The sequence below is a fragment of the Bacillus sp. FSL K6-6540 genome (genome assembly GCF_038007545.1).
Map to the genome: position 1 here is coordinate 1709388 of NZ_JBBOXH010000001.1, position 57671 is coordinate 1767058.

A 57671-nucleotide genomic window follows, 5' to 3' on the forward strand; every position below is an offset into this window, starting at 1 on the left:
AACATTTTGGTATCCAATCCCGATTTGAAAGGAGCTTCACTGACAACCATTCCACATGCAATGAGCCGAAAAGCAGTATATTTGATTGGTATCGACAATTTGGCCGTTCCTCCGAAAGCTCAAGCAATGGCTATTTATAATGGTTTGAAAGTACGCGGGATCCATTACGTGGATGTAGGAAAAAGAAATCCCCGGAGGGGTAGAACCAGAGGAAATGATCCCCTGGAAACCCTGATCGTGGGGGATCATTTGGAGGCGATAGATTGGTTAATCTCTAAATCCGGCATGCGGGGAAATCGATCAGATCTCGCACGAAAAAGAGAAAGCGTGTGGTGATGAGATGGTGCGAAGAAAGCAGAGACGAGGTAAGATTCCCGCTTCAAAATCTTTTAGGAGAGCAATGAGACCCATAAATAAAAGAGCAAGGACCAATAGAAAACGGAGCGGTCATAAATTGGAGGCTCTTATATTCAAGAATCGTCGGATTTCAAATGGAGTGGTCGACAATTGGAAAGAGAGAGCTTATGCTGCCGGTTATCAGCAAGCGGCCCATGAAGTTCCAACAACAGCGGATATAGACCCTCATATCAAAGTGAACGAGAGCTGGAACCGCTGGTACCATTCAGTCAAACCGCTGCCATGGACCGTTTATCACGCGGCGGCATCAAAATTTGTGGAAGGACACAGCAAGCATACTGGAGTATATCTTGGAAATGCAGTACTTCTGCCAACGGATAAAAGAGTAGCGGCGATCGTCCTGGTGATGAACGAGAAAGATACGATTATAAAATTGCTGGAGCAGCTTCATCGGCTGCCGCTTCATGAAATCATATTTGTGGTGAACGGATCAACCGATGAAAGCTTTGAAATGATCCGAAACCAATCGAGAGCCATTATTGTGCACTATAAACAGGCTTTGGGACACGATGTTGGCAGAGCGGTCGGGGCGAAGTTAGCCGATTCTGACATTCTGCTGTTCCTTGATGGAGATGTTCCAATATTAGCAGAGCATCTCGTACCTTTCATTGATGCCATTGAACAGGGTAGTGATATTGCCTTAAATAATATTTCTCCATGGATCGGGATGTTTTCCGAAAGAGATTACGTAACAACGGTTAAGGAGTTTATTAATCGATCCATGGGCAGGGCGGATCTCGAAGCCAATTCGCTTACAGCGGTACCTCACGCGATGAGGAAGGAAGCTGCCCAGATCATCGGATACGCCAATTTATCTGTCCCACCGAAAGCGCAAGTCATCGCCCTTGAAAAGGGTTTAAAAATAAACGCACCGGCCAGTGTAGACGTTATTACAAAAAATCGGCTCCGAGCTCGAAATGTCGGACAACAAAACGCGGTTTCCGACTTGATCATTGGAGACCACATCGAAGCTCTCAAGACGGTATTCGACTTAAAGGGGCCGCGGCTATCTTTTATGGATCAGATTAGACAAAGGCAGCTAACCAAGGTTTAGAAGGTGGTAGCTATGAATAAAACAAGCATCATTATTCCGACTTTCAATGGCAGGGATCTGCTAAAGGATTGCATTTATTCGATTAAACGCCATACGAATGAGCCTTATGAGATCATCGTTGTTGATAATGGTTCCTCCGACGGTACCGTTGATATCTGCCGTCAGGAGGGGATTACCTTCATTTCATTGGCAAATAACATTGGCTTTCCAGCCGCATGCAACAAGGGTTTGAAAATTGCAACCGGCGATACGCTGCTTCTGCTGAATAATGACGTCATCGTCACCCGCAACTGGTTGCAGAATATGTTGAATTGCTTGAACAGCGAAACCAATATCGGGATCGTCGGGCCGCTTACCAATTATGCGAGCGGGAAACAACAGATCGATATGCCATATACCAGCTTAGAGGAGATGTCGAACCAGCTGAATGAGCCGGATGCCAGTAAGTGGCTTCAAGTGGATCGAATCGTGGGCTTATGTTTCCTGTTTAAACGGGAATTGATGGATCGGATCGGACTGCTGGACGAACGTTATTCACCAGGTCATTTTGAAGACGATGACTATTGTTATCGGGCCAGGAATGCGGGATATACGTTCAGGATTGCGGGCGATGTTTTCGTTTTTCATCATGGGAGTGCCAGCTTTGCCAAGCAGGACATGAGTCAAGTGAAGCATCTTATCGATACTAACAAACAAAAATTCATGGATAAATGGGGCGTCGATCCAACGATCTATGTATAATCATCTATTTTGCGAAAGGAAGGATTATATGAAGGGCGTCATTCTGGCAGGAGGTACGGGTACCCGGCTTTATCCACTGACCAAAGTCATAAACAAACATCTGCTGCCTGTCGGGAAAGTTCCGATGATATGTCACGGAATCGAGAAATTCAAAAAAGCGGGCATTGAGGAAATTCTCATTGTGATCGGCAAGCAATCGGCTGGCCTGTATACAGACCTGATCGGCAGCGGAAAAGAATGGGGAGTAAGCGTCACATTTAAAATCCAGGAAGAAGCCGGGGGGATTGCCCAAGCATTATACCTTGCCGAACCGTTCATAACACCTGGCGAAAAGTTCGTTGTGCTTCTTGGCGATAATCTGTTTGAGGATCATCTATCAACTTTTGTGCAAGCTTATGAAAAACAGGCCGCTGGAGCGCGCGTACTTCTGAAGAAAGTCCTTGATCCGAAGAGATACGGTGTTCCGGTCTTGGAGAAAGACAACATTGTCATGATCGAGGAGAAGCCGGAGGATCCTAAATCCGATTATTGCGTAACCGGTATTTATATGTATGATTCGACGGTGTTTGAAACGATCCGAACCATTAAACCATCCGCACGAGGCGAACTGGAAATTACCGACGTGAACAATGTGTATGCATCGAAGGGGCAGCTTACCTATGACATATTAGACGGATGGTGGACGGACGCGGGAACCTTCCAGTCCTTATACCAAGCCAGTGGCCGATTGTGGTGAACCTTATATGAATGAGCATTTGCTGCTTCAGGGGGGAGAGCAATCCGCCCAGTTGGAAGGATACAGAAAAGGTTATTCAGTGGGACGGAGAGAGGGATACAGGCTCGGTTTTTCCGATGCGGTAATAAGGTCCTTACCCAAGGAAGAGGAGCAGGTCCGCGATCTCCGTATTCTTTATGTCACTGCAGGCATTGGCGTTCCGTATCCTGCGCTGGATCAGGCGGTGACTGACGCGTTAAAGGGACTGGTTCGAAGTCTCTCGGTCGCGAGCCCTTCCGAAGATATCGTCCTTTTGGCTAAGAAATTCCAGCCGGACCTAGTACTTGCTTTAAACGGGGTTGTTTTGGAAGCCGATACGCTCAAAGCGCTTCGGGATAAAGGATTTAAAACGGCCATTTGGTTTACGGATGACCCGTACTATACGGACTGGACGGTTTCGATCGCTCCCCGTTACGATTATATCTTTACGCTTGAATCCAACTGCGTTTCTTTTTATCGCGATTTAGGTTGTCAACATGTATATCACTTGCCTTTTGGAGTCAACCCGAACGTATTTTATCCGAAGCATGTGCCAACCTCAAATCAGACCGATATTTGTTTTATCGGAACGGCCTATTGGAACAGAGTGGAGTTAATGGATCATCTGGCCCCGATACTGAAAAATAAAAAAGTCGTCATTTCCGGATGGTGGTGGGATCGGATGAAACATTACGCCCAGCTGTCCGACAAGATTAAGCTCGGCGATTGGATGACGCCGGAGGACACGGCAACGTACTACAATGGAGCCAAGATTGTGATCAACCATCACCGTTCATCCGATGACGATACGATCAACGCCAACAGCAGGAAAGTAAAGGCGCTTTCCGTCAATCCCCGCACGTTTGAAATATCCGGCTGCGGCACGCTTCAGTTATCGGATATCCGCCATGATATGGATCAGTTATATTCCCCTGGAACGGAAATAGAAACCTATGGCTCTTATGCTGAACTGATGGATAAAATCGACTATTACTTGCGTCATGAGGAAGAGAGACAACGAATTGCGTTAAAAGGCTTGATGAGAACAAGAAAGGATCATACCTATCATAAACGATTGAGTTCGATGCTTCGTATCATATTCCCTTGAGTCAAGCCAAAATGGATTGTTATACCCGTTTCCTAATGAGTTCCAAAGAATATATTGTGCGTAAGACGGGGTGATCATCATACGGCAGCACTTAGAGAAAAGAAGACGCAGGCTGGTAAAGAGGCGACATAAGCGAAAAGTTATTCTTCAGCGAACAAAAGGCCAAACGCAAAGCGACTGCACCCAGAAATTGCTGGAGCAAGCGGCAGCTTCGTTCAATGAAGGCTTCGATGCAGGCTACGACCAGGCAATGATGAGGTCGCAGCACTCGGCACCTGAAACGATGAGGGTTAAACCAAACTCGGTAGAGGAGTACGCGAAGGGATTATACGATGGAGGAGAGGGAATTGTGGATTCGATTCTTCCGGAGCTGGAGATTCTTCCTGAAATTTCGGTTCGCCAGATTATCGAAGCTGGAATGGAGCAAATGAGTTCTCAATATTATCGTCTTCTAAGCGCGGCGGAGGTTGCAAGGAAGCTTAATGAAGCTTTGGATTCAAGCTCCCCGTTGTCCGTTATCCGCTTAGGGGATGGGGAACTGCTTACGCTAGCGCAGGACATGGTTTTGAACGAGGAAGAAGTGCGGAAAGAAGGACATTTTTTAAGTTATGCCGGTGTTTGTTTACCTGATCTAAAAGCAAGAGATATGTTGGCAGCCTCCGTGAGAAAGGCAGATATCGTTGGCATTCCCAAACTCAGATTGCCAAACTTTCAACCTCTGGGCTTTTCTGTTTTTAGAGCTCATGGCATTGATTACCGAAAGCTGCAACTAACGTTATCGACGGTCAACTATGCATTGCATTTGGAAGGTTTACTGGGAGGGATCCTTGCAGGACGTCGAGTTCTCGTTGTGGGCAATTCCGCCCCCGGTCTTTCACGGGTGCTGTCAGGCCGCGGAATCGAGGTGGCGGGCACGGTCGCTCCCGTGGAAGGAATCCACGATATTCCCAGAATCATGGATGAAATTCGAGGGCACCCATTCGACATCGCGCTGGTGGGCGCCGGCATTCCGGCTGTTATCATTACTGAGCGAATTGCCTCCGAGCTCGGAAAGGTCGCTGTTGATTTCGGGCATCTGGCCGATTCCTTAGCAAGCGGGGAAGCAACATTATGAACCACATCAACCATCATAAAACGGACGGTTACAACGACGGATTTAACAAAGGTTTCCATTCCGGCTACAAGGATGGATACAGCCGGGGGCGGCATATCGGAATATCCCAATTCAGGAATGTTTTTGAGGGTACAAGTATCATTATACCGACCTATAATCAGCTTCCTTATTTAAAAGAATGTATAGAAAGTATTGCTCAATACACCGACACCCCGTATGAACTCATTATTATTGATAACGCATCCGATGACGGTACTGCGGAATTCCTCAAATCTTCCCAAGGGCTCCGCTTTCGAATCAATGAAGAAAATTTAGGCTTTGCAGGGGCTGTAAATCAGGGACTGATGATGGCAAAAGGAACAACCTTGATGATCTTAAACAATGATTCCGTTGTGACAGCCAACTGGCTCTCGAATTTGCTCGTCTGTCTGCACAGCGATCCGCAGTTCGGGATTGTAGGTCCGGTGACAAACTATATCAGCGGGGAGCAACTTATTCATGTCAGCTACCAGGATATCGCCGAGATGCAGCAATTCTCCAAGTCATACAATCACTCTAATGCGCACAGCTGGACCGTTACAGAACGCTTGACAGGTTTCTGCATGTTGATCCGGCGTGAAGATTTTTACCGATTGGGTTTTTTTGACGAGGGCTTTGAGATCGGCAACTGTGAAGATGACGATTATGGGCTGCGTGCCCGTCTTCTTGGAATGCAGCTCATTATTGCCAAGGATACGTTTATTCACCATTATGGCAGCGTCAGTATGAAGACGTTAAATTCCAGATTCGAACAAGTGTATGCGAATAATCTTACTTTCTACTCCAGCAAGTGGGAAGATCCTCATGAGATGTTGTCCCTGAAGTGGCAGCGGAGCTTGAACCGGGACATGAAGCTGCGGACCGTTGATATGTATCCGACGTGTGTCTTCGTTACAGGGGCAGACTCGGTAATCTATTGGATTGAGAACGGAATCAGGCATCCGATTCACGGAGCCGTCGGAATTCAGGCTGTTCGGGTTTCACAGGTTGATCTGCGCTGTTGGCCGCTTGGGGATCGCATGGCTGCGGAGGAAGCCGTTGGGCGTATGAGGGCTGTATATTTCCCATCCACGGAATCTTGGGAGCAAGAAGGCAAACTGATCAAGCATAAGAACGGCAGCGTTTATCAGTACAAGGGGAATCGGCTGCAGCGATTCCTGAATCGGCTCGTCTTAGCGGCTTGGCACCTTGATTTTTACGAGCCGCTGCTAGTGAACGAGCACGAAATCCAGCAATATGGGGAGGAGATTCCAATCATTTCTCCTCCGGTAATTAAGGCGGATAACATTTAATTAAAGAGCAAAGGGTGAGACGAATGAGAGCAAGGAAAAAAAATGGCGGTGCTGCGTTGAAGAGAAAAGGAATCCGTGGAAGAGGCTTAAGAGGGAAGGGGGCGAATCGAGTTTTTGGGGGAAAGAGAAGAAAAGGTCCAGGAAGAATAGCTCCGCGACAAACGGCTGCCGAATACAATCAATCCTATGATGCGGGGTTTGATAAAGCGTACAACGAAGGATTTAACGTTGGTTATGCGGAGGGTATGGAGGCCGGTCATCAAGAAGCTTATAAAGGAGAAGGATAAGATGGCTTTAAGAAAAAAAATAAGGCCTCGAAAGCGAGCTGGAAAACGAAAACACCATCCTGTTCGTCTTAGCGCATATCAAAAGGGCAGTTTAGACGGTTTCCAGCGGGGAAAAGAGGAAGGGCTCGCTCAAGGGCGCGCCGATGCCCACAAAAGGTCCCAAACCGCTGTTGCCGTCATCGAGACGGCTCTGCCCAAGATGGACGTTCTGGTTATCGCGGCAGGCATGATACCGTCGCTTGAAATCGGCGTTATCCAGCCCCTCCGAACGCTGAATAAACAAGAGAACCTGCAATTCGACGTCAAACTGGAAACCGACGTGACCCACGAAATGATTGCGGCCGCGAATATGATTGTATTCGTTCGCAATGTGGAACCGGCGGCCTATGCATTACTAGAGCTGGCCCATCAGCTGAATAAAAGGACGGTCTATGTTATTGACGATAATTTCCTGGAGATTCAGCCAACAACTCCGGTGGGCGAATATTACAACGATCCGATCCGTCGAGAGACGTTTATTAAGTTTTTGAAAAACACGCAAATCATTAAAGTCGATGCACCTGATCTCGGCACCTATATTCATGAGCGGTACAATAGACACGTGATTTACTTCCCTGCCAGCATCGATTTCGAGTGGCTGGACCAGAACGTGAAGGCGGATAAGGATCAGGGGCAAGTGGTCATCGGTTATGCAGGAGGGGACAAAGAGGAAGATTTCGTGCCCGTCATTTCAGCGTTGAACAAAATTTTGGATTATTATGGGGGATTCGTGAGATTAGAATTTTACGGCTACCTTCCGCCTTCGCTGGCTGATCATCCAAGCGTCAAATATGAAGGCGGGGGAATGGAATACAAGGAGTTTTTGAAAAAGCTAAATCAAAGCAACTGGAACATCGGGATTGCGCCGCTTGCGAACAATTCATTTAACAAGGGAAAAACGAATACCAAATTCCGTGAATACGGTGCCTGCGGCATTCCGGGCATATACTCGAAGTCTCCTGTTTATACGCACTGGGTCGAGCAGGGCGAAACCGGCTACCTGGTTGAGCATACCGAGCAGCATTGGTATGAGGGAATCAAGGCCATGATTGAAGATCCGACGATGCGGCAGAGAATCAAGGAGAATGCGCATAGGTCAGCCCGTCAGCATTTTTCACTTCAGACATGCATCGATAATTGGAAGAAATTCATATTCAAAACGTAAAAATCGGGGGAGAGAGCGGGAACATGGGGAAAAGAGGGAAAAGAGGGGATATAAACGTACTCATCGTCGGATCGGAAAAAATCGCTTCCTATAAAATCGGCATTGAGCAGCCGCTCCGCCATTTGGAGAAGATGGGAGTCTGCGACTTTGACGTCAGATCCGATGATGAGATGGACAGATCAAGGCTGGCTGAAGCGGATATCGTCCTCTTCTTCCGAACGGTTCAGCCCGAAGCTTATAAGTATCTGGAGATGGCCCGGGAGATGGGAAAAAGAACGGTGTACGTGATCGACGACCATTTTATCGCGATGTCTCCGGGTTCGGATATGGGACGATATTATCATGATTCTTCACGAAGAAAGACGTATGTTAAATTTCTGAAAAACGCCCAAAGCGTAAAGGTTGCTTCCAGTTTTTTTGCCAAACATCTTGAAACGCATTTTAGTCCCCAAAAAATAGTTTATTTTCCGGGAAGCGTTGATTTCTCCGTTATTTCCGGTTTGAAAAAGAACCGTAAAGAAGAAGGGAAAGTCGTAATCGGGTATGAAGGCGGAAAAAAACAAGTGGCTTTTGAACCCGTTATCGGGGCATTGCACAAAATCATTGGGAAGTACGGGGATAAACTCAGAATCGAGTTCTGCGGGTATGTTCCCGATGAACTGAGGGAGAAGCCGCAGGTGTTTACGGAATCCTACGATGAGAACTATAAAAACTTTCTGAAGCGCCTTTACCGGTCCAACTGGGATATCGGGTTAGCGCCGTTGGAGCGAACGCTGCTGCATGATTGCAAAAGCAACAATAAATTTCGCGAATATTCCGCTTGCAGAATTCCGGGCATATATTCTTCTTCTCCGGCTTACGAGGAATGGGTTGCCGGGAAGGAAAACGGCCTGATTGTTTCGGGTGAGAGCGATGATTGGTACGAAGCCATGGTCCAACTGATCGAACAGCCGGAACTACGGCAGAGCATCGCGGAACATGCCGAACAAGTAGCATGGGCGAATTTTTCAGTGGAAGCTTGCGCCGAACGATGGCGTTCACAAATTCTAATGTCGGAATGACGAGGGATTATGAAAGGAGAGGTTCACTTGGACCATAAGCTGATACCCGTTCTTCAACCGAGTATAGGTCAAGAGGAGATCGACGCTGTGGCAGATGTTTTACGGTCGGGATGGCTTGGACTTGGCCCCAAAACGGAACAGTTCGAGCAGGAATTTGCCAAGTATGTCGGCAGCCGTTTCGCGGTTGCGCTCAATTCTGGTACGGCCGCGCTCCATCTGGCCATGGACATTTTGGGTATTGGGCCGGGTGACGAGGTCATCGTGCCTTCCATCACGTTCATATCCACTGTCCATGCGGTTAGCTATGTGGGAGCAACGCCGGTTTTTGCGGATATTGAACCCGATACGATGAACATATCGCCGGAAGATATCAAGCGGAAGATAACAGATAAAACCAAGGCAATTATCGTCGTTCACATGGGCGGGCATCCCTGCGATATGGATACCATCCATGCGTTGGCGCATGCCAATGGAATCAAGGTGGTAGAAGATGCTGCGCATGCATGCGGCGCGGAATATAAAGGCAAAAAGATCGGCTCCATCAGCGATATTACCTGCTTCAGCTTTCATGCCGTCAAAAATTTGACGAGTGGTGAAGGCGGCGCAATTACCTGCAATACCGAGTGGATGAACCGTAAGCTGCGTGAGAAGAGGTGGGTAGGCATTTCCCGCGATACGTGGATACGGTCGTCACATGAGAAGGTGTATGCATGGCAGTATTTCGTTGATGACGTAGGATACAAATATCATATGAACGACATGCAGGCTGCCATCGGGCTCGTTCAGTTAAATAAGCTGAGCCAATTGAACGGAAGACGAAAAGAAATAGCGGCTCGTTACCAATCCGAACTGAAGGATTTGGAATGGCTGGAACATCCTCGTGAACAGTCGTATGCTCAAAGCTCCTGGCATTTGTTCCAGGTTAAATTCAGCAAGGAAAGCCAGAGGGACCGTATGATTGGACACTTGCAGGAACACAATATCGCGACGGGCGTCCATTATTATCCGTGCCATCTGCATCCGAGCTACCTGCATCTAAAAGCAATCGTGCCGCTCTCCTCAGAGATCTGGAAAAGAATTCTGACCCTTCCTATTCATCCGAACATTACGGAGGAGGACTTGGATCGGATCATAACCCGTATAAGGGAGTTTAAGCCATGAGAAAACTGTTGGTTCTAGGTGCGGGAATCTCCCAGCTCCCATTAATTGAAACAGCGAAAAGAATGGGATTATACGTTATTGTTGTGAGCCGCCAAGGAAACTATCCCGGGTTTGCCAAGGCAGACAAGGTTTACTACGAGGATACGACCCATATGGATAAGATTGTCGAAATCGCCCGGCATGAAGGAATTCATGGAATCTGTACAACGGGTACGGACGTGGCCGTCAAGTCGATCGGCAGAGTCGTGGATGAATTGGGAGTAAGCGGATTGAGTTATGAATCCGCTCTTCTCTCCTCAAATAAATGGAAGATGAAACAGGCTTTTATGAAACATGGCGTACGAACGGCACGATTTCTGAAAGTCCAAACCTTGCAGGAAGCTTACAGCGCTTTCGAAGTATTGTCGCCGCCGCTTATCTTTAAGGCAGTGGACGGGGGAGCAAGCAAGGGCATTGTGAAGGTTGCCGATATGGCCCATGTGGAATACGCATTTGAAACCGTGCGCAAGGATACGAAACTGGATTTTTTCATCGTTGAAGAGTTTATTGAAGGAACCGAGTTTGGCGCACAGGCATTCGTCTACGATAACCAAATTCAATTCATCATGCCGCACGGGGATTTCGTCTTTTATGGGGATACCGGTGTTCCCATCGGTCATTATGTCCCATATGAATTGCCCGAAGAAGTGCAGCAAGATCTGTTTTCCCAATTGAAACAAAGTATCGAAGCGCTGGAATTAAATCATTGCGCAATCAATGCGGATTTTATTTTGAAAGACGGGCATGTGTATGTTCTTGAAATCGGAGGCAGAGCAGGAGCTACATGCTTGCCCGAACTGGTGTCCACCTTCTATGGATTCGATTACTATGAGCAGATCATCAAGGCTGCTCTCCGCATGAATCCGTCATTTCCCACTCAGAATTCACAGCCTTGTGCTTGTGAACTACTGATCTCCGACAAAGATGGGGATATAACGGGACTTGAGAACGGAAATGATCAGCATGAGAATATTATTCAAATATCATTTGATTATCATATAGGTGAAAAAGTAAATAAATTCAGGGTTGGCACTGACCGAATCGGCCAGATCATCGTGAAAGGGGACCGTTTGGAAGAAGTGCTGAGCCTGCTGGAAGAAGTTAAAGAGAAGATAAGAATCGATTTAGGTTAGATCTTATATATATCATTGCGAAATCTCGATCTGCAGCGGCGATCGGGATTTTTGCATCGGGGAGCGTTATTGCCTATATCCTAATTAGGGATTAGACATATAAATAATCGAGAGAGCGGCAACCGATGTTTTCGGTAAAGCTCTCTCAAATCCATGTACCGGAGGCAACAGATGAAAATCACGGATACAAAGCTCCAAGGCGTGAAACGGATTGAACCGACCGTTCACCAAGACCATCGGGGATTTTTTATGGAAAGTTTCAATGATCGAGTTCTTAAAGGATGCGGCATTAACGACCATTTTATTCAGGACAATCACTCGATGTCACGTGAGGCGGGTGTTATTAGAGGGCTGCATTACCAACTGTCTCCCGAGGGACAGACGAAATTGATCCGCGTTGTGAGCGGGGCGATCTATGATGTGGTCGTTGATATTCGGTCGGGCTCCCCTACCTATGGACAATGGCAAGGTTTTATCTTATCCGCAGCCAATTACCTTCAACTTCTCGTTCCCAAAGGATTTGCCCATGGTTTTTGTACCCTTGTCCACGATACGGAGGTCATATACAAGGTCGATGCCTACTATTCGCCAGAGCATGATCGGGGAATAGCCTGGAACGATCCGGATCTCAATATCGATTGGCCTGTGAACAAACCTGTTCTCTCGGACAAAGATTCAAAGCATCCTCGATTGGCTTTGGCAGAAAATAACTATATATACGAGGGGTGAGATCGCATGAAGATCGTTGTCACAGGCGGTGCGGGATTTATAGGCAGTAACTTTATACGATATATGCTGTCTCAACATCCGAATGACGAATTTATTAATGTGGATAAACTAACGTATGCCGGCAATTCAGGAAATCTGAGCGAAGTGCGGACGAATCCCAAATATCGTTTTGTGAAAGCGGATATCAGAGACCGGGCAGCTTTAGAACCCCTCTTTAAGGAGGGGGTTGATGCGGTCGTTAATTTTGCGGCTGAATCCCATGTCGACCGCAGCATTTTGCAGCCTGAATTGTTTGTCTTGACGAATGTGGCAGGAACTCAGACGCTCCTCGATCTGTCGAGGCAATATGGAGTCGGCAAGTTTGTCCAGGTTTCTACAGACGAGGTCTATGGCTCGCTGGGAGCCACCGGCCTATTTACCGAAGAATCACAGCTTCAACCCAACAGTCCGTATTCTGCAAGCAAAGCAGGCGCCGATTTGATGGTTCGAGCTTATTATGAGACGTTTGGATTACCGATCAATATCACGCGCTGTTCAAATAATTACGGCCCATATCAGTATCCTGAAAAGCTAATACCGCTTATCATTTACAATGCTTTGCATAACAAGCCCCTTCCGGTATACGGCGACGGTTTGAACGTTCGCGATTGGTTGTACGTGGAAGATCATTGTCGAGCTGTTGACCTGGTTTTGCGCCAGGGCGTCGACGGCGAAATATATAATATTGGAGGACATAATGAACGAAATAATTTGCAGGTTATTCGAACGATCCTGTCTGAACTGAACAAACCCGAAACCTTGATTCAGCATATCCAAGATCGTCCCGGACATGACCGCCGTTATGCGATAAATGCAGATAAGATAAAGAAGGAACTCGGTTGGGCTCCACAATATCATTACGAAAGCGGCATTCGTGAGACGATTCGATGGTATCAGGAGAACATGGCTTGGGTGGAACAAGTTCTTGAAAAGTCAGCAGACAGCGGTCATTAAGAAGGACTTCTTTAATTGAATGATTAGTTAATGAAATGATCGCCGATGATTCCATCGGCGTTTTTTGTGCATAAATGGCCTGTAGCGCATTTTTCTCCATGTTAAAACCTTTCAGCATACCACTTCTGCCGCAAGGTCATCCTATACGATGTTAACACACTCATTATAGAGATGGAGGATGAATCATGATTAAATCCAAGGCCCTCAACCTGACCGTCTCCGCGGCATTACTGCTTAGTATGGCTGCAGTAGCAGGATGCGGTAACGCCAATGACGGTAACACGACACGTACGAACAATGTGGACGGTGGCCGTGTCGGTGTGAATTCCGTACGTAACAACCAGAACGTCGGCAGTACGCAGCAGCATGACTTGTCCAACCTGAAATACAGCAAGGCGCTGTCGAAAAAAGTTTCGGATATCAGCGGCGTAGGATCGGCGCATGTATTCGTAACGAACCGCAACGCCTATGTTTCGCTGTCCAGGGACGGCATGAACACCAACAACATCAATGGTCGCGTGACAGGCATGAGCACTGGGGCAAATCGTTCCGCTGACGGCTTGATGAATGGCACGAACGGCACGATGAACGGCACGATGAATGGCACAAATACAACGAATGTCAGAAACCGTACCTTCGGCACTTCGGGCACGGGCAGCGTCGGTCTTCTCCGTGGTATGGCCAATGACACCAGACGAGCGGTAGACAATACGACAGGTCTCGGCCGCAATGCCGATAACCGCGGCTTCGGGGTGAACGGAACGACAACCAATGGCGGCTTTGGCGGAAGCAATTATAATACGTTAAACGGCACGCGCACGAACGGTCTTATGGGAACTAACGGTACGCGTACCAATACCCTTACCGGAACGAACGGCGCAACCAACGACACGTACATGGGAACCGGCATCAATGGCGTTCCTTATGGGACCTACAATAATAATATGGGCATCATGAGCAACAATCGTGAAGAAGTGCCTCAGCACCTTCGTCAGGAAATTACGAGCAAAATTCGCAAGACCGCTCCGCATATCAGTCAAGTTTATGTTTCCTCCGATGAGGAATTTTATCAGCATGCCAATCGATTTGGAACGGACGGGAATGCCGCGAACACGGTAGGAACGCTTTCGCGTGATTTCGGCTCTTGGATCAACCGCGTTTTCCCGTTGAACCTTGGCGGCCGAAACGGCATGAACGATACACGCGGCAACTTGATGAAGAACGATACGGACGACGGTTGGTTTGGCGGCAATCGAAACAGCCGGTAAAACCCTTATACCAAAAGGAGCTGCCCATTAGGATGGAAGTCATCCTAACTAAGGCAGCTCCTTTGCTTATTTGTAATGCGTGTTAAGGTAGCGGATTAATGCTTGCGTTGTCCTTGAATCCAAACGCCTTGAAGCTCCAGGTCGCTGGAGAGCACCAGGACGTCGGCAAGTTTGCCGGACTCAAGGGAACCGGTGCGATCATCGATGCCGATTTTTCTGGCGGGATTGAGGCTGCCGACACGGGAGGCCTGCTCAATGCTCAAACCGACCTCTCGGACCAGCAGCTGGAATCCTTTGATCATCGTCAGCGTGCTGCCAGCCAGGCTATCCCTGTTGCTCTTGAGCGTGGCGATGCCGTTCTCGACAACGACCGGCAAATCGCCAAGCGTATATTCGCCGTCAGCCATTCCGGTAGCGGACATGGCATCGGTGATCAGAATCAGGTTGCCGTCCTGTTTCATGCGGGCCAGAATCCGAATGGCAGCCGGGTGAACATGGATGCCGTCGGCGATGATTTCGCAGCTTAGGCGATCATCGCCCAGCATCGCACCCACCACGCCAGGCTTGCGGTGATGCAGTCCTGTCATCGCATTAAACGTATGCACGCCATGGCTCAGTCCTGCCTCAACGGCGGCCTCCACTTCCTCGTAGGTAGCATCCGTATGACCCAGTGCGGCCACGATCCCGTGGCTGCTGAGCCAGGAGATAGCCTTCAGCGCTCCTTCGCGCTCCGGTGCCAGGGTCACCTGGCGGATCAGATCCGGGTATGTGGACACCCATTCTTCCAGCCAGTCGATATTGGCATGGACGATATGCTCCGGATTTTGTGCGCCTGGCCATTTCGGACTGATGAAAGGACCTTCCAGATGTGCGCCTACCAGTTTGGTATAAGGCATGCCTTGGCTGCGGTAGTCGTTAACTTCCCGAAGCACATGGTCGATGGCTGCCTTCGGCGCCGTCATCGTGGTGGCGAGCATGGACGTGGTTCCCTGGGAGCTGTGGAATGACGTGATTTTATCCAGGACATCCTTACTTGCATCCATGAAATCTTCGCCGTTGCCGCCGTGCACGTGGATATCAATAAATCCGGGAATAATGTAGCCGTCGGGTTGGTTGATCACTTCCGCTGCAGCCTGTTTAAGCTCGGCGGGGAGCCCGGAAACATCGCCGGCGTAAGCAATGTCCTTACCTTGGATCGCCAGCACGCCGTCTGCACAGAAGCCGTCTGGCGTCAAGACTTGACCGTACAACAATTGGACCGAATCTTTGCGTTCGCTGCTCATACCAGCAGTCTCCCTGCGCCTTGATCCAGAAGGACGACCACGTTCGGATGACATTGAAGCAGCGATGCCGGACACTCTGTGGTAATCGGCCCCGTCAATGCGCGGTGTACGATTTCCGCTTTATCCTCTCCTCGAACGAGCAGAAGAATTTGGCGGGCCTTCATGATGGTGGCAACGCCCATGGTAATCGCGTGCGTCGGGACATCGTCCAGGGTTGGGAAGAATCTTGCATTCGCGTTGCGTGTTTTTTCTTGCAGCTCAACCACATGGGTACCGCCGCTTAAGGATTCGCCAGGCTCGTTGAAACCGATATGTCCGTTATGTCCAAGGCCGAGGAGCTGAAGATCAACCGGGCCGTATTCTTCGAGCATTTTGTCGTAATTCAGGCATTCTGCTTCCGGATCGGCAGCATTGCCGTTCGGCACATGGGTGCGATCCATCTGGATGTCGACATGATTGAAGAACTTCTCATTCATGAAAGTGCGGTAGCTCTCGGGATGATTCTCCGGAAGGCCTACATATTCGTCCAGATTATATGTCGTGGTTTGGGCGAAGCTGACCAGCCCCTGACGGTTCATTTCAATCAGCTTGGCATAGAGCCCAACCGGCGTGCTTCCCGTAGCCAATCCAAGCGTGGCGCGCGGATTGGTGTGCAGCAGGCTGGAAATCAGGTTAGCGCCTGTTTGCACGAATTGTTCTTCGTCGCGGAATGTGTAAATATTCATTGGTTATTGTCCTCCTCGGCTTTTGCGATAATTTTGAACATTAAGATATGATTGCTCCAGTCGGGGGACATACGTGGAGAAGTCCCGGCTGGCCATTCCCATGAATAGGATGTCTATAATGTGAAGCTGAGCGATACGCGAAGCCATATCACCCCGGCGCATTCCTTCCTCGAGCGACGATGAATACAGCGTAATATCCGCGAGGGCGGAGATCGCGCTGCTCCGGTAAGAGGTGATGCTGATCGTGAAGGCGCCGGCGTCTTTGGCACAGGCCAATGCATCGATGGTCTCCGGCGTTTCGCCGGAGTAAGAAACGGCAACGGCCACATCGCTTGAGGTCAGTGTGGAGGCTGACGTGATCTGCATATGGGAATCCGCAAAAGCGGTGCAGTTTTTTCCGATCCGGATCAGCTTCTGGTAAAAGTCCTGCGCCACGATGGAAGAGGTCGCCACGCCGTACAGATCAATGCGTTTCGCGCGGCACAGGGCATCCACGGCACGCTCCAGCTGACCGAGATCAAGCAACTCCGTCGTATCCCGGATGGAAGTCAGATGATTGGATTCGATCGCCTCGACGATCCCGGCCAGCGGGTTGCCCGCCACGATGTCCTGATAGCGCGTGTTTCCCGTGCGCGAGGCCATTTCGGCATGAGCGATCTCGGCCGCAAGCTTGAGCTTAAAATCAGGATACCCCTTACACTGAAAATTCTTACAAAAACGGGTTACGGTGGCAGCGCTGACCTCGCACTGATCGGCAAGATCCTTAATGCCCATATGCACAATCTCGGATGGAGCTGTCAAAATGAATTCCGCAAGCCGTCGTTCCTGACGGGGCAGACCTTCCTTTTCGACAGAAATAATATGCAAGATTGGTGTCATCACAAGCCTCCTTCAAGGTTCCCGGTGAGCTTATTGCCTGGGCATAACGAATGGGATTCCGTTCTGAAAATTATTTTTAAAAATATGAAAAATTGAAGAAAATAATTTTTACACCCCCATCATAGACCAACAAGCGGTGGGAAGCAAGGATAAAAATCGCTGATACGGGCCAAACGCCCAATTTATTCGCCTCTTTCGCACCTTCCCCCCTGATCTGACATAAGATGAGTTGACTGTATCCCTTAACCTTGTTAGACCACACATACCCGGGCAAGGAGGGGTGACACCATTGAAGGGGACCGACCATAACAGCAAGTTCTTGTTAACCCACCGTGAACGCGAAGTGTTTGAATTGCTTGTGCAGGACAAAACGACTCGCGATATCGCCGGGCAGTTGTTTATTAGCGAAAAGACGGTGCGTAACCACATCTCCAATGTCATGCAGAAATTAAACGTCAAGGGCCGTTCGCAAGCTGTCGTTGAGTTGATAAAACTCGGTGAGTTGAAGATCTGACACCATGCCGGTTGCATGAACGAAAGCACAGCGAAAGCCTTCCTTCCCGTTAGCTCGGGAGTGAGAAGGCTTTTTTGTGTTTCGGCTCCAAGAATCCGGTTATCGAGGGTGACGGATAATGAGCAGGAACCTCTATTAACAATGAAGATATGGTAAAATGTTGGCAGTTGGTGTTGGAGGCAGTGACGATCGTTTGGGTCGAGCTTGGAATGCAAACCTGCATTTCGTTTTGTAGCTGTTTTGTACAAATAGCCTGCACATGTCGGAGGTGGAATAAACATGGGATGGATGATCGGGATTACGGCCGGAACCGTTCTGGTTCTCTTGGTATTGATAGGGTTTGGACGCAAGCGAAGCAGCGGAAGAAAGGGCAATGTCATCCAGCTGAAATCCAAAACGCGATCGAGCAGCGGGCAGCGTGGACAAGCCTGCAGCAAGTGCCGCCGCAAGCGACCGCTGACCTTTTATGCGGATGATTCCGGTGCCGTAAGAGGGCTGTGCACCGATTGCAAAAAGGAGCTGGGTCGTCATCAGGAATTGTATCCCGTATAGCGGAAGTTTCAGCGGTATATAAGAGGAAGTGCGAGGGAAAAATAACCTGCCCGCACTTCCTCTTTTTATAGTAATAAAGTACATATGGCTTCCGCCCCAGCAGATGAGCGAGGACTCCCTAACTTCTTCAAGATTGTGTATAGTGAATTACAGTTCCAAGCGAAAGGGAGGGTAAGAACGTGAACAGGTTTGGCAGGCTGAATACGCTGCGGAATCAAATCTTCCTCGGGTTTATGCTGGTGATGATCATCGTGTTGGCATTAGTCGGGGTTTTTGTATATGACCAGGTTTCCGCCCTTCTGCGCAACAGTGCCGAGAAGCATATCCAGCAGACGGCCGTGCAGGCCACGGGCAAGCTGGATGCGCTGCTTAAGCAGGTGGATACGCTGACAGCCCAAGTGTCCACGAACGCAACGGTGCAGCGTTATCTCGCGCAGGAGACCGCAGGTCATCCGATTACGTTCGGAGAACGGCAGTCCCTGCAGCAGGAGGTTCGCAAGTATGAGGCATACGCTACGGGCATCCGGTCGCTTGAATTGTATACAACGGATTATCGGCGGCTGTTCCCGCTCGACGAAGGCAGTTTGACCAGCCGGGTCGGGGTCGATTGGATTATAGCGGCTGACAAGGGCATGGGGAAGCTGGTATGGTTCGGCCAAGATCCCCGGGATCCGGACGTGGTGGTAGCGGTACGCCGAATCCGGCTGATCGACCATTCTTTTGCGCATGGCGGGTACCTGCTCGTGAAGCTGGAGAAGGACTATTTTGCGCTGACGGATTCCGCTGACGGCATGGGCAGCGATTCGCGCGAAACGATGGGGCTGTTTGATCAGGCAGGCCATGTAATCTCGTCGGATTTTGCGACGGCGGTGGATTCGACGGCGGTTCTGCACCGCGAAGGAGAGACCGTTACGGTCGGTAACGAGGACTATATCGCCGTACAAAGGCAGTCTGCGGCAACGGGCTGGAATCTGGTCATCCTGACGCCCGTCGACTATACGACCGAAGGGATATCCGTGCTGCGGACCGCGATTATCGTATCCGGAGGCGTCGGTGCGCTGCTGTTTCTGATCTTGAGTTTTATTCTGACGACGATGATCATCCGGCCGATTCTGAATTTGATCAAGGCCATGCGCGGCGTGAGGCTGGGAACGCTGAAGCCCATTGCCGTCACCTCGAAGACGATGGAGATTAATGAGCTTAACAATTCGTACAACCAGATGGTGGACTCCTTGAACGAATTAATCGAGGTCGTGTATCAGAAGGAGATCATTCAGAGCCGCACGGAGCTTAAAGCTCTGCAGGCGCAGATCAATCCGCACTTTCTTTTTAACACCTTGGAAGCGTTTTACTGGGCGCTCGACGATCAAGGCGAAGAAGAACTGGCCCAGATCGTGGTCGCCATGTCGGGATTATTCCGCTACGTCATCAATCGCAAAGACGAGGATGAATGGGTATCGGTGCGGGACGAGCTGGATCATGCCGAACGTTATTTGATGATTATGAAAATGCGGATGCTCGACCGGTTATCCTGGAGAATCGAGGCGGACGAAGCCAGCAAGAACGTGCCGATTCCGAAGCTGCTGATCCAGCCGATCGTGGAAAATGCGATCCTGCACGGCGTCGAGCAGCGACTGGGGCCAGGCACCGTCATTGTGCGCGCGCAAGCCTCCGATCAACCGGGTTACACGGTTGTTTCGATTGCCGACGACGGGCCCGGGATGGACGAGGAGACCGTAGCCTCGTTATATTCCTCCATGGAAAAAGGGTATGCGGAATCCGCTAAAAAAAGCGGTGTCGGCATAGCCAATGTCGAGCAGAGAATCCGGCTGTATTACGCTTCCGAGCAGGCCGGCCTGCGCATTCACAGCGTGGTCGGTCAGGGGACGACCATTTCATTTCAAATACCGAACGATTTCCCGGCTATCGACGGGGAGGGGGAAAAGCATGAAAACGATACTGATCGTGGATGATGAACCAAGAACAAGGGAAGGGGTAAGAAAGACCCTGGAGGCGTGGTCGTCCGGCCGATGCAACATCGTGACGGCTACAAGCGGCGTAGAGGCGCTGGAGTGGCTGCAGGAGCAGGTGGCGCATCTGGTGGTAACGGATATCCGCATGCCGGAAATCGGGGGGCTGGAGCTGATTGAGCGATTGCATGAACTGGAGCATCCGCCAGTCATTATCGTCATATCCGGCTACTCGGAGTTCGACTATGCCCGCAAAGCGCTGCAATACGGGGTCGTGGATTATCTGCTGAAGCCGCTGGATAAGCGGAAGCTGGTAACCGCGGTTGAATCGGCGCTGGAACGGCGGGAAAAGATCGATCGGATTGAGCGGATGGAGAAACTGGTCGACCCCAAGCTGCTGGAGGCGGCGCAGCAGGATAAGGGATACAGCGTCCAAGTGCAGGAAGCGCTGAAGTACGTGGATCAGCATCTTCAGGAACCGGTATCGCTGAAGGAAGTGGCGGAGGTGCTTCATCTGAATTCCAGTTATTTCAGCGTGCTGTTCAAAGAGCAGACCGGGCTCACGTTCAGCGAGTATCTGACGCGCCGCAGGGTGCAGCGGGCCAAGGAACTGTTGGCGGGGACGCCGCTGCCGATCTCGGAAATTGCGGAGAAGGTCGGATACCAGACGGCAAAATATTTCGTGAAAGTGTTCCGGGACCTTGAGGAAGTAAGCCCAAGTCAATATCGCCACAGCGTTTCCGATAACGGAGAGGAAATCTAATAAAAGTGGAATTAGTCCCAATCATTATGACCTTATACAATCTTCCCCTCACTGATAAAATTTGATTAAAGCGGTTTCATAACGCGAACAGCATACTAGAAAAGGGGTTGTAAACGTGTTCAATAAAAAATGGACGGTTCTGCTTTTGACATTATGTCTCGCTCTGGTTGCTGCCGGCTGTGGATCGAACAGCAGCAGCACGGGAGAATCGGGCAACGCTGGCACTGGCAGCGAAGGCGATAAAGTTACGGTAAACTTCATGCACTTGTGGCCGGCGGGCGTCTCCGCGGGACAGAACAAAATCGTGAATCAGATCATCGAAGAATATCAAAAAGAGAATCCGAACGTGACGATCAAACAAGAAGTTTTGGATAATGAGCAGTACAAAAACAAACTGAAGGTGCTTTCCGCATCGAACGAGCTTCCTGACGTAGGAGTGACCTGGGCAGCCGGATTCCTGAAGCCGTACGTGGAAGGCAACCTGTTTGCACCGGTCGACGATGTGCTGGACGGCCAGCTGGGCGACAAGTTCGTGGCGGGCACGACCGAGGCTTATGCGATTGACGGCAAAACGTATGCGCTTCCACTGGAGTTCAATATCGCTCCGGTTTATTACAACAAAGCGATATTCGAACAACACAACCTGGAGATTCCGCAAACCTACGAAGAATTCAAGACTGTCGTGAAAACGCTGTCCGATAACGGAATTGCTCCGATCGCGCTCGGCAACAAGGATCGCTGGACCGGTTCGCTCTGGTACATGTACCTGGCAGACCGGATCGGCGGACAAGAAAAGCTGGCCGGTGCAATCAGCGGCTCGGGCTCCTTTAAGGACGAATCGCTCGTCAAGGCAGCCGCCGAAGTTCAATCGCTGGTTGATGGCAACGCGTTTGTCAAAGGCTTCAACGGCTTGTCCAATGAGGAAGCGAAGTCGGAATTCCTGAACGGCAAAGCGGCCATGTACATGATGGGTACCTGGGAACTCCCGAACTTTACGACAAATGAAGAGATTCCGCAAGAATTCCGCGACAGCGTCGGATTCTTCAAATTCCCGACCGTCGAAGGCGGCAAGGGCGATATTAACAGTTGGGTAGGCGGACCGGGCGTAGGCTTGTTTATCGGCGAAAACTCGAAGGTGAAGGAAGAGTCCAAGAAATTCGTGGAGTATTTCGTGACCAAGTGGGGCGAGCAGTCGGTAACGGGCGCGGGCGTCATCCCGGCAACCAAAGTGGATACCTCGACGCTTGAGCTTCCACAGTTGTACATCGATCTGTTCGATGAAATGAACAAAGCTAGCAGCATTACCTTGTTCGCGGATGTTCAAATGCAGGCGAATGCCGCCGAAACGCATCTGAACATGATCCAGGCGCTCTTCGGCAAAGCCGTCACACCGGAGAAATTCTCCGAAGAGCATGACGCAGCGATTTCCAAAGGGAACTAAGACTCTGTAGGACAACAAAGAAACGGGACCCTGGTTTATCCGGCAGCGATGCCGGATAAACCTTTCCTCAAGACCATAGGAAGAAAGGAGTCGGACACTTTGGATAAAGTGATGTCCAACAAAAAAATCATCGCGCTGTATGTTCTGCCTGCACTGCTTGTAATTATGGCTGTCGTGTATATTCCGATCATGCTCACCGCCTATTACGGACTGAACGAATGGAACGGAATCGGTGCGATGACCTTTATCGGGCTCGATAATTATCAGGCTCTGCTCTCGGACGGCAAGTTCTGGGACAGTGCATGGCACTCCCTGCTGTTAGCCGTATTCTCGGCTGCAAGCCTGATGATTTACCTGGCCGTGGCGATGGTGCTGGCCTCCAAGATCAAAGGCGCCAACCTGTTCCGCAAAATCTATCTCATTCCGATGCTGCTGTCCTCAGTTGCCATCGCGCAGCTCTGGCTGCGCATCTATCACCCGACGAACGGGATCGTGAACAGCTTCCTGGAGTCCATCGGGATCACGAACCCGCCCGCATGGCTAGCCGAACCGTCGCTTGTATTATTTGCTTTATTTATTCCGATTCTGTGGCAGTATGCCGGTTTTTATATCCTGATCTATTATGCAGCCTTGAAGAATATCCCGGCTTCGCTGGTTGAAGCAGCTAAAATCGATGGGGCAACCTCTTTTCAAATCGCGTTCCGAATCAAGCTTCCGCTCATCATGGAAGTGATCAAGGTAACGATCGTGCTGGCGGTGGTAGGTTCCTTGAAATACTTTGACCTCATCTTCGTCATGACGGACGGGGGGCCTAACGGCGCAAGTGAAGTTATGGCGTCCTACATGTATCATACGGCTTTCCGCGCTTATGATTTCGGTTACGGCAGCGCGATCGGGTTCTTCCTGCTTGTGATCTGTCTGATCGTAACGTGGGTCATACGGAAATTAACGGCATCGAAAGAAACGATCCAATATTCATAAGGAGGGATGCTTCATGATATCCGGAGCCACAGGACAGCTCCAAGAAGGACGCGCCCGGTCCGGAAACGGAGCGGGGGGCAAGATTGGATACGCGCTGTTGTACATCGTGCTGATCGGCGTAGCCGTATTCCAGCTGTTCCCGCTCGTATGGCTGTTGCTGTTCTCTTTGAAAAACAATCAGGAAGTATTCGATCTTCCGCCTCTGTCCCTTCCGATGAATCCGCGCTGGGAGAATTACGAGAAGGTATGGAGCGCCGGCAACATCAGCGTTTATTTTCTGAACAGCGTGTGGATCACCGTTGTCGCGACAGCGCTTACGGTCATTCTGGGAAGTCTCGTCACCTTCGCGATCACGAGAATGAAATGGAAGGGCAGCTCTTTCGTGCTCGGATTGTTTATGGTGGCCATGATGATTCCGGTTCACTCCACCTTGATCCCGCTGTTCAGCATTTTTAACAAGGTCGGTTTGACCGATCATCCGGTTTCTTTGATATTGTCGTACGTGGCTTTCAATATGCCGATCACGATCATGATTCTGCTCGGATTCTATTACACGCTGCCGAAGGAAGTGGAAGAGGCGGCGGTCATGGACGGCTGTTCGGTTCACCGGGTCTTCTTCAGGATCGTGCTTCCGATGACGGGCTCGGTGCTGGCGACGACAGCCATCATTAACATGATTTATAACTGGAACGAATTTATCTTCGTGAACACGTTCATCAGCTCGGATATGTTCAAGACGCTGACCGTCGGCGTCCAGAACTTTATCGGTCAGTACACGACCGATTGGGGCGCTATCGGCGCAACCCTGATGATCAGCATTTTGCCGATCCTGCTGATGTTCCTTTTCCTCAGCGATCGTATCGTGGAGGGCATTGCGGCGGGTTCTGTTAAAGGTTAAGTTTCATCGAACTCATCCATTTTCGGATAAAAAAAACGAGCCGTTCCAAGGGATTTCTTGGAGCGGCTCGTTTTCTATTGCATAATGATTGGCTTGCAGGGCCGCTTGCCATAAAAAAGGCATCCCAAGGTTGGATTAACCTTGCGGATGCCCCGTACATGATGAAACTAACTTTTGCCTGCCGAAGCCTGTTGTTTAAACCCATCCCAATGCCCGCGCCGCCTGGGCGACCAGGAAGGTCACGCCGATGGCGATGGCCGTCGGAATGGCAAAGGACAGGAACGTCCACTTCGCGCTTTTCGTTTCCTTCCAGATGTTGACGAGCGTGGTTCCGCAGGGGTAATGGAGCAGCGAGAACAGCATCATGTTCAGCGCGGTCAGCCAGGTCCAGCCTTGGTCCAGGAAGATTTGCTTGAGGGCAAACATATCCTCCACCTCCGTCAGGGAGCCTGTTGCCAAATATCCCATCAGCAGGATCGGCAGCACGATCTCGTTCGCGGGAAGCCCGATGATGAAGGCCATCAGAATGAAGCCGTCAAGTCCGAGCGCGCGTGCAAACGGGTCAAGGAAGCTTACAAAGTGAATCAGGATGCTGGAATCCCCGACGTAGATATTGGCCAAAATCCAGGTCAGCACGCCTGCGGGCGCTGCGACGATGATGGCTCTGCGCAGGACATAAATCGTTTTGTCGAGCGTAGACCGGAGTATGGTATTCAGGATTTTCGGTTTGCGGTATGGCGGCAGCTCCAGCGTGTAGTGGGAAGGAACGCCTTTCAATGCCGTCTTCGATAATCCCCATGACACCGTAAGCGTGACAACGACGCCGATCAGCACCATGCCCATGACAACGGAGGCGGTCACGAGCGTCTGGGCTCCTCCCGAAAAGCCGGCCGCCATGAACAAGGAAGCCAGCAGGATCAAGGTCGGCCAGCGACCGTTGCAGGGCACGAAGTTGTTGGTCAGAATGGCGAGCATCCGCTCCCGCGGCGATTCGATAATCCGGGTCGACATAATGGCGGCCGCATTACAGCCGAATCCCATCGCCATGGTGAGGGACTGCTTGCCGTGCGCTCCCGTTTTTTTGAACAGTCGGTCCAGATTAAAGGCTACCCGCGGCAAATAGCCGTAGTTCTCGAGCAGCGCGAAGGCCGGGAAGAAGATGGCCATGGGAGGCAGCATCACGCTGACAACCCAGGCGGTTCCCCGGAACAGCCCGAGTATCAGCACGCCATGGAGCCAGTCGGGAGCATGGATGGCCTGAAAAGCCATGGTCAGGTATCCTTCAACCCAGCCAAAGAAACTGGCCAGCATGGAAGAGGGCACGTTTGCCCCGGCGATCGTCAAGTAAAAAATAACGCCGAGCATGGCCAGCATGATCGGGAATCCCCACAGCTTGGAGGTGAAGATGCGGTCCAGCCGCTCGGAACGGTACAGCAGCTCCCGATTGGTCACGGTGACGGCGTCGCTGCACAGCTCCCGGGATTTTTTGAATAACTCGCCCACGATGTTTTCCCGGACATCCTCAACCTGATCAGAAGGAATGGCCGCTGTTAGAGCTTCCAAGCGCTTTAGCTGTTCCAAGTGAAATCCCCCCTTTATCCGCGGCCTTTAATCTCTCTTTCAACGTCGCAATCAGCTTGCGGTCTCCGTCGAGAAAGCGGATGGCCAGCCATCTGGCCGGATATTCGTCTCCGACAACGTCTCGTAATTGGGACTCTAATCCCGAAATTTGCGCCTCCAGCTGTTCGTTGTATCTCATCCGGTAGGGCTTGGTCGGAGTCTGTCCCGAGGACATCAGCAGCAGCTGTTCGGACAATACGTCCAGCCCCTCGTTGTTTCTGGCGGATATGGGAATGACGGGAACGCCGAGCTGATCCGCCAGCTTGCGCGCGTTAACCTGAATTCCTTTTTTCTTCGCTTCGTCCATCAGATTCAGGCAAACGATGACGCGGTCGGTCATTTCCAGCACTTGAAGGGCCAGGTTAAGGCTGCGCTCCAGCGCGGTTGCATCGAGGACCAAAAGGGTGACGTCCGGTTTCTCGAAAATAATATAATCGCGCGCCACTTCTTCATCGGCCGAGTTGGAGAACAAGGAGTACGTCCCGGGCAGATCGATGAACTGGAAGCGGGCGTCTTTGTATTCGTAATGGCCGCTCGCGAGACTGACCGTTTTGCCGGACCAGTTGCCGGTATGCTGCTTCAAGCCGGTGAGCGCATTGAAAAGCGTGCTTTTTCCCGTGTTCGGGTTGCCCGCCAGCGCGACGGTATACGTTCTCATGATGATATCACCTTACCCCATATTAACTGGCTCTCTTCTTTTCTTAACGCAATGACGGTGCCTGCTACTCTATAAGAGGTAGGATCTCCGAGCGGGCTGGCCTTCAACACTTCGATGACGGAACCCGGAACGAAACCGAGGTCCAGAAGCCGCCGTTTATGTTCGCCGCGGATATCCACCTGTTCAATCAAAAATCGCTCTCCGAGAGCTGCCTGATGCAGATGCTGCCGATGTTTTGTCTCATCCATAAAGTTTAACCTCTCCCTAATAAATTGGGCCGAGCATATATTGTTTCCTTGAAGCAACTTTATGCCTATAGTATGACCGAATGCGTGTATTGTCAACTGGATTCATCAGATATTTATTCCAGTTTCATACGGATAGTCCCCCTGCAGCTTCCCTTGGAACTTCCATTTTATGCTTGAAAGGGAAGCAAGATACGTGTAATATGTACATATGAGCAATTACTCATATAAATAAGGGGGATTCCTATATGGTTTGGGATGTTATCGTAATCGGAGCGGGACAGGCGGGATTGGCATCCGGCTATTGGCTGCAGCAGGCGGGGGTGAAGTTTCTGATGCTGGATCGGGGATCGGAGGCGGGGGAGGTTTGGAAGACGCGGTATGATTCCCTGAAATTGTTCACGCCCAGAACGCATAGCGCGCTATATGGGATGGATTTAGAGGGGGATCCGCACGGGTTCCCGGATAAAGATGAAGTGGCTTCCTATTTGAAATCCTATGCGGCACGGTTCAGGCTGCCCATTCAGTTCGCGACGAATGTAACATCGGTCCGCAAGGAAGGTGGAATGTTTATCGTCGATACCAATCGCAAAAGCTTCCATACCAAGGCGCTTATTATCGCAACCGGACCGTTTCGGCAGCCTAGAATCCCTGCGTTTGCAGCCTCTGTTCCGGGGGATGTTCTCCAGCTGCACTCGTCCGAGTACAAGAGGCCTTCCCAGCTTCAAGAGGGCGATGTGCTTGTCGTTGGCGGCGGAAACAGCGGGGCCCAGATCGTGGTGGAATTGTCCGGGGACCGGGAGACGTATTTGGCGCTTGGGCAGCCGCCGCGGTATTTGCCAATGACTCTTTGGGGGAAGGGAATGTTCTGGTGGCTGGACAGGCTCGGCGTTCTCTCAGCCAGCAGTTCCTCCTGGGTGGGACGCAAGTTGAGGGGCATGGGGGACCCGATTTTCGGATATGAATTGAAACAAGCGGTCAAGTGCGGTAAAGTGATGTTGAAAACGAGAGCCGTTGGTGCCGGCGCTTCCGGCATGCAATTCGAGGATGGGACGGCGTTAAAGGTCCGGAACATCGTCTGGGCTACCGGCTTTGCTGCCGGTTATGATTGGCTTCATATAGAGCAAGCGTTGGATCGCAAGAAGGCACTTATTCATACACGCGGCATCAGTCCGGTGAAGGGGCTGTATTATGTAGGCTTGCCTTGGCAGACGCATCGGGGCTCCGCGCTATTGGCAGGAGTTTCACGGGATGCCCGCGAAATCGTTCAAGCCATTATGGAGAAGAGGGGGTAAGTTTATGGAAAAAGAACACCATGAGCTGCTGCATGAAGACCAGGCCATGGAAGCGTCACGACTCCTGAAGGCCATTTCGGATCCGACGCGGATCCGGATTCTTCATTTGCTCTCACAGGAAGAATGCCCTGTCGGTCATATTGCCGAGGTGCTTGGCATGAGTCAGTCGGCGGTATCCCATCAGCTTGGCTATCTGCGCAGTTTGAGACTTGTCAAATACCGAAGGGACGGAAATATATATTATTACACGTATGAAGATGAGCATGTCATCGGGATTTTGCAGCAGGTGCTGGACCATATCGCTCATTAGAACATCCCGTCCTATTGAGGCTTGACATTCCGGCCGCACGGCTGTAATGTATTGGAAAATGAAATTCCGTGAATAACCATCATCAAGGACATGAGAATGCAAGATTCGGCGAGACAGAGAGGAAGCCCCCGGCTGAAAGGCTTCTCCCCGCCAGGCTGCATTCTTCCTACCTTGTAGTTGCCCGCCTTAACCAAGCGGCGCCGGTTTGGCCCGTTACCGCCGCATGAAGCATCTTGCTATGAGCGTCCAGACGGTCTGCAAGATGGAATCAGGGTGGTACCACGAGCACATTCGTCCCTAGGAGCGAATGTGCTCTTTTTGCGTTGGGGCAGGTTCATTCATGGGTATAAGAAGGAGTATGAGGAAGATGCGGCAAAGCCAATTATTGATGACCACGATGCGCGATGTGCCGTCCGAGGCGGAAGCACTGAGCCATCAATGGATGCTCCGCGGCGGCTATATCCGTCAAACGGCGGCAGGAATCTATTCATACCTGCCGCTGGGCTGGCGGGTCTTGCGGAAGATCGAAACGATCATCCGGCAGGAAATGGATGCTGCAGGCGGGCAGGAGCTTCTTATGCCCGCTGTCCAGCCCGCCGAGCTGTGGAAGGAATCGGGCAGATACGACGTATACGGCGCGGAGCTGATCAGGCTCTATGACCGCCATGACCGTGAATTCGTGCTTGGACCAACCCATGAAGAAGTGATTACGTCCATCGTACGCCAGGAGATTTCCTCGTACCGGAAGCTGCCGGTCAACCTGTATCAGATTCAGAGCAAATACCGGGACGAGCGACGCCCTCGTTTTGGCCTGCTCCGGGGCCGGGAATTCCTGATGAAGGATGCGTATTCCTTCGATCGGGACTGGGAGGGACTGGACGCGTCCTACCGGAACATGTATGACGCGTATGAGCGGATCTTTAGCCGCTGCGGTCTGATGTTCCGGGCGGTGGAAGCCGATGCCGGCGCGATTGGCGGACAAGGGGAGACCCATGAGTTTATGGCGCTGGCCGACATAGGGGAGGATACCGTTGTATCCTGCAGCGATTGCCGTTATGCGGCGAATTTGGAACGTGCGGAGTCTGCGGCTCCGGGAGAGCCTGCTGCTATGAGGGATTCCGTAAAAACCGGCGGCAGCTCAGCTATGGAGCGCATATTCACTCCTGGTGTGAAGAGCATTCAGGAACTGACGGATTACCTCCAGGTCGGTGCGGAGCAATTGATGAAGACGCTGATTTACCGCGTGGACGGGGAACTGGTTGCAGTGCTTGTCCGCGGCGACCGGGAAACGAACGAGACCAAGGTGAAGTCCTACTTGGGAGCAGAAGCTGCGGAAATGGCGAGTGCCGAAGAGGTCAAACAGGCGACAGGGGCACCTGTCGGGTTTGCAGGACCGGTTGGCTTACGCCTAAAGATCATGGTCGATCATGAAGTGGCCGCCATGGCGGAGGGCATTACCGGTGCGAACCTGGAGGACACCCATCTGAAGGGGGTCCGCCCGGGACTTGATTTCTCGCTGGAGTACGTCGGCGATTTCCGGAATGTGACGGAAGGAGAGCCTTGCCCGCGCTGTGGAGCACCGCTGCAGTTTCATCGCGGGATTGAGCTCGGGCATGTTTTTAAGCTGGGAACCAAATATAGTGACGCCATGAACGGCAAGTACCTGGATGCCGACGGCCGGGAAAAACCTCTGATCATGGGATGCTACGGTATCGGCGTTTCCCGCGTCATGGCCGCCATCGCCGAGCAGCGTATCTCGGATGAGCGATTGGTCTGGCCGATGTCCGTCGCTCCGTTCAGGGTCCACATCATCCCGGTTGCGGTGAAGGATGAGACCCAGATGCAACTGGCCGAGCACATCTACCGCGAGCTGAGCGGTGCTGGTCTTGAGCCTCTTTTGGACGACCGGGACGAACGGGCCGGGGTCAAGTTTAAGGATGCCGACCTTGCGGGCGCTCCGCTGCGCATCATCGTCGGGCGCGGTGCGGCTTCGGGGGAGGTTGAATGGATGGGCGAGGATGGAATCAAGATTAGCATGCCTGCCGAGGAAGCAATCCAGCGTTCCCGCGAGGAGGCAGTCCGTCAGCTGAAGTGAATGCAATGGAGCCTCTCAGTATGAGGCGAGTATTCATGAAGTTGGAGATGATGTGAAGGAACATTACGCCCAACGGATAGAACCTATATCGGATATTAGAATAGCTTGAAAATGTAGTGGACACCGTGCAAGTCAGTAGGAGGGAAGGCAACTCAAATTGTTTTTTGAGGTTGCCTTCTTGTTTTGTTAGAAGGGGAATATGTGCATGGGCTTATATGATTACGTGAATGACACAGCCTGCCAGATGTTTAACGCTTTATGATGAACAAGCACGAAGCAGCGGAGCGGACGAATCGATTCCGGAAAAGCGGCAGCGGTCGCCTTTGCCATCGGATTTTTACAATAGATATATACAGTAAGAAAAATCCGGGGGCAACAGCGATTGGAGGAACGATACGTACGTGTAGCGTCCATTATTGGAACATACTAGCTCACTCAATTCATAATGCGGCACCCTAGCAATCTATCATTCAAAGGCACTGATTACCGATAGCCCCCGCAAACAAACCACCGCAGCCTTCTATACATATCCCGATTACAAGCTTATGATGAAGGAGTCGGATAATAAGTCATACTGCGGACGGAGGTTGCATCTACGATGAATCAGGAAGAGAAGGGCTCCAGCCCGGATATTCATTATATAGAAGAGCATCAGCTCAGTCAGGTGAAAATTACACTGTCCAACCCGTTACGATGGGTGAACAGCTATGTGCTGCGGGGAGATGACGGGGTGACCGTCATCGATCCGGGGCCGCGCACGGCTTCCTCGGAGCGGGAATGGCTGGCGGCGATGGAGCAGCTGGAGATGGATTTCAGCGACATCGTCTCCGTCGTGCTGACCCATCATCACCCGGACCACTACGGGCTTGCCGGGTGGTTTCAGGAACGTTCGGGCGCGAAGGTGTGGATGTCAGAGCGGGCTCATCGGGAAGCGATGCTGATGTGGGGAGCGGATTCCTCGATGGATCGTGCGCTCCCCGCGTTCTTTCGGCAGCATGGCATGCCGGAAACCAAGCTTGCCCTGCTGAAGGAGCATCTGAACAGCTTCTTTCCCCAAGTCACGCCGCAGCCGGAGATCTCGTTCATCGGGGAGGACCTGCCGTTCCGGATGGGGAACCGGATCTGGATGCCGGTGCAAACGGCCGGCCATGCTCCGGGGCATCTGTCATTCTTCCATGCGGACAGCGGCGTCCTGTTATGTGGCGATGCCGTGCTGCCGCAAATCTCGCCTAACGTGAGCCTGGTGCCCGGCAGCGACGCCGAGCCGCTGGCGCTCTTCCTTGCAGGGCTGCGCCGCCTGCGGGAGCTGCATGTCCGGACGGCGTATCCCGGACACCGCCACCCGTTCACGCATTTCCGTGAACGGATCGACGCGCTCCTCCTCCATCACGAGGAGCGCCTGACCACCATCGCCGGCATGCTGAGCGCTGCCGGACGGCTCACCGCCTACGAGGTCTGCACCGACCTCTTCGGCGATAAGCTCGGCATCCATCAGCTGCGCTTCGCCATGTGCGAAGCGCTGGCCCATCTCGCCGAGCTGGCCCGGCGCGGAGACGCCGCGATGATCGAAACCGGGGACGGAATGTGCTATTTTTCTGTACGGAAACCGCCGCATTCCTGATATAATCAAGACATGAATAAAACCGTCTAATTGTACGTTGGCTTCCATCATGCGTAGAAAGGGCGGTTTTTTGTTTAATAGATTCAGAAGGCTACATAATGGAGCATCCGATATTTTGAAGTGGCCCTTAGGCTGCTGGCGTAACGGCCGCGATCAGGATGCCTGGCAAGTGTCGCCACGACCTTTTTTTAGAGAAGAGAAGGCAGGTGATACCCAAGATGGGGGGCCTTCCCTCATTCGAGTCAGAGTTTCTCTCTACCCCGCATATAGTTGATGTACCTTTGCTGTTTGGCAAGGCATTCCCTCAAGCGCTTTTTTCTTTAACACTGATCACCATGATCCACCCGCCATTTTTCGTATCGAAGCGTTCCCTTGGTTCACTCTGCAATTTTCATGTTATAGGATTCGTATCTCATTAAGCCCCTCAAAGGAGAATCTGTCATGAAGAAAAAAGAAGTAGTCGCGATGCTGCTCGCAGGAGGTCAAGGCAAACGGCTGAAGGGCCTGACCAAGACGCTGGCCAAACCGGCCGTTTATTTTGGGGGTACATACCGGATCATTGATTTTCCGCTGAGTAACTGCTCCCATTCGGGAATCGACACGGTCGGGGTACTCACCCAGTATGAGCCTCTGGTTCTGCATTCCTACATTGGCGTAGGAAGCGATTGGGATATGGATCGGCTGAATGGGGGCGTTTTCGTGCTCCCGCCGCATGAACGCGAGGACGGGACGACCTGGTACCGCGGGACGGCGGATGCGATCTTCCGGAATCTCAAGTTTATCGACCAGTACGATCCCGAGCACGTTTTGATTTTGTCGGGTGATCACATCTATAAGATGGATTACGACCGCATGCTGGCTTACCACAAGGAGAAAGATGCCGATTGCACCATCTCCGTCATCGAAGTAAGCCTGGACGAAGCGAAACGGTTCGGCATGGTGAACACGGATGAGAACTACCGGATTTTCGAGTTCGAGGAGAAGCCGGCGCATCCGAAGAGCACAACGGCTTCCATGGGCGTTTATCTTTTTCGCTGGAAGCTGCTGCGTTCTTATTTACTGCAGAATGCGGACCTTCCGGATACGAGCCATGATTTCGGCAACGACATTCTGCCGAGGATGCTCGCGGACGGCAAAACGTTGTATGCTTATCCGTTCGAAGGGTACTGGAAGGACGTCGGCACCATCGAGAGCTTGTGGGAAGCCAATATGGATCTGCTGAGCGAGCAGCCCAAGCTGGATCTGAACGATCCGCTGTGGCGCATTTACACCCGAAATCCGAATCAGCCGGCAGAGTATATTTCTCCGAACGGCATCGTCCGGAACAGCATGATCAACGAAGGCTGCACCGTGTGCGGCGAGGTCGAGCATTCGGTCCTCTTTTATGGCGTGGAGGTGGGGGAAGGAAGCGTCATTACCGATTCCGTCATCATGCCCAAGGTACGCATCGGCAGCCATGTTCGCATACACCGGGCGATCGTGACCGAGGACATGGTCATTCAAGATCATGCCCGGATCGGTCCGCCGCCGGAAGATCCATCCCAGATTGTGCTTGTAAGCGGTCATGATGAAGACGTCCTGAAGCTGCTTCAATCGTCTTCGTCCCACAATAATCAAGGTTAGGACGGGTGCGCAGATGAGAGAACTCATGGGTATTATAAATTTGGAGCATGAACGGGATGTGCTGAGTGAATTGACGTATTACCGGTGCGGGGCCGCCGTCCCTTTCGCGGGAAGGTACCGTCTGATCGACTTTGTGATGTCCAATATGATGCACGCGGGCATTGAGGATATCGCCCTGTTCGTTCGCAGGAAATATCGCTCCTTGATGGATCATCTGGGCGAAGGCCGGCCGTGGGATATGCATCGCAAAAGGGGCGGCCTGTTCATACTTCCGCCGGATTGGAACGATGAAACGGATGTGTCCGCCGGCGAGCTGCGGCATATTTATAACAATCTCGATTTTTTTGAGCGGGGAGCGGCGAGGTTTATCGTGCATTCCGGCAGCCAGCATATCAGCACGGTGGACTTGAACGAGGTGTACGAGTACCATCTGGAGCAAGGCGCCGACGTAACGCTCGTGTATACCAGGGTGAATGCACCGAGGGAGGAGCATCGTTCCTGCGCCCGCCTGGAAGTTGACGAGGACGGCATGGTCACGGACATTCATTATGAACACAAGCATGATGCGGTATACATGGAGATGTTCGTGATGGAGAAATCGCGCTTTCTCGAGATGGCCGATTATTGCATCGCCCATGGCGGCAACAACTTTTTTCGGGACGCGATCATGCAAAACCGGCACAAGCTGAACATTGCGGGATATGAATATCTCGGATATCACGCGGTGATCAACTCGCTGGAAAGCTATTACCGTACGAGCATGAACCTCCTGAATCCGAAGGCGTATAACAGCTTGTTCCGCAAGCAGGCGGTCCACACCAAGATCAAGTACGAGGTTCCCGCCAAATACCTGAATTCGGCCGATGTAAGCAATGCGCTGGTTGCCAACGGCTGCCAGATCGACGGGGAAGTGAAGAACAGCATTCTGTTCCGCGGGGTACAGGTGAAGCGGGGCGCAAGCATCCATAACTCCATCATTATGCAAAAATGCGTCATCGGCGAAAACGTAAGGCTCGAGAACGTCATACTCGATAAAGATGTGATCATCTCTCGCGATCATAAGCTCCAAGGCGATTTTCGCAAACCTTTTGTCATTGCCAAGGACATTTCGATCTGATCCTAAAATAAAACGATCCGTCAGGAGGAACTTTCTTTTGTTTAACAACAAGGAAACATTCAAGCAGGTCTTTACGGAGCAATTGGTGAGTCGGTTGGGGAAGGGACTTGAGGAAGCAACGGCTGAGGATGTTTACAAAATCATCGGCGGCATGATCCGGGAATATGTCGGACGGGAATGGGCCGATGCCAACCGGATATACCGGGATACCGGGCAGAAGCAGGTGTATTATTTCTCTCTGGAATTTTTGATCGGCCGGCTGATGGGCAACAATCTGCTGAACCTGGGCGTGCTGGATATGGTCCGGAGCGGCCTTCTGGAACTGGGATGGAATTTGAATGAGATCGAGGAACAGGAACCGGACGCGGGCCTCGGCAACGGGGGGCTCGGACGCCTTGCCGCGTGTTTTCTTGATTCGTTAGCATCGCTCAGCTATGCAGGCCATGGCTGCGGCATCCGGTATAAGTACGGCTTGTTTGAACAGAAGATTATCGACGGCCATCAAGTGGAGCTGCCGGACAACTGGCTCCAGCGGGGGAACGTCTGGGAAGAACGTCGGGCAGACAAGGCGGTGGAAGTGCGCTTCTGGGGCCGCGTGGAGGTGGACGTGCAGGAGGGGCGGACCGTGTTTCACGCGGCGGACTACGAACGGGTCCTGGCCGTGCCTTACGACGTGCCGGTCATCGGTTACGGCGAGGGGCAGGTGAACACGCTGCGGCTGTGGAGCGCCGAGTCCGCCTCGGATATATCCAGAATCCGTTCGGCCCACCATCATAACAGCTATTATAAATTTTTGGAATACAACCGTTCGGTTGAATCGATATCGGAGTTTTTGTATCCGGATGATTCGGCATACGAAGGCAAGCTCCTTCGCCTCAAGCAGCAGTACTTCCTCTGTTCGGCCGGCGTTCAGAGCATTCTCAGAACGTTCGACAAGCTGGGCAAAACCTATCATGAGCTTCCCGAACACGTTGCCATTCATATCAATGATACCCACCCGACCTTGGTGATTCCGGAGCTGATGCGAATTCTGATCGACGACAAGGGCTTGGGCTGGGAAGAGGCGTGGGACATTACGAGCCGGACCGTATCCTATACGAACCACACGCTGCTTAGCGAAGCGTTGGAGAAATGGCCTGCCGGCATGGTCCGTGAGCTGCTGCCGCGCATTTACATGATGATCGAAGAGATCAACAAGCGTTTCTGCGGCATGCTGCTGGACCGTTATCCTGGCGATCATGAGCGCATCTCCCAGCTCGCCATCTTGGAAAGCGACCAGATCCGCATGGCCAATTTGGCGATCGTGGGCAGCTATCACGTGAACGGCGTGGCGGCGCTGCACACGGAGCTGCTGAAGGAGCAGGTCATGAAACCATTCTATGAGCTGTATCCGGAGCGTTTCAGCAACAAAACGAACGGGATTACCCATCGGCGCTGGCTGATGCATAGCAACCCCGGCCTGAGTCAATGGATCTGCGATGGTATCGGCGATTCATGGATTACGGATCCGCGTCAGTTAATGCAGCTCAAGGAACTGAAGAACGACTCCGCCTTCCAGCAGGGCATTCAGCGGATCAAACGGAGCAATAAAGAGCGGCTTGCCGATTATATCGCGAATAAACAAGGGATCGCAGTCAATCCCGATTCCATATTCGATGTGCACGTGAAGCGGCTGCACGGCTATAAGCGGCAATTGCTGAATATTTTACGCGTCATGCATGTGTATAACGAGATTAAGGATCAGCCGGGCATGGATCGCGTTCCCCGTACCGTCATTTTTGGCGCGAAGGCAGCACCGGGTTACTATCTGGCCAAAAGCATCATCAAACTCATTAACGTCGTTGCGGATGTCGTGAATAAGGATCCGCAGGTCAATGACAAACTTCAGGTGCTGTTTCTTGAAAATTATTCGGTCTCACTCGCGGAGAAAATTATTCCGGCAGCCGATGTAAGCGAGCAGATTTCCACGGCCGGCAAGGAAGCCTCCGGCACGGGAAACATGAAGTTCATGATGAACGGCGCGTTGACCATCGGAACGCTGGATGGGGCTAACGTGGAAATGTTCGAGCTGCTCGGCAGAGAGAATATGTTCCTCTTCGGATTGGAGCTGGAGGACGTGTTAGCGTATTACAGGACGGGGGCCTACGTATCCAGGGAGCGGTATGAGCAGGACCCGAGGATCGCCCGCGTGCTGAATCAGTTGATTTCCTCAGGCCCGTTCTGCTGCCACGAGCTGGAGTTTGGGCAGATCCTGCAGTCTCTGCTGGACCATAATGACGAGTTTTTTGTGTTAGAGGACTTTGCCAGTTATGTCGCAACCCAGTCGGCCATTGATGATGCTTATTTGAATGCCTGGTCCTGGACCGAGAAGTCGATCGTCAATATCGCGCACTCGGGACATTTCTCGAGCGATAATACGATTCACCGTTATGCATCCGACATCTGGAATGTTTCGCCTGTGAAGGTTGGCCTGAAGGGATAGTCAACGATATCGATGCTCAAAAAAGAACCCCGCCATGGAAATGGCGGGGCTTTCCATAGGTGCTCTATTGGATTGTTCTTCATATAGCATATGATCGAGACTCGCAAAAATGACGACATAAATTTACCGATTTATGTGAAGGGCAGCCCGATTTTTCATAGCGGTGATCAGCCTTCTTATAAAGGAAGAAACTCAGCCTTCGGGTCCGAATCCCGGCTGCGTTTCTACCTGCTATCGTCTATGATTCTTTGAAATCAGCCCGTCGGTTCGAAAATGGTAGGTTGCGGTTGCGGATAAGCCGCAATCTTCCGGCAGGCTGGAAAAGGGAGATTCGCACGCTGAGCGAATCTCCCTTTTTGAAGTGGTTTATTCTTTTGGAAGCTCTTCGGTCGTACCGTACAGCTCGATCTCCCGGTCCGCTTGCTTGCGATGGGCGATCCGGCTGCTGGCGGCTGCGGCAACCGCGCCGACGATGTCGTCGAGAAAGGTATGTACGCGGCCGCTTGATTTATCATTCAATTGCTCAAGAATGCCGGGTTTGAGTTTGTCGATATACCCGTAATTGGTGAAGCCGATGCTTCCGTACACGTTAACGATGGAAAATGCCAGGACTTCATCCACGCCGTATAACCCTTCGTCATTGGCGAGCATTTCTTGAAGCGGGGATATGAGATTGCCTTCCTCGGCCAAAATGTCCAATTGAATGCCGGTTAACACCGCGTTTTGCACTTCACGTTTGCTGAGTACGGCATCCACATTCTCGATGCACTCTTCCATCGTCAAATTCGGGTAGTATTTTTTCTGAAGGATCATCACCAGCTCCGCGATTTCCTCCAACTTGATTCCACGCTTATGCAGCAGGCTCCGTGTCGCTTCCGCTACCTTCTTGCTGTTCAGGCTGTATGGAATGTTTGAATCGTTTTCTGCCATGATGGAACTCACCTCATTTTCGTGGTTGATGAAGATGCTTACGACGATTGTACTTTTTCCGCACCCCTTTGTCCAGAAAGGGCAAAACTGAGAGTTATTTTTTTGGAAAGGGCTCGTATACATAGGAGTACAACCTGTACAAAAAAATGTTAGGGAGGAACAATACATGAAACGTAATCAACGAACTCTTCGCAGGCTTTCCGCCGCCGGGCTGCTTGCTGTTCCGATCGTGATGTCCGGCTGCGGCATGTTATCCGGGAAGCAATCGGAAGCGATTGACCCGCCGCCTGCGCAAGTGGAGAAGCAGATGCTGAACACGGCCGGATCCACGGCGGCTCAAGGAGACATTGGCATGCAGACAACGGTATATCTTGCGGATGCACGGGGGATGCTGGCACCTGTAACCTTGGGCATTCCGAAGGTGGAGGGCGCCAGCGTGGTGAAGGAATCCCTTGAAGTGCTGGTGAACGGAGGCCGTTACGCGGGCTATGTTCCACAGGGCTTCCAGGCAGTATTGCCTGCCGGTACGCAGGTCCATAACGTGACAGTCGATCCGGAGAGCAAATTGGCGGTCGTCGAATTCAATAAATCATTTGCGGAATATAAAGCGGCAGATGAACGGAGAATCCTGGAGGCGTTGACGTGGACGCTGACAGGACATGAAGGCATCGAGCAGATGCAGGTATGGGTGGACGGCGTCAAGCTGACGGAAATGCCGGTCAATCACATGCCGCTGGACCGTCCGCTTTCACGTTCGATGGGAATCAATCTTCAAAAAGCGGATGATGCCTTGTACACGAACTCTTCACCGGTCACGGTCTATTTCTCATCGGTGACGCCGGAAGGCATTCAGTACTACGTGCCGGTCACAAGACTTGTTCCAACCGGACAAGACGCAGTGAAGGCGGCCTTAAACGAGCTGATTCGCGGACCGCAGTATGGCGACGGACTTGTTGAGGTCATCCCGGATGACACCACTGTTGCGGCGGTTGAAAAAGGGGAGGACGGAGCCGTAACCGTATCGCTTCAGGACAGCATGTTTGAACAGGGAGAGCAGGTTCCGACCGAGCTGCTGCAGGCCGTCGTGCTTACCGTAGCCGAGAATGCGGATGATGCCAAAGTGAAAATCCGGATGAACGATCTCACGGAGGTGGTTGGAACGGATAGCCGAAATTATAGCGAGCCCGTCAGCCGTCCGGAGTTCATCAACGAAATCTCGATCTGACCGATTCTCCGCCATCTTTGGGAAATTTCCCCCGCAAAAGGTGCTTTTGTGCCTGCACTTTGGTAGAATAGGGAATGCTAATCAGGATTGCGATAAGAAGTAGGAGGCAGAAAACATGAGATCTAACGGACGTAAGAGCGATGAGCTCCGACCGATGAATTTATCGACCCATGTGAATAAATATGCGGAAGGCTCCGTGTACATCGAGATGGGGGACACCAAGGTGCTGATTACGGCAACCGTGGACGAGAAAGTTCCCCCGTTTCTGAAAGGACAAGGAAAGGGCTGGGTGACGGCTGAATATTCAATGCTGCCGCGCGCAACACAATCCCGCAACCAACGGGAAGCCAATCGCGGTAAACTCAGTGGCCGGACGATGGAAATTCAACGGCTGATCGGCAGAGCGCTCAGGTCTGTTGTGAATCTGCATGCTCTTGGCGAGCGGACGATTACGCTGGACTGCGATGTAATCCAGGCGGATGGCGGAACGCGGACCACCTCCATTACAGGAGCATTTGTAGCTTTAGCCATAGCTGTAAATAAAATTGCAGAACAACATAAATTAGCGGTATTCCCGATCACGGACTACCTGGCATCCATTAGCGTGGGCATTGCCGGCGGACAGGCGCTGCTGGATCTGAACTATGAAGAGGATTCCAAGGCGAAGGTGGACATGAACTTGGTCATGACCGGAAGCGGCAAATTCGTTGAGGTTCAGGGAACCGGCGAAGAGAGCCCGTTTTCCCGCGAGGAGCTGGATCAAATCCTGGAGCTGGGAGAACAGGGGATCCGCGAGCTTATCGAGCGTCAGCAGGAGGCGCTTGGCCCGATTGCGGCCAAGATCGGTTCCGTGAATGCGAGCACCGGAGTCTGATCCCATGAAACTGACACTTGGAGATACACTCATTGTAGTTACACGCAATCAGGGGAAAGTCAAGGAATTCGCGCATGCTTTTGCTGCTTTCGGCACGGATGTAAAGAGCATGTACGATTACCCTGATCTGCCTGATGTCGTTGAGGATGGAGCAACCTTCGCAGCCAATGCATTCAAAAAAGCCAAGGAAGTCGGTGACGCACTGGGATTGCCTGTGCTGGCCGATGATTCCGGATTGTGCGTGGATGCGCTGAACGGCGCGCCCGGCGTTTATTCCGCTAGGTATGCGGGTGAGCATGGCGCGGACGAGGACAATAACGAGAAGCTGCTCGGCGAGCTCGAACGGTTAAGGCTCGGCGAGGACACCGAGCAGCCCCTGCTAAGTCCGGCCCGGTTCGTCTGCGTTCTGGTGCTGTATGATCCGGTCTCGGGAGAAAAGCTCGAGGCGGAGGGGAACGTTGAAGGCTGGATCACTTCGGATCCTGCCGGAGCGGGCGGTTTTGGGTATGACCCGCTCTTCTATTTGCCAAGCCATGAGAAGACGATGGCCGAGCTTTCCCTGGAGGAGAAGCAGGAGATCAGCCACAGGGGAAAAGCGCTGCGAAAGCTTGTAGCGGACCTGCAGGCGCTTAATTGATATACCATTCGCGAAAAACCATACCGGCATGTGCCGGTATGGTTTTTTTGATTTGTCGCAGTCTATAAGGACTTAACGGATGGATACGTTATATTCTTTGAGCCAGAAATGAACCTGGGCCAGGTAGGCAAACAGCTGCGGACCTGACATCAATTGGCCGAACCAAGGCAGATTGGAGGAAGCATCCGGCGAAGATGCCAGCTCCCGGATCCGGGCGGTATCGATGAGCGGCAGGAGCGGCGAAGAAGAATCATCCAGAATGGACAGCACCTGTGCTTTGACGGCCGCCAGATAGTTCGGATTATGGGTTTTTGGATACGGGCTTTTTTTGCGGTACAGGACGTCATCCGGCAGCACGCCTTCAAGGGCCTTGCGTAGAATGCCCTTCTCCCGGTCTCCTGTCGTTTTGATGCTCCAAGGGATGTTCCACACGTAATCGATGAGGCGGTGATCGGTATAGGGGACGCGGACTTCCAGTCCAACGCCCATGCTCATCCGGTCCTTGCGGTCAAGCAGGGTTGGCATGAAGCGGGTGATATTGAGGTAAGACATGATCCGCATTTTGGCCTGCTGCCCGGTCTCCCCGTCCAGCTTAGGCACTTCGGCTACCGCATCGGAGTAGCGGTCCCCGAGGTATTCCAGCGGCTTGATCCAGTCCCGGATTTCGGCAGACAGCAGCCCGGCTCTCATATCCGGCGCGACGGACCACGGAAAGGTACCGGAATTGAGCATTTCTTCCCGGTGGAACCAAGGGTAACCGCCGAATATTTCATCAGCGGCTTCACCGGATATGGCGACGGTTGCGCCTTTTTTAATCTCGCGGCAGAAGAGAAGCAAGGAAGCATCCACGTCGGCCATGCCCGGAAGATCCCGTTTTTGCGTGGAGACATCCAGCGCTTCTACCAGTTCGGGCGTGTCGAATTCGATCCAATGGTGGTTCGTGCCCAGCTCCTCGTGCATCCGTTTAATCCATGGCGCATCCGCTCCCGGCTGGAAGGAATGGGACTTAAAGTGTTTGTTGTTGTCCACATAATCCACGGAGTAGGTGTGCACTTGTCCTTGGCCCGTCCGCTTGTAGTAATCGACGGCCAGCGAGGAAAGCGCGCTGGAATCGAGTCCGCCGGATAACAGGGAGCAGACCGGTACGTCGGAGACCAGCTGACGCTCCACGGTGTCGCGGAGAAGATCGCGAAGGAAGCTTGCCGTTTGGTCGGCATCATCCTCGTGGGGCTTGCTTTCCAGCTTCCAATAAGTATACTTGCGCAAGCCTTCCCGGTTAAAGATCATGGCCATGCCGGGACGGAGCTCCGATATGTCCTTGTATACGCCATGTCCCGGGGTACGCGCCGGGCCGATAATAAATACTTCCGCAAGCCCCTCGGCCCCTACGACGGACTCCACTTTCGGATGCTGGAGCAAAGCTTTCGGTTCCGAGCCGAATACAAGCGTTCCGTCAATATAGCTGTAGAACAGGGGTTTCACTCCCACCCGGTCCCGAGCCAAAAATACCTGTTCCCGGACGCTGTCCCAAATAGCGAATGCAAATATTCCATTGAGGCGCTCCAAACACTCGGGGCCCCATTCGATATAGGAGACTAACAAAACTTCCGTGTCGCATTTCGTATTGAAACGATGACCGCGTCGTACCAATTCGTCTTTAAGCTCCGCAGCATTATATAATTCCCCGTTATATACAATGGCATAGACTTCCTCTTCCTGATGAATGATCATCGGCTGAGCGCCATTCTCGGGGTCGATCACGCTGAGTCTTCGGTGACCGAATGCGCACGGGTTGGAAATCCAGGTGCCGGATCCGTCAGGTCCGCGGTGAGCCAAACTTTCTGTCATTTTTACCAGCAGCTGCGAGTCCTGCGTCAAATCGCCGCTCCATTGTATAAAACCGGTTATTCCGCACATGACGGTTCATCCTCTCTTTGTCTTTGTCATACGCTGTCCACTCTTTTTAATCCTACGTCGCCAAAGTGATACAGATATATGCCGAAGGAAGGCATAAAATGTCTGTCCTTTTACGAAAACTAAGAAAGAGGACGAATATCAAAGCGAAGGAGAGATGCGTCCATGGAGAAGTCAACCTATTATGTTTCCGTGCAGAGCCGGTCCGTGCTGAACGAGCAGGGAGCGAGCGCTTATGAATGGGAGATCGAAGCAACGCCGGAAGAGGCCGATCAAGTTCGGATTGAACTGGACATGATGCAGGAGAAAGACGAAGAAATGACAGGGTACTTGTTTCCTTGGCCGGATACACCGCAACAAAACGCCAATGCCCTGTTTCAATCCTCTCTGGACAAGGTGTACCGGACCATCTACCAATTAGGAACACCGGCCACTCGCCAGCAAATGGAAGAGCTCCGATTGCTTTCCGATTTGACATGAAAACAATAAGGATCGTGCAGTCCCTGCACATCTTGATGAAGGAGAATGTATGATGTATGCAATCAGAGATGCAAAAATTCGCCGGATTACGGAAGTAAACGGCGCCCCTTGCGCTGAGGTTGAGGTCTATCCAGCCGCGGAAGGAGAAAGCGCATTGCTGGCTTATCTGACACCATCTTCCCCTCTGGGAGGCTATGAGCTGGTGAAAATTGTCCGCAGCAACGCCAGCATGGAGGTGGACTGGTTCGACAACAGCATGCATGATGCTTTTGTGGATGCCACGGACGAAGCATTCGAGAACAACGTTCAGTCCACGGCAGAGGAAGACCGCGATGCATTCAAGCAGCAGCTGCTTTCGACAGGCCAGCTATATGAGCAGCTGAACCAGCGGCTCAGCGAAGGCCCTCAATATTTCTAGAGCTTTTATGAACGAAGAGATCTGACCGAATACCATCGGCAGATCTCTTTTTGCATGTGCAGGTTCATCTATGAAAGATTGCATGGGGTTTTTACGCAGTTCTGCAAAAAAGGTCGAACAAAGATAGGTTTCTTGTCGATTTCGATTTCGCTGCGGTAGGGAGTATGGACCATCCGGTATCCTTGTTTACGAAATAGATACAAATAGGGCTTTTCCTCTATATGATTACTGGAGAATCCTCCCTATAATGTTGGATTAGTGTCATCTACTAACATAATGGACAAGGGGAGATTGGGATTGGGCAGATGGAATAAACATATCGTCAAGCTATGGGGAGCGGGATTCCTGGCGTTGTCGCTTACCTTGGGATCCGTGCAAATGCCGGCAAGCGCCGAAGCAACGCAGAACGTTACGGTTCTTGAATCGTCTCATGAGCTCGTGAACGGCAAGATGCGCGTGACGGCGGACATTCGCAACGGAGGAACCGGAGCGGAAGCGGGATTCTATGTTGTCGGTTACGATGCAAACGGCCAAGCGCTCGAGGCAGTCGGTGATTCCGAATATATGATGAGCGACGAAATCGGTACATATGAAGTGGACCTTGACAGCGGCAGCAGCGTCAAGCAGGTGGAAGTGCTCCCGGCAGGACCGGCCGGTGATCAGGCGCGGCTGCTGGCATCCGGATACTATACGAGCAACGGCGTGGTCAACGTTTCTGGCGTCGTGCAGAATTCTACGGTCGGGCACAATGTGGGTATGCTCGCCGTAGGGTATGATGCTTCCGGCAAAGCGGTCGAAGTGACATCGGCGGACAGCTACTTTGGCGGCAGCGATGTCGGCACCTTCGTTGTAGAGCTTAAAGCAGCGAAGCTGATCAAGAGCGTAAAGGTATCGGTCGTTGATCCGGTTGAAGATGCCGTGAAGCTGCTGCAATCCGGCAGCCGCCTGGAGAACGGGAAGCTTATCATTACCGGTTCGATTCAAAACCGGAATAAAGGCGGGCAGGCCGGCGTCATCGTTGTCGGCAGCAACGCCAGCGGCAAGGTTCTGGAGGTCAACACGACGTCCGGGTATCTTTCCTCCAACGAAATCGCGAATTTTCAGGCCGAGCTGGAAGGAGGCAAAGCCATCAGCGACCTGAAGGTGTTCCTGACAGGCAACAGCCAGACGCCTAAAATCATCGCCGAGGGCAGAACGACCATCAACAATAAGCTTGTCGTTACGATCGGCGTGGAGAACGGGGATGTGTCGCAACGGATTACCGTGAAATCGACGGCGTACGATGCGAAGGGACGCTCCTTGGGGACCGATACGGACTCCATGTTCATGACCGCCAATGAAACGACGACCTTGCGCATTGATTACGATACTCGGGTCAAAAGCGTGAAGCTGAAATATTATGACCAATCCGGCAGAGAAATCGGAGAAGCGCCGATCCGCATCAAAATCAACGGCCAGCTCCAATCCTATGCGCAGTCGCCGGTGATGGTCGGAGGAAGCGTTCTTGTGCCTATGCGTCCGATCTTCGAATCCCTCGATGCTTCGGTCAAATGGGACCAAAAGACGCAAAGCGTATCCTCATCCAAAGGCTCGACCCAGATCAAGCTGAAGATGGGCTCCAAGCAAGCGGTCGTTAACGGGAAGACCGTCACGCTGGATTCGGCGCCACGGATGGTGAAGGGCACCACGATGGTACCGCTGCGTTTCGTGGCATCCGCGCTGGGCTGTGAAGTGAAATGGGACGGCAATGAGAAAATGGTATTGATTACGACCAAATAATGCGAAAAGGACCATGCGGTAAGCGCATGGTCCTTTTTTATAGGGTAAGTTCAATAAGCGTGTTCCCTCAGCACCTGAATGCCCATGATCACGTTATACACAAAAGCCCCGAAATAGATGATGCCGAACAGAATGAGGTACCCGATGACGGAACCGAAGGAGCCCGAGGTCACGGCCATGTAGATTAACGGGATCGCTGCTATAACGGGGAACAGATGGGAGAACAGGGCGCGGCGTGCGTGCTTGGCCACATAGGCGTCCGGAGACAGAATCCATACAAGGACAGGGAGGATGAACGGTGCAAAGAAGATGCTGAAATACGATAAAGAGGATAAAAGCTGTCTCATGGTATCACGCTCCTGAAGTCATTCTCATGTTTACATATTACCCAGTAAGCAGGCTCCTGATTCGGTTAGGTGATCAACCCGAAAAAAAGTACTTTGAAAAAAACAAAAGATGCGATATAATATACTTCGTTACTGTTTAAAACATTTTCATACATATATGTCCCAGTAGCTCAGCTGGATAGAGCAACGGCCTTCTAAGCCGTCGGTCAGGGGTTCGAATCCCTTCTGGGACGTAAAAGAAAGAAGCTGCCAATCCTGGCAGCTTCTTTGCGTATTCCAGAAGGGTAATGAACCCCGATTGGGGGTCCGCCTGCGCCTATGCTTCGTTAGGATTACTTCGCAGTCGGCCTGGAAGGCCGTATCCCGACTGGGACAAAACGTCCCGTGAGGATGAGAACCCCGAGTTGGGGGTCAGCCTGCGCCTATGCTTCGGTAGGATTACATCGCAGTCGGCCTGGAAGGCCGCATCCCGACTGGGACGAAACGTCCCGTGAGGATGAGAACCCCAATTGGGGGTTCGCCTGCGCATACTCTTCGTTAGGATTACATCGTAGTCGGCCTGAAGGTTTTCTTGCAAACGAAAGGTATTCGTGACACGATTAGAAACAGTGGAGGGATACATGGGATGAATGACATCACTATGACTTGGGTAAGAGAGACTCACAAGGATCTTCAGGAGCTCATCGCGAAGCTGGACGATTACTTATCGACGTTATACCCGGCGGAAGGGATATTCGGGCTGGATCTGGCCGATCCCAAAGTAAACGAAACGCTATTCGTGGTGGCTTACCATGATGGCCAGCCTGTCGGCTGCGGAGCCATCCGGCCGCTGGATGCAGAATCGGTTGAAATTAAACGGTTTTTCGTGGATGTCCCGTATCGAAATAGGGGAGTAGCTTCCCGGATCCTGCTCTTTCTGGAAGAACAAGCGAAGACGCGGGGCTATCGTTTCTCGCGCCTGGAAACAGGCGAACCGCAGAAGGAATCCGTTCATTTTTACAAGAAGCTGGGGTATGCCCAGATTGAACCGTTTGGCGAATACATCGGGTGCGAATATAGTTTATGTTTTGAGAAGAGTCTGACATCCTAGCCATTTGGTCTTATAATAGAAGAAAAAATATTTTACGAACCCTATCGAGGAGGCATCGAGCATGCAGCTTACTAAAATATCACAGAATACCGCCATTCTATTGGAGCATGCCAGAAAATCGGGGCTGACTTCTTCCGATCTGCTGGAGGCTGTGCGCTCAGGAGACGCAGAGAGATTCCAGATCGCCAATAACGGTCATTTTCACTATGAGGAATTATTCTCTTACGCAAAAGAGCATGGGGAAGATTTGGAGAAAGCCGTTAGCGAGGGGTACCAAATTACGTTTAATACCCGGAACGGGTTGAAGATCTGGCTGGAGGAAGCCTTCCGCATCAGCTCGGAATCCGATTTCAGCGTGGGCGAGGGCATCATTGAAGGATTGAAGCTCCAGAAGGAGCAGTTGGCTCGCTTGAAGGAAGCGCTGGCTGTCAACTGGACCCTGCAGGAAGAGCCGGCGTCAGACGGCGTTCAGGTCAGATTGACCGTCAGAGGATTGCAATAAAATAAGATAGCCACCGTACTTGATCAACATAATAGTACGGTGGCTTTTTTATTAGGCATGATCCGCTCATTCATCAGAGTGAATTTACATCCGGCTCGGAGTAGGCAAACCCAGCACCTCCAGCGCTTCGCCAAGGGTGTTCTTGAATAAGGAAGTGAGCCATACGCGGAATTGGAGCACTTCCTCCTTCGCCTTCAGAATCGGGCATGCCGAGTAAAAATTGTTGAACAGGGAGCACAGCTCATAGGTGAAGTTGCAAATGGCACTAGGAGATAGATCCCGTCCGGCAGCATATAAGGTATCATGCCAGGTGCTGATATGCCGCAGCAGCGCATGTTCCGCTTTTTCCATGGCAGGGAACCGGGCAGGCACAGACGGCGTAACCTCGGCTTCTTGAGCCTTATTAAGCACGCTGAGTGCACGCGCGTAGGAATAGAGCAAATATACCCCCGTATTCCCCGATATTTCAGTGGCCTGCTTCAGATCGAACACCACCTCGGTTTGCAGTGCAAAGCGAAGCAGGTAGTAACGGATGGAGGCGGTTGCGATCGCATGGCTGGACAAACCGTTTTTATCGGATCGGGTGTCCTCGATGACCTTGGCTACTTGATGAATAAGCTCGGTGATTTTGATCCCGATTCCCTGTCGTCCGGACATCGCATAGGATGCCTTACCGTCGGAAGTATCGATGCCGAGATCCGCTGCAGCGGAAGGGCTTAACGAGACGACGCCGTAACTGACATGGCGCAGCTTCTCAGCCTCTTGTTGGAAGCCCAGGCCTTCCAAAGCCTGCTTCACCATCGCCTGCGGGTACTGCTGCCTGTAATCAATGACGTTGATGACCATGTCCGCTTTGCCGTAAGAACGCTCCTCGCCGTGCGAACTCGTCGTCCAAACCTCGTCGGTGAATTTTTTATATACAAAATCATTGGAAAGCACGCCGTATTTCCACAAGTGGTAGGCGATGTCCTTGGCGGTGTAAGTCAGGATGCCATTGGAGCGCACCAGCACTTTATCGATGCTGTGGTCCGACTCCGCCTCGTCTCCGGCTTCGGTTCCTGATTGCTTGAGCACCCAGCAGCCTGCAAGTTTACCCTCGGTTTCCTGATGGAAAAGCGGGGTATTCTTCAACAGCTCGAACGCGGACGCCCAGAATCCCTCCCTAACAATGCTGCTCTCCCATACAAGCAGATCGTATTCAATGCCGAACTGCTTCATCTCCTCAAGATGCTCCTTAACGATTCGCTCGGCAACAAGCAGTCCAATCCAGGAAAGGTTCTGATTGCCCTCTTCCAATGCGTGCAGAACCTCGGTCCGATGCTGAACCAGCCCCGGCTCCCTTTCGTAGGCTTTATTGGTGCTTGAATACACGTCCCAGCAGTAATCGCCGAACCGGGCATGCTCCTTCGTCAGCGGCGTGTGGAGCAAGCCGACCACCGTATCCGCCAGCTGATTGCCCAGGTCGTCGATATAATTATGCACCTCGACCTCATATCCCAGCTTCCTCATCAATCTCACGAGCGTATCTCCGATACAGGAATTTCGAAGATGCCCGATATGGGCGGACTTATTCGGGTTGATGGACGTGTGCTCAATGACGATCTTTTCGTTAGCTGCCGGGGGGAGTTCAAAATGGTGGCTCGCCCAATACTCCCAATCGATGCGCAGATTCATAAAGCCCGGAGCGACAATCTCAGTCGAGCGGACGAGCTGTTTGTAGGATGCGTCCTGCTCCAGCTCGGCTTGGATCAGCTCGGCGATTTGCAGGGGAGCCTTGCGGAGCACCTTCGCAAGCTGCATCGCAACGTTGGTTGCGTAATCCCCATGCTCCATGCTGGCAGGCTGCTCGATCCGGATCGGAGTGGACTCCGGCAGTTTGGTGCCGTAAGCTTCGCAGACCTGGTTCACGGCTTGTTGAAGGCTCGAAATAATCTTATGACTTAACACGGTAAATCCCCCTTAAAAAATAAAACGACTCGGAAAACCAAAAAAGCCCTCATCTCCTAAAGAGACGAGGACTTGTGCTCGCGGTACCACTCTTGTTGTTAAACCCCGCAAGGGTCTAACCACCTTCATACGATAACGGCGTAAGCCGGGGCTCCCTACAGCATGCTGCTTCGGAAGGCCATCTCCTGGGTCCGCTTCACGGCCGACTTTGTACCGGTTTCCACCCTCCCGGCTCGCTTGGACTAAAGTCAGTGCAGTTACTCTCCCAATCAACGAAAATAATATTCTCAAGTTTTTTCATATTATAACCATTCTATTTAGAAAAGCAACCCCCCAATGGCTAAATCTTTTCTGCAAATACTCGCAGGCGCCGGTAATCCGCGTAGAAAGCATCCTCTTGCCATAGCGTCGATTGAGCAGCTAGGCTGATGCGAGCGATCGCTTCTTCCTTCGATTCAGCCGAGAATCCGGCAAAAAAGCAATCGCCAAAATGCAGCAGCCAATGCTTTATGCCGTCCTTGCCTTCGGACAATCGCGTGGGACGGTCGAAATGATGGGCGAGATGCACGCGGAACCCTTGGGCTTCAAGCAGGCTGGCATACTGCCCAAGACTAGGAAAATACCACGGATTCCGGGCGTCCGCATCGATTCCATAATGATCGGCGAACACGGTTTTCAAGGCTTGGTAGATGCCGTCAATATTCCCTTTGCCTCCGAACTCGGCAACGAATCGGCCGCCGGGCTTAAGGGCTCTATGTACGGAGCGTACCACGCCTTCAGCATCCTTCATCCAGTGCAGGGCCGCGTTTGAGAAGACGGCATCGTATGGCGTTTCGGTTTCGAAGTTCTCGCCATCCCCGGTCAAAAACGGAAGTCCAGGATATTTGCTTTTGGCCCGCTCAATCATCTCGCTGGAATAATCCATGCCGGTTACATGTGCGCCCGATTTGGATATTTCATGAGTCAAGTCGCCGGTTCCGCAGCCCAGATCGAGAATCCGTTCTCCGGGTTGAGGCGCCAGCAGCTCTGCAGCTCCTTTTCCATAAGCAGATACAAACGATAGCTGTCGATCGTAATCGTAAGGTTTCCATACTTGCTCTGACATAACAACACCCCTCCACGCATGATTTATCCTCATTGTGACATGATCGGCTTATAATTAGAAATATATAAATTCGATAACGCTGATAGGTTTAACTAATAAGAGGGGGAACAAAAAGCCGCTTTGTCAGCGGTTTTATGCAGAGGACTATTTAACGGCAACAAGAAGCGCGCCAACGGCAATGAGTGCAACGCCGGCTGCGTTAATCCAGGAGATTTTCTCACCCAGAAACACAAAGGCCAGGATCACGGCAATAACCACGCTCAATTTATCGATAGGGCCTACCTGCGATACTTTGCCGTATTTTAACGCCAGAAAATAAAACAGCCAGGACAACGCGCCCGCGATGCCGCTGAGCACAATAAAGCTGAGTGCCTTTTTCTGAACCAGAATTTCTCCGAGCTCCGAGAATTTCCCCTGAACCGCTACGACCCCCAGCAGAAACAGGGCCATAATGACGGAGCGAATGGCCGTTGCCGAATTGGCATCGATGTTCTGCAGGCCTATTTTTCCGAAAATGGCCACAAGTGCCGCCGTGACTGCCGACAGCAATGCGTATACAAGCCATAATGGCATGCGTACCTCTCCTTTTTGACAAGATAAAGTCTCTGATTAATGTACCGGATTCCTTTATAATAGTATAGAGCAATTTGAAGGATCTCATGAGTGTTCAAAGGATTGAACGACTTGGAAAGGGTTGGATGAAAAATGACACATCATATCGCGGCTTATACGGAAACTTACCATGATCAGCTGGTGGAATTATGGCTTCGTGCCGTATCTCAAACGCACGATTTTCTGACGGAGGAAGATATCCGGTTCTATTATGGCATGATGCAAAGCGGGGCACTGAGGTCCGTGGAGATCTGGATATGCTTGAATACGGAACAGCAAGCGATTGGATTTATCGGACTGGACGGCTCCAAAATCGAGATGCTGTTTGTGGATCCCCTGCACCACGGCCAAGGGACGGGAACAAAATTGATCCGGCATGCCGAACGGCTGAAGGGGCGTGGACTTCAAGTGGATGTGAATGAACAGAACCCCAAGGCCCACGCTTTTTATAAAAAATACGGATTCGTGCAGATCGGCCGTTCGGAGCTCGACGGTTCCGGAAAGCCGTTTCCGCTTATTCATATGCAGCTGCGGTAATGTCATGGATCGGCACAGCTGAGTCCACGATAATCGCGAGTATAATATTTTCGAAAAGCAGCCTATCTTTGGGTGAAAGAACAAACATCGATAGACAGTATATTTTAACCAATCCAATGAAAAAGGGAGTGCAGCTAAACTGGAGGAGTCAATGAAGTTTTTTCCGAGCAACCTGTCGTTTCGCTATCCTTGGCGCTCCTATCAGAAGCGCGTGCTCCACGGGCTTGACCATCATCTGAAGAATCACCAATTGCATCTGGTGGCGCCGCCCGGTTCAGGGAAGACTGTGCTTGGACTGGAGGTCATGCTTCGGATTAATCGGCCGACGATTATATTGGCTCCCACCATCACCATTAAACAGCAATGGGCAAGCCGCCTGGTGGAGCTGTTTCTTGACGAAGATGTCCAGCCCGAGTGGGTCTCGACCTCGCTCAAGCGACCGGCATTGGTTACGATTACAACTTATCAAGCTCTTCACAGCCTGCTTAGTGCAGCAGGGCAGTCAACCTCTGCGAAGAAGAAGGTCATCGCGGGGAGGGTGCAAGAGGACCAAACCGGTGATGAGAATCAGGAGTTTTCGGATACGGGCATGGAAGACGCTGAGGCTGAACCGGCCGGGAGGGACGGTGACCGCGAGGACGATATCACGGACGGCACCGAGGCTCAAGAAGCGCTGGAACTGTTGAAGCAGCAGGGATATCATACGCTCATTTTTGACGAGGCGCATCATCTTCGAATGTCTTGGTGGCAAAGCGCCATGCAGCTGTGCGAGATGCTGGACGAGCCGACCAAGATTGCGCTTACGGCCACTCCGCCATACGATGTCAATCCGAGGGAATGGCAGCGGTATATCGAGCTTTACGGCCCTATCGACGAGGAGATCAGCGTGCCCGAGCTGGTTCGCCATGGGGAGTTGTGTCCCCATCAGGATTATATCAGCCTGACAAGACCAACTCATGAAGAGGCCGCTAAACTGCGGGAATTTCGAATGCAGGCAGGACAGGTCAAAGACGAGTTGGTCAGTAATGAGTTTTTGGCGGAGTTGATCGTCCATCACCCCTGGATAACACGGTCAGAGGCGTACATGGAGGAGATTTTATCTTCCCCGGGGTATTACTCCAGCATGGTGCTCTATCTGCGAGCCGCCAATCGCCCGATCTGGAAGGAGGCTGTGAAGCTGCTCGGCATGGAAGAGAAGGAAGCGCCCGACTTTACGGAGGAGTGGCTGGAGGAGCTCCTTGGCGGCATGCTGTATAAAGACGCCCATATTGATTGCGGACTGCCGGAGTTAAAGGCGTTGCAGAAGAGGCTCAGCCGGTTGGGGATGATTGAACGGCGGAAGGTGTATATGAGATCGACGCCTGCGATTGATAAAATGCTGGTCCAGAGCGTCTCGAAATTGCACAGCATCGGCCGCATTCTTGAATTCGAGCGCTCCATGCTGGGGGAGAGCATGCGGATGGTGATCTTGACCGATTATATCCGCAAGGAGGACCTGCCGAAGGATGCGGACGACGAGAAGCCGCTGAATCGGCTCGGCGTTGTTCCGATTTTTGAGCTGATCCGCAGGCAGCTAGCGGAGAAAAGCGGCTCACGGGGCGATCGCGAGTTGCCCATCGGTATTTTGACAGGCTCCTTTGTGGTGCTCCCGGTGACGGCTATGCCTTTGGCCAGGGCTTGCGCCGATCGACGGGGCCTCCGCTTGTCGGAACGTCCCCTTGCCCATGACAGCCGTTATGTAACGATGGATGTTCGCGATGCAAATCGCTCGGCTATCGTGGCCATTATAACGGAGGTGTTTTCAGAGGGGGGCATTCAGGTGCTGATCGGTACGGCGGCTCTCCTGGGCGAGGGATGGGATGCTCCCGGGATCAATTCCTTGATCATGGCATCGTATGTAGGCTCGTTCATGCTGTCCAACCAGATGCGGGGACGGGCGATTCGAGCCCAACGCGGGAACCCGGATAAGACCGGAGCGATCTGGCATCTGGCATGCGTGGATACCGCCCAAATCGATGGGGGCGAGGATTTGAGCTCACTTACGCGCAGATTTCGATCTCTCGTCGGTCTATCGATCTCGAATCAAACCATAGAGTCGGGCATGGAGCGCATGGGACTTGATCTTCGGAAAAGCCAAACCGCAGAAAGCATCAGCGCCTATACCCGCGACACATGGGAGCGGGCGAGGCAGCGGCATCTTTTGAAGGAGCGATGGAATTCAGCGATTGCCCTTCACAGCTCCATGACGGAGGAACTGACGGTGGATCGGGAGCGTATTCCTAAGCCTTTGATTTTCTCGCATACGGTGAAGGCCGTGCTTGCTTTTGCCGTTGGTTTGGGGCTGGGCGCCTTCATCGAGACGTTAACTTCGCCACATTTACTTCAATCGGACGCGCCGGCTTGGTTCAGCCTGCTATTCTCAGTCGCCATTGCCTTGATCGTATCCAGTCCTTGGATATTTAAAGCCGTCAAAATGGTAATGCGTCATCAATCGCTGGAGCGGAGCATTCGAGAAGTGGCTCTGGTCGTGTATACGGCGCTATACGATATGGAGCTGGTCGAAACCGAACCAAGCCTTCACCGGTTGAGGGCGGAGGAGGAAGGAGGAGCCGTCGTGTGTTGGCTAAAAGACGGAACCACCCAGGAAAAGACGCTTTTCCTGAATTCGCTGCAGCAGGTGCTGGACCCGATCGAGAACCCGCGTTATCTTTTGTACCGCGAATCGCGCGGCTGGTTTGCTACCAGGCGGGATTACCATGCCGTGCCGGAGGAAATCGGACGTCGAAAAGAGCATGCGGAACGCTTTGTCCGGCTGTGGCGCAAGCATATCGGTTCGGCCGAGCTGGTCTACACCCGTACGCCGGAAGGCAGAAAAATGCTCCTGACCGCGCGAACGCGGGCTTTGTCCTCCATGTTCGTGAAGAAATCGGAGCGGGTTAGTGCTTGGAGGTAGAGGATCCGGAGTGTTCGCGGAATGTGGAGGGAGTCATGGGATGGGGTGTGATGGACCGTGCTGCGCTGCCTTAACGGACCCAGGGGCCGTTAATTGAGGGAAAAACCCTCATACAGGTATGGTAGCGGACCCAAAGTCCGTTATTTATGAAAAATGAGGGTAATTTGACTGTGAATTAGCTAAATAACGGCTGTGGTGTCCGCTAATTTCTAAATCAGGCCGTTTTTGATGAAATAACGAACCTACGGTCCGCAAAAGTCGTGTAAGGGTGTATGTCGTATTGGAATCGGCCATGATGTTCATATGTAGAATGTCGATAGTGCATCAAAAGGGATGCGGCCTTCCAGGCCGATTGGGAATTGGTTCTACCCAAGCATATGCTCCGACGAACTCAAGTATGGGTTCATCACCCTTCTGGAATACAAAAAGAAGCTACCGATGGTAGCTTCTTCTTTTACGTCCCAGAAGGGATACGGCCCTTCGAGCCGACTGCGAAGCAATCCTACCGAAGCGTATGCTTCGACGAACCCCTTCATGGGGTTCTCATCCTCACGGGACATAAGAAAACACCGTCATGTGACGGTGTCTTCTTTTACGTCCCAGAAGGGATTCGAACCCCTGACCGACGGCTTAGAAGGCCGTTGCTCTATCCAGCTGAGCTACTGGGACATAGAATTTTTTCAAGCAAAAAATATATTACCACATGCACTGGAGAATTTCAATCATTATTTTATGATATAAAGTTTTTCGGATTTGCAAGATTATTCGAGTATCATATCGGGTTATATTGATAAAATATACGCACGAAAAACTGGGGATCGCCGTCTATATGTTGCCAGGGGCATGATGCACGCAAGCTGTTACGCCCTTTTTTAAACTTGGCAGTACATATGCTATAATCAACGAATACGAAAAACAGGACCAGAAAGGAGGTGTCCTTATCAAGGACTCTTACTCCCAAGAACAAGAGGATAAGAACATCATCCTGTTTCCGAAGACGCTGGATTATTACCAGATTCAGCTTACGGTTATGCTCGAGAACGAACGTTACGGTGAAGCGATGGAAGTGCTGCGTTTTCTGCTGAAGTGCGGGGGACAGAACGAACGGCACTATGAAGAGTGGAACTCGCTCCTCGAATGGCTTGAAGCCGCATTTCCGGAACAGGCCATGCCCCGTTCGGTCGATTTCGATGCTGAGCCTGACGAGGATGATCCGGACGAGTCCGAGATGGCGAGGCAGATGGTCAGGGACAAGGTTGCCCAGGATGCCGGATACGCCGACAAGCTGCTGGCTTCGGTCATGACCGGGCCGCTGACGGAGCAGACCATTTTGGCGCTGGAACAGCTCGCTTATCTGGAACGTCCGGAGATCGACGCGATTCTGGTCGAATGGCTGCATGATACGCCGCTTCATCCCCTGCTGCAATTCCGGGTGCTGCAAACGCTCCGGAGAAGAGGGATGGAAGGGCACGTAAGCCTTCATCGCGGGCAGGAAGCCGTCGAGATCGAGATCGATACGGTTCCCTTGGATCCGGGAGGCTTCCCGGACGCGATTACGAGGATTTTGGAGCGCGTTGCGGATCAGACCGAGGTTCATGAGCCGACGCTGTTTTATTTTGCCCAGGAATTATGGTCCCAGTTCATCATGGCGATTTACGGCACGGAGGACTACCATTCCATGCTGGACGAAGAAGAAGCCACGCTCGATATATGGGCCGCTGCGCTGCATGATATCGTGTCGGAGAGCCTGAAAGGGTTTCGCAATGAGGAGGAGATCCGCCCGCTTTACGGCATCACGGACACCATGCGGTTCCGCTATGAGGGAGCCTATCGATCTCTCAAGCAATTCGTCGCCGCAGGCGTGGAAGATTAGCCAGAGCTGGAAAACGTTTACGGTGTCGCGCCATAAGGGTTCGCCCTTGAAAAAGGATTTAATGTTGTTTATACTATAGTGGTTATTCGGTACGTGATACATTATTGCGTCGACCACGTGAATTATTTTGGAGGGGAAAGCATAAATGAAAGCAACTTGGGAAAAAATAGAGAAGAACCTTGGCGTTCTTGACGTTGAGGTTGATGCGGAGCGCGTTGCATCCGCCCTCGACAAAGCTTTTAATAAAGTAGCTAAAAAAGCAAATGTACCTGGATTCCGTAAAGGTAAAGTGCCTCGGCCGATCTTTGAAGCTCGTTTTGGCGTAGAGAGCCTGTACCAGGATGCAATCGACATCCTTCTTCCGGAAGTATACAGCGAAGCTGTAGAACAAGCGGATATCTTCCCAGTGGATCGTCCGGAAGTGGACATCGAGCAGTTCGCTAAAGGCGAAACTTTCAAGTTCAAAGCTAGAGTAACCGTGAAGCCGGAAGTTACGCTTGGCGAGTACAAAGGCATTGAAGTAGCTGCAGTAGCTGCAGAAGTTTCCGACGAGGAACTGAACGAAGAGCTTGAGCGTCTGCAACAACGTCATGCTGAGCTTACCGTGATCGACGAAGGTGCTTCCCAATCCGGCGATATCGTTGTAATCGACTTCGACGGTTCCGTTGACGGTGTTCCTTTCGAAGGTGGACAAGCTGAGCGTTATTCCCTTGAGCTTGGAAGCAACACGTTCATTCCTGGCTTTGAAGACCAAGTCATCGGTATGGCTACGGGAGACTTCAAAGACGTGGAAGTGACCTTCCCTGAAACTTACCATGCTGAAGAATTGGCTAACAAACAAGCCGTCTTCAAAGTGAAAGTGCACGAAATCAAACGCAAACAGCTTCCTGAGCTGGATGATGAATTCGCTAAAGACGTTAGTGAATTCGATACGCTTGATGAGTACAAGGAAGATTTGAAGAAGCAATTGCTGACTCGCAAA

General features: G+C 51.8%; 54 protein-coding genes, 2 tRNA genes and 1 other annotated feature (2 of these 57 cut by a window edge). Of the genes, 42 read left to right on the plus strand and 14 right to left on the minus strand.

Going from position 1 to position 57671, the window contains the following annotated elements; translation table 11 throughout:
• From MHH82_RS07300 to MHH82_RS07370, 15 genes are all read left to right on the plus strand, one after another.
• Positions 1-336 carry the 3' portion of a glycosyltransferase family 2 protein gene (locus MHH82_RS07300; protein ID WP_041622119.1) on the plus strand. 471 nt of this gene lie to the left of the window's left edge, so the window shows 336 of its 807 coding nt (coding positions 472-807); its start codon lies off the left edge, out of view; its stop codon occupies positions 334-336.
• Between the two features lie 160 nt (positions 337-496).
• Positions 497-1471 (plus strand): glycosyltransferase family 2 protein, encoded by a 975-nt coding sequence (locus MHH82_RS07305; protein WP_340964756.1) that lies wholly within the window; start codon positions 497-499, stop codon positions 1469-1471.
• Between the two features lie 12 nt (positions 1472-1483).
• Positions 1484-2212 carry a glycosyltransferase family 2 protein gene (locus MHH82_RS07310; RefSeq protein WP_015733953.1) on the plus strand — a complete coding sequence of 243 codons (729 nt, stop codon included), beginning with the start codon at positions 1484-1486 and terminating at the stop codon, positions 2210-2212.
• Between the two features lie 28 nt (positions 2213-2240).
• On the plus strand, positions 2241-2948 hold the full coding sequence (locus MHH82_RS07315) for a sugar phosphate nucleotidyltransferase (RefSeq protein ID WP_015733954.1): 708 nt from the start codon (positions 2241-2243) through the stop codon (positions 2946-2948).
• Positions 2949-2955: 7 nt separating this feature from the next.
• Positions 2956-4074 carry a CgeB family protein gene (locus tag MHH82_RS07320; RefSeq protein ID WP_340964761.1) on the plus strand — a complete coding sequence of 373 codons (1119 nt, stop codon included), beginning with the start codon at positions 2956-2958 and terminating at the stop codon, positions 4072-4074.
• Between the two features lie 70 nt (positions 4075-4144).
• Positions 4145-5188, plus strand: a complete 1044-nt coding sequence (locus tag MHH82_RS07325; protein ID WP_340964764.1) for a GT-D fold domain-containing glycosyltransferase — start codon at positions 4145-4147, stop codon at positions 5186-5188.
• Positions 5185-6519 carry a glycosyltransferase family 2 protein gene (locus MHH82_RS07330; protein WP_340964768.1) on the plus strand — a complete coding sequence of 445 codons (1335 nt, stop codon included), beginning with the start codon at positions 5185-5187 and terminating at the stop codon, positions 6517-6519. The genes MHH82_RS07325 and MHH82_RS07330 overlap by 4 nt, the downstream gene beginning before the upstream one ends.
• A 23-nt stretch (positions 6520-6542) precedes the next feature.
• A complete protein-coding gene (locus MHH82_RS07335; RefSeq protein ID WP_041621943.1) occupies positions 6543-6806 on the plus strand; it encodes a hypothetical protein in 264 nt (87 codons plus the stop codon).
• Position 6807: 1 nt separating this feature from the next.
• Positions 6808-8010: a glycosyltransferase gene (locus tag MHH82_RS07340; RefSeq protein WP_015733958.1), complete on the plus strand. Its 1203-nt coding sequence runs from the start codon at positions 6808-6810 to the stop codon at positions 8008-8010.
• Between the two features lie 23 nt (positions 8011-8033).
• Positions 8034-9071 carry a glycosyltransferase family protein gene (locus tag MHH82_RS07345; RefSeq protein WP_145038650.1) on the plus strand — a complete coding sequence of 346 codons (1038 nt, stop codon included), beginning with the start codon at positions 8034-8036 and terminating at the stop codon, positions 9069-9071.
• 9 nt (positions 9072-9080) lie between these two features.
• On the plus strand, positions 9081-10232 hold the full coding sequence (locus MHH82_RS07350; protein ID WP_340964776.1) for a DegT/DnrJ/EryC1/StrS family aminotransferase: 1152 nt from the start codon (positions 9081-9083) through the stop codon (positions 10230-10232).
• Complete coding sequence (locus MHH82_RS07355; RefSeq protein ID WP_036662581.1) at positions 10229-11404, plus strand: ATP-grasp domain-containing protein; 1176 nt, start codon at positions 10229-10231, stop codon at positions 11402-11404. Before MHH82_RS07350 ends, MHH82_RS07355 begins: the two co-directional genes overlap by 4 nt.
• Positions 11405-11575: 171 nt before the next feature.
• Entirely contained in the window at positions 11576-12133 is a 558-nt protein-coding gene (gene rfbC, locus MHH82_RS07360; RefSeq protein WP_340964782.1) for a dTDP-4-dehydrorhamnose 3,5-epimerase, read from the plus strand.
• A 6-nt stretch (positions 12134-12139) separates the two neighbouring features.
• Positions 12140-13126 (plus strand): dTDP-glucose 4,6-dehydratase, encoded by a 987-nt coding sequence (gene rfbB, locus MHH82_RS07365; RefSeq protein WP_340964784.1) that lies wholly within the window; start codon positions 12140-12142, stop codon positions 13124-13126.
• A 185-nt stretch (positions 13127-13311) separates the two neighbouring features.
• The gene (locus MHH82_RS07370) at positions 13312-14394 is read left to right on the plus strand and encodes a sporulation protein (protein ID WP_145038645.1); all 1083 of its coding nucleotides are present in this window, start codon (positions 13312-13314) and stop codon (positions 14392-14394) included.
• A 95-nt stretch (positions 14395-14489) separates the two neighbouring features.
• On the opposite strand, the gene nagA is transcribed toward MHH82_RS07370, so the two are convergent.
• From nagA to MHH82_RS07385, 3 genes are read right to left on the minus strand one after another with little or no spacing between them, the layout of a single operon-like run.
• On the minus strand, positions 14490-15677 hold the full coding sequence (nagA, locus tag MHH82_RS07375) for an N-acetylglucosamine-6-phosphate deacetylase (protein WP_145038643.1): 1188 nt from the start codon (positions 15675-15677) through the stop codon (positions 14490-14492).
• Positions 15674-16402 carry a glucosamine-6-phosphate deaminase gene (nagB, locus tag MHH82_RS07380; RefSeq protein WP_009591745.1) on the minus strand — a complete coding sequence of 243 codons (729 nt, stop codon included), beginning with the start codon at positions 16400-16402 and terminating at the stop codon, positions 15674-15676. Before nagB ends, nagA begins: the two co-directional genes overlap by 4 nt.
• A gap of 3 nt (positions 16403-16405) precedes the next feature.
• Complete coding sequence (locus MHH82_RS07385; RefSeq protein WP_096775365.1) at positions 16406-17281, minus strand: MurR/RpiR family transcriptional regulator; 876 nt, start codon at positions 17279-17281, stop codon at positions 16406-16408.
• Positions 17282-17570: 289 nt separating this feature from the next.
• Here MHH82_RS07385 and MHH82_RS07390 point away from each other — a divergent pair, with 289 nt between their 5' ends.
• From MHH82_RS07390 to MHH82_RS07420, 7 genes are all read left to right on the plus strand, one after another.
• Complete coding sequence (locus MHH82_RS07390; protein WP_006208732.1) at positions 17571-17795, plus strand: helix-turn-helix domain-containing protein; 225 nt, start codon at positions 17571-17573, stop codon at positions 17793-17795.
• Positions 17796-18074: 279 nt separating this feature from the next.
• The gene (locus MHH82_RS07395; RefSeq protein WP_009591732.1) at positions 18075-18347 is read left to right on the plus strand and encodes a hypothetical protein; all 273 of its coding nucleotides are present in this window, start codon (positions 18075-18077) and stop codon (positions 18345-18347) included.
• A gap of 179 nt (positions 18348-18526) precedes the next feature.
• Positions 18527-20320 carry a sensor histidine kinase gene (locus MHH82_RS07400; RefSeq protein ID WP_340964793.1) on the plus strand — a complete coding sequence of 598 codons (1794 nt, stop codon included), beginning with the start codon at positions 18527-18529 and terminating at the stop codon, positions 20318-20320.
• Positions 20295-21080: a response regulator transcription factor gene (locus tag MHH82_RS07405; protein ID WP_340964796.1), complete on the plus strand. Its 786-nt coding sequence runs from the start codon at positions 20295-20297 to the stop codon at positions 21078-21080. The genes MHH82_RS07400 and MHH82_RS07405 overlap by 26 nt, the downstream gene beginning before the upstream one ends.
• A gap of 115 nt (positions 21081-21195) precedes the next feature.
• A complete protein-coding gene (locus MHH82_RS07410; RefSeq protein ID WP_015733970.1) occupies positions 21196-22521 on the plus strand; it encodes an extracellular solute-binding protein in 1326 nt (441 codons plus the stop codon).
• A 99-nt stretch (positions 22522-22620) separates the two neighbouring features.
• Complete coding sequence (locus MHH82_RS07415; RefSeq protein WP_090910779.1) at positions 22621-23502, plus strand: carbohydrate ABC transporter permease; 882 nt, start codon at positions 22621-22623, stop codon at positions 23500-23502.
• A gap of 13 nt (positions 23503-23515) precedes the next feature.
• Entirely contained in the window at positions 23516-24400 is an 885-nt protein-coding gene (locus MHH82_RS07420) for a carbohydrate ABC transporter permease (RefSeq protein WP_009591597.1), read from the plus strand.
• A gap of 195 nt (positions 24401-24595) precedes the next feature.
• Here the strand turns inward: MHH82_RS07420 and MHH82_RS07425 are convergent, their stop codons facing one another.
• From MHH82_RS07425 to MHH82_RS07435, 3 genes are read right to left on the minus strand one after another with little or no spacing between them, the layout of a single operon-like run.
• The gene (locus tag MHH82_RS07425) at positions 24596-25981 is read right to left on the minus strand and encodes a nucleoside recognition domain-containing protein (protein ID WP_445661960.1); all 1386 of its coding nucleotides are present in this window, start codon (positions 25979-25981) and stop codon (positions 24596-24598) included.
• Complete coding sequence (locus MHH82_RS07430; protein ID WP_036662590.1) at positions 25932-26678, minus strand: FeoB small GTPase domain-containing protein; 747 nt, start codon at positions 26676-26678, stop codon at positions 25932-25934. The genes MHH82_RS07425 and MHH82_RS07430 overlap by 50 nt, the downstream gene beginning before the upstream one ends.
• Positions 26675-26926 carry a FeoA family protein gene (locus MHH82_RS07435; RefSeq protein WP_015733973.1) on the minus strand — a complete coding sequence of 84 codons (252 nt, stop codon included), beginning with the start codon at positions 26924-26926 and terminating at the stop codon, positions 26675-26677. The genes MHH82_RS07430 and MHH82_RS07435 overlap by 4 nt, the downstream gene beginning before the upstream one ends.
• A gap of 245 nt (positions 26927-27171) precedes the next feature.
• On the opposite strand from MHH82_RS07435, the gene MHH82_RS07440 reads away from it, so the two are divergent.
• From MHH82_RS07440 to MHH82_RS07470, 7 genes are all read left to right on the plus strand, one after another.
• Entirely contained in the window at positions 27172-28218 is a 1047-nt protein-coding gene (locus tag MHH82_RS07440; protein ID WP_340964804.1) for a flavin-containing monooxygenase, read from the plus strand.
• A gap of 4 nt (positions 28219-28222) precedes the next feature.
• The gene (locus MHH82_RS07445; protein ID WP_009591630.1) at positions 28223-28528 is read left to right on the plus strand and encodes an ArsR/SmtB family transcription factor; all 306 of its coding nucleotides are present in this window, start codon (positions 28223-28225) and stop codon (positions 28526-28528) included.
• Positions 28529-28895: 367 nt separating this feature from the next.
• Positions 28896-30623, plus strand: a complete 1728-nt coding sequence (locus MHH82_RS07450; RefSeq protein ID WP_015733975.1) for a proline--tRNA ligase — start codon at positions 28896-28898, stop codon at positions 30621-30623.
• A 598-nt stretch (positions 30624-31221) separates the two neighbouring features.
• Positions 31222-32244: an MBL fold metallo-hydrolase gene (locus MHH82_RS07455; protein ID WP_340964809.1), complete on the plus strand. Its 1023-nt coding sequence runs from the start codon at positions 31222-31224 to the stop codon at positions 32242-32244.
• A gap of 441 nt (positions 32245-32685) precedes the next feature.
• The gene (locus MHH82_RS07460) at positions 32686-33867 is read left to right on the plus strand and encodes a glucose-1-phosphate adenylyltransferase (RefSeq protein ID WP_090910470.1); all 1182 of its coding nucleotides are present in this window, start codon (positions 32686-32688) and stop codon (positions 33865-33867) included.
• Between the two features lie 13 nt (positions 33868-33880).
• Complete coding sequence (glgD, locus tag MHH82_RS07465) at positions 33881-34984, plus strand: glucose-1-phosphate adenylyltransferase subunit GlgD (protein WP_340964814.1); 1104 nt, start codon at positions 33881-33883, stop codon at positions 34982-34984.
• A gap of 37 nt (positions 34985-35021) precedes the next feature.
• On the plus strand, positions 35022-37466 hold the full coding sequence (locus MHH82_RS07470) for a glycogen/starch/alpha-glucan phosphorylase (protein ID WP_340964817.1): 2445 nt from the start codon (positions 35022-35024) through the stop codon (positions 37464-37466).
• Positions 37467-37832: 366 nt separating this feature from the next.
• Here MHH82_RS07470 and MHH82_RS07475 read toward each other — a convergent pair whose 3' ends face one another.
• Positions 37833-38396 carry a phosphatidylglycerophosphatase A family protein gene (locus MHH82_RS07475; RefSeq protein WP_015733980.1) on the minus strand — a complete coding sequence of 188 codons (564 nt, stop codon included), beginning with the start codon at positions 38394-38396 and terminating at the stop codon, positions 37833-37835.
• A gap of 166 nt (positions 38397-38562) precedes the next feature.
• On the opposite strand from MHH82_RS07475, the gene MHH82_RS07480 reads away from it, so the two are divergent.
• The 3 genes from MHH82_RS07480 to MHH82_RS07490 all read left to right on the plus strand — a co-directional run bounded on the left by MHH82_RS07480 (position 38563) and on the right by MHH82_RS07490 (position 41132).
• On the plus strand, positions 38563-39621 hold the full coding sequence (locus tag MHH82_RS07480) for a GerMN domain-containing protein (protein WP_015733981.1): 1059 nt from the start codon (positions 38563-38565) through the stop codon (positions 39619-39621).
• 115 nt (positions 39622-39736) lie between these two features.
• The gene (gene rph, locus MHH82_RS07485) at positions 39737-40495 is read left to right on the plus strand and encodes a ribonuclease PH (protein WP_015733982.1); all 759 of its coding nucleotides are present in this window, start codon (positions 39737-39739) and stop codon (positions 40493-40495) included.
• Between the two features lie 4 nt (positions 40496-40499).
• Entirely contained in the window at positions 40500-41132 is a 633-nt protein-coding gene (locus tag MHH82_RS07490; protein WP_340964825.1) for an XTP/dITP diphosphatase, read from the plus strand.
• A 72-nt stretch (positions 41133-41204) separates the two neighbouring features.
• On the opposite strand, the gene asnB is transcribed toward MHH82_RS07490, so the two are convergent.
• Entirely contained in the window at positions 41205-43049 is a 1845-nt protein-coding gene (gene asnB, locus MHH82_RS07495; RefSeq protein ID WP_015733984.1) for an asparagine synthase (glutamine-hydrolyzing), read from the minus strand.
• 162 nt (positions 43050-43211) lie between these two features.
• Between asnB and MHH82_RS07500 the strand changes: the two genes are divergently transcribed.
• The 3 genes from MHH82_RS07500 to MHH82_RS07510 all read left to right on the plus strand — a co-directional run bounded on the left by MHH82_RS07500 (position 43212) and on the right by MHH82_RS07510 (position 45723).
• On the plus strand, positions 43212-43526 hold the full coding sequence (locus MHH82_RS07500; protein WP_015733985.1) for a hypothetical protein: 315 nt from the start codon (positions 43212-43214) through the stop codon (positions 43524-43526).
• A gap of 52 nt (positions 43527-43578) precedes the next feature.
• Positions 43579-43944, plus strand: coding sequence for a hypothetical protein (locus MHH82_RS07505; protein WP_036662602.1), 366 nt, complete (start codon positions 43579-43581; stop codon positions 43942-43944).
• Positions 43945-44241: 297 nt separating this feature from the next.
• Positions 44242-45723 (plus strand): copper amine oxidase N-terminal domain-containing protein, encoded by a 1482-nt coding sequence (locus MHH82_RS07510; RefSeq protein ID WP_340964829.1) that lies wholly within the window; start codon positions 44242-44244, stop codon positions 45721-45723.
• Positions 45724-45773: 50 nt separating this feature from the next.
• Here the strand turns inward: MHH82_RS07510 and MHH82_RS07515 are convergent, their stop codons facing one another.
• Positions 45774-46070 carry a DUF4870 domain-containing protein gene (locus MHH82_RS07515; protein WP_015733988.1) on the minus strand — a complete coding sequence of 99 codons (297 nt, stop codon included), beginning with the start codon at positions 46068-46070 and terminating at the stop codon, positions 45774-45776.
• Positions 46071-46229: 159 nt separating this feature from the next.
• Here MHH82_RS07515 and MHH82_RS07520 point away from each other — a divergent pair.
• From MHH82_RS07520 to MHH82_RS07530, 3 genes are all read left to right on the plus strand, one after another.
• A tRNA-Arg gene (locus MHH82_RS07520) sits at positions 46230-46303 on the plus strand.
• Between the two features lie 392 nt (positions 46304-46695).
• Positions 46696-47160: a GNAT family N-acetyltransferase gene (locus MHH82_RS07525; protein WP_340964833.1), complete on the plus strand. Its 465-nt coding sequence runs from the start codon at positions 46696-46698 to the stop codon at positions 47158-47160.
• A 61-nt stretch (positions 47161-47221) separates the two neighbouring features.
• Positions 47222-47662, plus strand: coding sequence for a hypothetical protein (locus MHH82_RS07530; protein WP_096775385.1), 441 nt, complete (start codon positions 47222-47224; stop codon positions 47660-47662).
• An 84-nt stretch (positions 47663-47746) separates the two neighbouring features.
• On the opposite strand, the gene MHH82_RS07535 is transcribed toward MHH82_RS07530, so the two are convergent.
• The 3 genes from MHH82_RS07535 to MHH82_RS07545 form a co-directional block, all read right to left on the minus strand.
• Positions 47747-49609: an arginine--tRNA ligase gene (locus tag MHH82_RS07535; RefSeq protein WP_192569337.1), complete on the minus strand. Its 1863-nt coding sequence runs from the start codon at positions 49607-49609 to the stop codon at positions 47747-47749.
• Positions 49610-49666: 57 nt separating this feature from the next.
• Positions 49667-49891: a binding site (T-box leader), on the minus strand.
• Positions 49892-49949: 58 nt separating this feature from the next.
• On the minus strand, positions 49950-50714 hold the full coding sequence (locus MHH82_RS07540; RefSeq protein ID WP_340964839.1) for a class I SAM-dependent methyltransferase: 765 nt from the start codon (positions 50712-50714) through the stop codon (positions 49950-49952).
• A 144-nt stretch (positions 50715-50858) separates the two neighbouring features.
• Positions 50859-51287 (minus strand): EamA family transporter, encoded by a 429-nt coding sequence (locus MHH82_RS07545; protein WP_015733993.1) that lies wholly within the window; start codon positions 51285-51287, stop codon positions 50859-50861.
• 132 nt (positions 51288-51419) lie between these two features.
• On the opposite strand from MHH82_RS07545, the gene MHH82_RS07550 reads away from it, so the two are divergent.
• Together MHH82_RS07550 and MHH82_RS07555 are read left to right on the plus strand one after the other, a co-directional pair.
• Positions 51420-51863, plus strand: a complete 444-nt coding sequence (locus MHH82_RS07550; protein WP_145038578.1) for a GNAT family N-acetyltransferase — start codon at positions 51420-51422, stop codon at positions 51861-51863.
• A gap of 151 nt (positions 51864-52014) precedes the next feature.
• Positions 52015-54816 (plus strand): DEAD/DEAH box helicase family protein, encoded by a 2802-nt coding sequence (locus MHH82_RS07555; RefSeq protein WP_340964841.1) that lies wholly within the window; start codon positions 52015-52017, stop codon positions 54814-54816.
• A 365-nt stretch (positions 54817-55181) separates the two neighbouring features.
• Here MHH82_RS07555 and MHH82_RS07560 read toward each other — a convergent pair whose 3' ends face one another.
• Together MHH82_RS07560 and MHH82_RS07565 are read right to left on the minus strand one after the other, a co-directional pair.
• Positions 55182-55352 carry a hypothetical protein gene (locus tag MHH82_RS07560; RefSeq protein ID WP_340964845.1) on the minus strand — a complete coding sequence of 57 codons (171 nt, stop codon included), beginning with the start codon at positions 55350-55352 and terminating at the stop codon, positions 55182-55184.
• A 59-nt stretch (positions 55353-55411) separates the two neighbouring features.
• Positions 55412-55485 (minus strand) — tRNA-Arg (locus MHH82_RS07565).
• 361 nt (positions 55486-55846) lie between these two features.
• Here MHH82_RS07565 and MHH82_RS07570 point away from each other — a divergent pair.
• Together MHH82_RS07570 and tig are read left to right on the plus strand one after the other, a co-directional pair.
• Positions 55847-56689: a hypothetical protein gene (locus tag MHH82_RS07570; protein WP_145038574.1), complete on the plus strand. Its 843-nt coding sequence runs from the start codon at positions 55847-55849 to the stop codon at positions 56687-56689.
• Positions 56690-56834: 145 nt separating this feature from the next.
• A protein-coding gene (gene tig / locus MHH82_RS07575; protein WP_145038572.1) for a trigger factor crosses the window boundary here: on the plus strand, positions 56835-57671 show its 5' portion. The gene runs 486 nt beyond the window's last position; only the first 837 of its 1323 coding nucleotides appear in the window; it begins with the start codon at positions 56835-56837; its stop codon lies beyond the right edge, outside the window.

Coding starts and splice junctions, on each gene's coding strand:
- MHH82_RS07540 (WP_340964839.1), bottom strand. CDS start 50,714: ATGTCAGAGCAAGTATGGAAACCTTACGATTACGATCGACAGCTATCG.
- rph (WP_015733982.1), top strand. CDS start 39,737: ATGAGATCTAACGGACGTAAGAGCGATGAGCTCCGACCGATGAATTTA.
- asnB (WP_015733984.1), bottom strand. CDS start 43,049: ATGTGCGGAATAACCGGTTTTATACAATGGAGCGGCGATTTGACGCAG.
- MHH82_RS07385 (WP_096775365.1), bottom strand. CDS start 17,281: ATGACACCAATCTTGCATATTATTTCTGTCGAAAAGGAAGGTCTGCCC.
- MHH82_RS07435 (WP_015733973.1), bottom strand. CDS start 26,926: ATGGATGAGACAAAACATCGGCAGCATCTGCATCAGGCAGCTCTCGGA.
- MHH82_RS07405 (WP_340964796.1), top strand. CDS start 20,295: ATGAAAACGATACTGATCGTGGATGATGAACCAAGAACAAGGGAAGGG.
- MHH82_RS07355 (WP_036662581.1), top strand. CDS start 10,229: ATGAGAAAACTGTTGGTTCTAGGTGCGGGAATCTCCCAGCTCCCATTA.
- MHH82_RS07460 (WP_090910470.1), top strand. CDS start 32,686: ATGAAGAAAAAAGAAGTAGTCGCGATGCTGCTCGCAGGAGGTCAAGGC.
- MHH82_RS07430 (WP_036662590.1), bottom strand. CDS start 26,678: ATGAGAACGTATACCGTCGCGCTGGCGGGCAACCCGAACACGGGAAAA.
- MHH82_RS07420 (WP_009591597.1), top strand. CDS start 23,516: ATGATATCCGGAGCCACAGGACAGCTCCAAGAAGGACGCGCCCGGTCC.
- MHH82_RS07555 (WP_340964841.1), top strand. CDS start 52,015: ATGAAGTTTTTTCCGAGCAACCTGTCGTTTCGCTATCCTTGGCGCTCC.
- rfbB (WP_340964784.1), top strand. CDS start 12,140: ATGAAGATCGTTGTCACAGGCGGTGCGGGATTTATAGGCAGTAACTTT.
- MHH82_RS07500 (WP_015733985.1), top strand. CDS start 43,212: ATGGAGAAGTCAACCTATTATGTTTCCGTGCAGAGCCGGTCCGTGCTG.
- MHH82_RS07335 (WP_041621943.1), top strand. CDS start 6,543: ATGAGAGCAAGGAAAAAAAATGGCGGTGCTGCGTTGAAGAGAAAAGGA.
- MHH82_RS07315 (WP_015733954.1), top strand. CDS start 2,241: ATGAAGGGCGTCATTCTGGCAGGAGGTACGGGTACCCGGCTTTATCCA.
- nagB (WP_009591745.1), bottom strand. CDS start 16,402: ATGAATATTTACACATTCCGCGACGAAGAACAATTCGTGCAAACAGGC.
- MHH82_RS07320 (WP_340964761.1), top strand. CDS start 2,956: ATGAATGAGCATTTGCTGCTTCAGGGGGGAGAGCAATCCGCCCAGTTG.
- MHH82_RS07445 (WP_009591630.1), top strand. CDS start 28,223: ATGGAAAAAGAACACCATGAGCTGCTGCATGAAGACCAGGCCATGGAA.
- MHH82_RS07370 (WP_145038645.1), top strand. CDS start 13,312: ATGATTAAATCCAAGGCCCTCAACCTGACCGTCTCCGCGGCATTACTG.
- MHH82_RS07570 (WP_145038574.1), top strand. CDS start 55,847: ATGCTCGAGAACGAACGTTACGGTGAAGCGATGGAAGTGCTGCGTTTT.
- MHH82_RS07560 (WP_340964845.1), bottom strand. CDS start 55,352: ATGAAGGGGTTCGTCGAAGCATACGCTTCGGTAGGATTGCTTCGCAGT.
- MHH82_RS07440 (WP_340964804.1), top strand. CDS start 27,172: ATGGTTTGGGATGTTATCGTAATCGGAGCGGGACAGGCGGGATTGGCA.
- MHH82_RS07475 (WP_015733980.1), bottom strand. CDS start 38,396: ATGGCAGAAAACGATTCAAACATTCCATACAGCCTGAACAGCAAGAAG.
- MHH82_RS07515 (WP_015733988.1), bottom strand. CDS start 46,070: ATGAGACAGCTTTTATCCTCTTTATCGTATTTCAGCATCTTCTTTGCA.
- MHH82_RS07345 (WP_145038650.1), top strand. CDS start 8,034: ATGGGGAAAAGAGGGAAAAGAGGGGATATAAACGTACTCATCGTCGGA.
- rfbC (WP_340964782.1), top strand. CDS start 11,576: ATGAAAATCACGGATACAAAGCTCCAAGGCGTGAAACGGATTGAACCG.
- MHH82_RS07505 (WP_036662602.1), top strand. CDS start 43,579: ATGTATGCAATCAGAGATGCAAAAATTCGCCGGATTACGGAAGTAAAC.
- MHH82_RS07395 (WP_009591732.1), top strand. CDS start 18,075: ATGGGATGGATGATCGGGATTACGGCCGGAACCGTTCTGGTTCTCTTG.
- MHH82_RS07490 (WP_340964825.1), top strand. CDS start 40,500: ATGAAACTGACACTTGGAGATACACTCATTGTAGTTACACGCAATCAG.
- nagA (WP_145038643.1), bottom strand. CDS start 15,677: ATGAGCAGCGAACGCAAAGATTCGGTCCAATTGTTGTACGGTCAAGTC.
- MHH82_RS07525 (WP_340964833.1), top strand. CDS start 46,696: ATGAATGACATCACTATGACTTGGGTAAGAGAGACTCACAAGGATCTT.
- MHH82_RS07455 (WP_340964809.1), top strand. CDS start 31,222: ATGAATCAGGAAGAGAAGGGCTCCAGCCCGGATATTCATTATATAGAA.
- MHH82_RS07350 (WP_340964776.1), top strand. CDS start 9,081: ATGAAAGGAGAGGTTCACTTGGACCATAAGCTGATACCCGTTCTTCAA.
- MHH82_RS07530 (WP_096775385.1), top strand. CDS start 47,222: ATGCAGCTTACTAAAATATCACAGAATACCGCCATTCTATTGGAGCAT.
- MHH82_RS07340 (WP_015733958.1), top strand. CDS start 6,808: ATGGCTTTAAGAAAAAAAATAAGGCCTCGAAAGCGAGCTGGAAAACGA.
- MHH82_RS07330 (WP_340964768.1), top strand. CDS start 5,185: ATGAACCACATCAACCATCATAAAACGGACGGTTACAACGACGGATTT.
- MHH82_RS07545 (WP_015733993.1), bottom strand. CDS start 51,287: ATGCCATTATGGCTTGTATACGCATTGCTGTCGGCAGTCACGGCGGCA.
- glgD (WP_340964814.1), top strand. CDS start 33,881: ATGAGAGAACTCATGGGTATTATAAATTTGGAGCATGAACGGGATGTG.
- MHH82_RS07550 (WP_145038578.1), top strand. CDS start 51,420: ATGACACATCATATCGCGGCTTATACGGAAACTTACCATGATCAGCTG.
- MHH82_RS07310 (WP_015733953.1), top strand. CDS start 1,484: ATGAATAAAACAAGCATCATTATTCCGACTTTCAATGGCAGGGATCTG.
- MHH82_RS07480 (WP_015733981.1), top strand. CDS start 38,563: ATGAAACGTAATCAACGAACTCTTCGCAGGCTTTCCGCCGCCGGGCTG.
- MHH82_RS07450 (WP_015733975.1), top strand. CDS start 28,896: ATGCGGCAAAGCCAATTATTGATGACCACGATGCGCGATGTGCCGTCC.